The following is a 55,188-nucleotide window of genomic DNA, read 5'->3' as shown; positions in this document are numbered from 1 at the left end:
GCTGCCGGTGTTCCTGCAGACCGGCAGGACCTGCCACGTCGTGCCCGAATGGAGCCCCGACGCCGCCCTGCGGGAGATGCGCGGCCACGGAATCCGGGTGCTGCAGGGCAGCCCGTACCAGCTGGCCGAGGTCCTGGCCTGCGGCGGGGACCTGCCGGCCCTGGCGCTCATCCTGTCCAGCGGCGCCCCCGCCGGTCCGGAGCTGATCAGGGCGTTGCGCCTCAGGTACGGCGTGCCCGTCTGCAACCGCTACATCTGCACCGAAGCCGGCCTGGGGCTCGGCACCCGGCCCGACGACCCCCCGGAGGACGCGGAGGTGAGTGTGGGCAGGCCGCGCGGTGGTGTCGACCTGTCCATCAGGGACAGGGAGGGCCGCGTCCTGCCCTTGGAGGAGCGGGGCGAGGTGCTGCTCCGCTCGGATGCGGTGATGAGCGGCTACGTTGGCAGGAGCCCCGATCACGCGGTATTCGCCAGGGACGGGTTCATCCGCACCGGCGACCGGGGATACATCGATCACACTGGCCGGTTGCATCTGGTGGGACGCGTGCCCTGTGTAACACAATCACCGGCATAGGGAGGCAGCGTGACGTTGCACGTGGCGGTCATCGGTTCGGGCCCTGCCGGGATCTATACGGCCGAGGCACTGGTCAAGCAGTCGGCCGAGCCTGTCGAGGTCGATGTTCTCGAACGCCTGCCGACCCCGTACGGACTCGTCAGATACGGCGTGGCGCCCGACCACACGTCCATCAAGTCGATCGCGAACTACCTGCGCAGGGTGCTGGAGCTGCCCCAGGTGCGCTTCCTCGGCGGCGTCACGCTCGGGTCGCACCTGTCGGTTCAGGACCTGCTCGGCGTCTACGACGCGGTGGTCTACTGCACGGGCGCGATGGTCGACAGGAAGCTCGGCATCCCCGGCGAGGACCTGCCCGGCAGCGTGGCGGCGACCGACTTCGTCAACTGGTACTGCGGGCATCCCGACGTCGATCCCGACCGGTTCACGCTCGACACCTCCGAGGTCGCGGTGATCGGGGTCGGGAACGTGGCCGTGGACGTCGTGCGCGTGCTGGCCAAGACCTCCGAGGAGCTGCGCGCCACGGACGTGCCGCACGAGGTGCTCGAACGCCTCGGCGAGAGCGAGGTGAAGGCCATCCACATGGTCGGCCGCCGCGGGCCCGAGCACGCCAAGTTCACCCTGAAGGAGCTGCGCGAGCTGGGCGACCTGGCCAACGCCGACGTCTGCGTGCGCCCCGAGGAGGCCGTCGTCGCCACCGGCGTCGACTTCCCGCGCCAGGTCCAGGGCAACATCAAGGTCCTGCAGGGGTGGGCCGCCCGCGAGCCGGTGGGCCGCCCGCGCCGTCTCGACGTGCGCTTCTGGATGCGGCCCGTGGAGATCCTCGGCACCGAGCGGGTCGAGGGGCTCAAGCTCGAGCGCACCCGGCTGTCGGAGGAGGGGCGCGTGGTCGGGACGGGCGAGTTCGAGACGCTGCCGGTGGGCATGGTGCTGCGCTCGGTGGGTTACCAGAGCGTGCCGCTGCCCGGGGTGCCGTTCTCGGAGGAGACCATGACCGTGCCGAACGAGGCCGGGCGGGTGCGCGATCGCGAATACGTGGCAGGCTGGCTCAAACGCGGGCCGACCGGGGTGATCGGCACCAACAAGTCCTGCGCGGCCGACACGGTCCGCACGCTCCTGGCCGACCTGGAGGGCGGGGAGCGGGTGCCCGGCGGAGGCATCGACGCGCTGCTGGCCGCCCGTGAGGTGACGCCGGTGACGTACGAGGAGTGGCTGGGCATCGAGGCGGCGGAGGGAGAGCTGGCCCGGACGCTGGGCCGGGGCGAACGCGTCAAGCTCGTCGGTCTGGAGGCCATGCTCCGTGCCTGCCGTCCCTGAGGGCTTCGCGGAGGCGTACCGGCTGCAGCAGGCCCGCTACCCCGCGGCCGAGCCCGGCCGGCAGCCCGTCCACACCGTCTACGTCCCCGCCGACCGCTTCTCCGCGCGCACGGTCGCCGAGTGGGGCGACCAGGCGCTGTCCCTGGTCAAGGCGCACCTGCCGAGCCCCGGCGAGCTGGCCGAGGTCTTCGGCGTGCCCGGGGCCCTGGGCGCGGCCGTGCACGAGAGGGTGGTGCGCAAGCTCTCCACCGAGCCCGTCGAGGACCTGCGCGTCGACTTCGAGGACGGCTACGGCGTGCGGCCGGGACCGGTCGAGGACGAGCACGTGGAGCGGGCCGTCGAGGCGATCGCCTCGATGCACGCGGCCGGGACGCTGCCGCGGCGGTGGGGCCCCAGGGTGAAGTCGTTCGCCGACGGGGACCCGGAGCGGTCGGTGCGGACGCTGGAGGGGTTCGTCACCGGGGTGATGGCGCGGGCCGGGGAGCTGCCCGCCGGGTTCACGGTGACCTTTCCCAAGGTGCTGATGGAGGCGTACCTCGGGCAGTTCGCGGCCGTGCTGGAACGGCTGGAGGCGGGGCTCGGGACGCGGCTGCGCTTCGAGATGCAGGTGGAGGCGCCGCAGACGCTGCCGTTCCTGCGCGGCGACCTGAACGAGTCGCTGGGCGGGCGGCTGGCGGCGGCGCATTTCGGGGTCTTCGACTACACCGCCGCGATCGGGCTGCCGCCGCACGAGCAGCGGCTCGACCATCCGGCCTGCGACCACGCGCGGCACGTGATGCAGACGGCGCTCGCGGGGACGGGGGTGGAGCTGTCGGACGGGTCGCTGGCGTCCTCGCCCGCCTCCGACCGTACGGCGGACGTGCACGCGTTGTGGCGGCGGCACGCCGAGCTGGTCAGGCACTCGCTGGGGCACGGCTTCTACCAGGGCTGGGACATGCACCCGTCACACCTGGTGAGCCGGTTCGCCACCGTCTACGCCTTCCACCTGGCCCGCTACGACTCCTACCGGGAGCGGGTGCGGGCCTGGGAGGAGCGGCGCTCGGCCGGGGGCGGGGTCATGGACGAGCCCGCCACGATCCGCACGCTGGCCGCCGCCCTGCGCCGCGCGGACGCGGCCCTGCCCTGACCGCGGGGGCCGCCCTGATCCTTCAGTCGCGCTCGACCAGGGCCCGCCACTGGCGGACCAGGCGCCACTCGACCGGGTCCGACCAGCTCGCCCGTACGGCCGAGCCGACGTGGAAGGCGCGGATGCCGTAGTCGAGCAGGGCCGGCACGTGGGCCGGCTTCAGGCCGCCGCCGGCCAGCACGATCGAGCCGTCGCCGGCGTCGGCCCGCGCCTTCAGCGTCGGCAGGCCCTCCCCCACGCCGGCGGGCGAGCCCGAGGTGAGCACGGTGGCCAGGTTGGGCAGCAGCCGCACGGCCCGCCAGGCCGCCTGGACGTCGGCGGCGTGGTCGACGGCCCGGTGGAAGGTCCACGGGAGGGGCGAGACGGCGTGGATGAGCGCCTCGGTGGCCGTCAGGTCGACCGCTCCCGCGCCGTCCAGGAAGCCGAACACGAATCCCGCCGCACCGGCCTGCGCCAGCGCCTTGGCGTCGCGCCTGAGGCGGTCGAGCACGTCGGGGTCGGCGACGAAGTTGGCGTCGCAGCGAAGCATCACCATCTGGGGGAGGGGGCATTCCGCGGCGATCGCGGCAACCGTCTCCGGGGAGGGGGTCAGCCCGTCGGCCGCCATGTCGGCGACGACCTCCAGCCGGTCGGCGCCGCCCTGTTCGGCGGCCACGGCGTCGCGCACGTTGAGCGCGATCACCTCGAGCAGGGATCCGGTCATGGAGGAGAGGTTATATGGTGCTTTGCCGCTTTGGGCCAGAAAGTGCCGCCTGACCTCGGGCGAAGCACGTGGCGGCCCGCGACCCTTTTGCCGGTCGAGGTCCTGGCGTGCCAACATCGGCCGATGCACGCGTCCCGATGTGAGTTGCTGCGCTGGCAGTTCGATCTCACCTGGTCCCTGTTCGACTACCACCTGGAGCGGCTGGAGCCGGAGGACTTCCTGTGGGAGCCCGCCGCGCGCTGCTGGACGGTGCGCCCGGACGCCGCCGGGGACTGGATGCCGGACTGGGCGGACGTCGAGCCCGATCCGGTCCCCGTCCCCACGATCGGCTGGGTGAGCTGGCACATCGGCTGGTGGTGGAGCGTGACCATCGATCACGCGCGGGGGCGGACGCCGCGAGAGCGGTCCGAGATCACCTGGCCGGGCGACGGGAAGAGCGCCCTCGCGTGGTTGCGCGGCCTCCGTGCGGACTGGCTGGCGGTGCTGGACGGTCTCACCGACCCGGACCTGGACGCCCCCGCCCCGTTCCCGTGGCCGGAGGGCTCCGAGCACACCGTCGCCCACATGGTCGCCTGGGTGAACGGGGAGCTGATGAAGAACGTCTCCGAGATCGGCCAGTTGCGCCTGCTGCGCACCGCGTCCTCGCAGTGATGCGCGGGAAGGCGGAGGCGCCCGCGGGATCCGGCCCGCGGGCGCCTTCGAGATCGGCCGCGACCGGTCAGTAGCGCGGGCTGATGTTGAGGTTGATCGAGGTCAGCAGGAGGTGTGCCGTGGTGTAGCGGAGCAGGTTCGCCGGGGTCGTGGGCAGTTGCAGCGTGGCCTGGGCGTGCCTGGCCGCGGCGCCCACTGTCGCGGTCCCCAGCTGGGTGGCGGTCAGCGACTCGATCCGGGTCGATGCGTTGAAGCGCCGGTCACCCAGGTTCAGGTAGACCGCCAGCAGCTCGGCCCGGAGCAGGGAAGGGGGCGTCACCGGCAGCAGGAGCACCTTGCGCACCTCGGCCGCCGACAGCACCCCGTCGGGGGCGGAGCCGTCGGCGCCGTCGAAGCGGGTGTCGGTGGCCTGCACCCGGGCCAGCAGCTCGGCCGACCACTGGCCGCCGTGCAGCAGCCACACGGTGGGTGGCCGGGGGTCGCGGCTGGGCGGCTGCTCCGTGACCGTGGTGGTGGCCGTGGCGGTGGCGGCGGGGTAGGCGCAGCCGCCCGCTCCGCCGTACTCGGCCGCGGCCCGTACGGTGACGGCGGTCCCGCCGACGGTCAGCAGGCTGGTGCGCACGGTGAACCGCGCGGTCCCGGACGCGCCCGGCGCCACCGTACCCACCTCGTGCCGCAGCGTACGCGGCGACACCTCGGCGGGCGCCTCCAGCGTCAGGACCACGCCCGTGGCCGGGGCGGAGCCGGTGTTGCGGTAGGCGACGGTGTACGTGAGCGCCTCGCCCGCGCCGGCGGAGCTGGTCCCCTCGACCTCCACGGCCATGCCGGGCACGTGGGCGGTGGTGGTGGCCGTGGCGGTGTTGTCGCCCAGCATCCACTCCGGCTCGGCCCTGCCCGAGCCGTCGCGGCCGGTGACCGTCACCCGGTTGGTCAGCACCTGCCCGTCGGTGACGGTGCACGGCACCGTGGAGGTGACGCTCTGCTCCGAGCTCTGCCCGGCGGGCAGGTCGGGCAGGGCACGGGTGATGTCCGGGCCCGTGGGCGGGTTGTCGGTGATCGAGACGGCCGTCGCGGTGCCCGGCCCGGCGTTCTTCGCGGTGATCGTGTACGTGAGCTCGTCCCCGGGCACCGCGTCCCGTTTGTCCACGGTCTTCGTCACGCCGAGATCGGCCGCGGCCAGCGCCCTCAGGTCCACGGCGTCGATCTCGTCGAGGGCGGGCCCGTGCACGCCGTCGGAGAAGTAGGGGCTGTTGGTGAAGTTGTAGACCAGGCGGTCCCAGTCGGGGTTGCTGACCAGCATCTGCCCGGGCGAGGGTTGGGCGCACCCGCCGAAGTTGGTCAGGAGGTTGAGGTCGACCGCGACCGACGACTCCAGCTTGGGCTTGCCGTCGGGCAGGGTGTCCACCTTCCAGTTGAGGCGATCGTTGGCAGGGGCGTGGAACCAGCGGCCCGCGCCGTTGCCGCCCCAGATGATGCGCCGCGAGCCCGCGCCGGCCACGCCCGGCAGGCTGGTCTCGTCCAGCGCCGCCTCGTTGAGCGTCTGGACGTTGGTGAGCCGCTGGAAGTCCAGCGGGCGGGCGGGGTCGAGGTGCTGGTCGGCGGGCAGCGTCGCCACCGTGGCGAACTGCAGCGGGTAGTTCATGACGCTCAGGTAGTTGGGCTTGCAGTTGACGTGGTCCGCGGTCCCGTTGTCCCGGCGCCCGCCGTGCCCGAGCCCGAAGGTGTGTCCCAGCTCGTGCAGGAGCGTGGCCTGCTCGGCCTTGTCCCGGCCGCCGTACCTGTTCAGGTCCTCCGCCGCGGCGAGCCGGCCGAGCGAGACCACGAAGTCGTTGCCGCCGCGGTCGTCCATCTCGGCCCGGCCGGAGGTGGTGTTGGGCACCGTGGTGCCGTTCGGTCCCGGCACCGTCGCCGGGCCCAGGCCGTTGATGAAGATGCCGTAGCGGAAGTGGAGGCGCTTGAACAGCAGGATCTGATCGCAGAGCGGGCCGGCGCGGTCGGCTGGGGTGCCGAAGTGCCCGTCCTCGCCCACGTTCGTGCAGGTCCGATCTGATCTGCCCAGTTTGAGATCGTCGAAGTCGTCGTCGGGCCCGGGGAACCGGTCGTCCTCGAACCACAGCGACTCGCCGAACGGCAGTTCCTCGTCGGCGATCAGGTGCAGCGCCAGCCCTTGTGCCCCGGTCGCCGGGTTGGTGACCTGCGCGTTGTTGAAGACGCCCTCGACCGCGGCGAGCACGCCGTCGCGGGGCTTGAGGCCGGCCATCCAGTCGATCTCGACGAACAGGTCGCGCCGCCGCGGATCTGCCCACTGCTCCAGGTGCAGGTCGATGACGCCGTCGTCGTTGAAGTCCAGGCCGCGGTGCTCGGCGTAGTCGGTGAAGCTGTCACCGTCGCTGTCCTGGAAGCTGTACGGCTGGATGTTGTAGCAGACCTGCACGGGATGCCCGTCCCCGCCACCCATCGTGCACCCCGTCGGGTCGGTGAGGTCGCCGGAAAGCGATCCGTCGACCAGGTCGAGCGTGAAGCGGGCCGCCGTGTCGCCGCTCCTGCGCGAGGCGTCGGCCACGTCGTCGCCGTTGGGATCGGTGGGCGGATCGTCCTCCAGGATGCGGACGGCGAGCTCCACCGACGGTAGGGAGGTGGACACCGGAGCCGTCAGCGTCCAGCCGTCCGGGACGAACACCTGGGCCGTGTTCTCCACGATGGGAGTGGTCTTCGACGCCGAGCCGACGAACAGCTCGGCGAAGAAGTCGGGCTTGCCCATGCCCGTGCTCTCGATCCCGGTGCCGTCGCAGGCCGAGGCGCACTCGACCGACATGATGCGCAGGGTCACCTCCTGCGTGGCCGGAGCGCCGGCCCGCGCCTCGGCCGCCGGCGCTCCGCCGTACCCGCTCGGTAAGGCCGCCAGGCCCCCCGCCGCCAGCACGGCGGCGACCAGTGCCCTGCCCCATCGCGCCCAGTTGCCCATCTCCCGCTCCCCTGTGTCGGTGCCGTCCGGGCCTACAGGGTGCGGGGCGAGTGGGCGCGGCACATGAGTAGGGCGTACTCAGTTGCTCCGCGGCCCCGGTTTGTGGTGAGTGTGCAGGGACTCTCTGGCGGCCGATCACATCCTTGATCGCAGAGGGCGCCACCGTGCGCCACCTGAGGAACCAGGGAGATCCCTAGGGTCAAGACCGCCCGTCGCTACGCCAAGTACGCCATCAGTACCCTCTCCACCGCCATCTTCGTGCTGAACGGCTGACGAAACCCCTGAGGCGGATGGTGCCCAGGATCGCGAAGTCCACCGGTCCTTCCTCGTGCCCGATCCGAAAAAGATCAGCTTTCCGGAAGGCGGCACACCGCTCATAACGGCTTTGACAATCTTCAGCAAGCCGGTACGGGAGCGCGCGACATGGGACGGCCCGGCCGCCGGAACCGGGGCCGGGCCGTCGAAGGGGGTGATCAGGCGCTGATGAGCTCGGCGAGGGTCAGGTCACGGAAGACCGTGATCGGCACGTCCTCCGAGCTGCGCTGGAAGAGCGCCCCGGACGACCGGTGGGGCAGGTCCACCGTACGGACGTGGCGGAAGCCGCGGGTCCGGTAGTAGTCCTGCAGCCGGGGATTGTCCTTGGCGCAGTCCAGGCGCAGCCAGGGCAGACCCGCCGCGTAGGCCGACGCGCAGGCCCAGTCCAGGAGGGCGTCCCCGAGACCGCTGCCCGACCAGGGGCGGGCGACGGCCAGCTTGTGGATGTAGAGCGCGGCCCCCGGGTCGTCGGCCGGAGTCCAGAACTCCGGGTCCGCGTGATCGTCGAGGGCTATGGTCGCCACCGGCGGGGCCGATTCATCGGGGTCGAGATATCTGAGCTCGTCGTCCAGCAGGTACAGCACCCGCTCGTCGATGAGCGGCTCGATCCGCTCGGGACCGAAACCTCCGCGCGGCCATTGCCGCACCCCCTGCGCATAGAGCCACTCGGCGGTGTCGGCGAGCAGCGTGAGTACGCCGGGAAGGTCCGCGGGTTCCGCTCTACGGAGTGAGAGCGGATGAAGGAGGGTGTTTGTGTGCATAATACAACCCTTCGTTGCATGGGGTGTCCGCCCCGATGCATAGCGTGATGACGCAATGTCGCATAGGGGCGAATCGGGGCCTCAACCCGATATATATGGATAAATGGCGATTTAGGGGAGTATGCACGACTCCCCCAGGCCAGCGAGGCGGCTATTTCTCGCTGCGCCCGGCCGGCAGGATCACCCCTTCACCCCGAGCTCGTCAGCGGCGATCGAGCTCGTACCTGATCAGATGTTTGTCGGCTGGCAACACCGACACGGCGACACGGACTGGCATGTCGGCCCCGTCGTAACCCACTCGGACATAGACCATTACTGGCGTGCCGAGCTCGAGCTGGAGGCGCTCGGCCTCCTCCTGGTTGGGCATGCGGGCCCAGATGTCGTCCACGACGCGCACCTGGGCATGGCCCAACTCCTCCAGCACCCGGTTCGCCCCTCGCGCGATGTCACCGGGCCTGGCGATCTCGGAGTCCGCGACCATGTCACGGGGAAAGTAGGAATCGTTGGTGTTGTACGGCTGGCCGTCCACGAAACGCAGACGGCGTCTCACCACCGCCAACTCCCCATCCGCCAACTCCAGCCTGCTGGCGATCTCCTCGACGGGAGACACCGTCAGCACCTCGATGTACTGGCTTGGCGCGCGGCCTTCCTGCGCCACGGCAAAGGCGAAGGCTTCCCGCAGTTCCCCTCTGGGTTGCGGCTCGAGTTCCCGCTGCGGATAGATCAGCAGGGGTCTACGGTCTCTGACCACCGTTCCGCGCCGTGGCGTGCGCGTGACGAGTCCCTCGTTGACGAGTTCCCCAAGGGCCAGTCTTACGGTGTTTCTGCTCACCCCATGGTCTTCCATGAGCTGCGCCTCGGTCGGCAGCTGTGCCCCGGGGCCGAGGACACCCGAGTAGATGGCTCGTCGCAACTCCGAAGCCACCTGCTGATACAGCACCGACCTTGCCACTTTCACCCCTTTTGTTCCAACAATTTAGACGATCTGGTTCTAGCAGGCCACAACCCCTTGACCGAACCACCTCGACCGGCCCATCATCCATTCGTTGGTACAAATCCATCTAAAGGCCGGTGAGGGGGTGAAGGCCAGTGTTGCCGGTCCGCACGGGTACGCCATACCTGCCCTGGCATGACCCTTGTGAAGCAACACGTTTACTGCGTTACGCGTTGCACCACCAGGGGTCAACCCACACCTGTCAGAGCGATGGCAACGGCTCGTCCGTGCTATCGGTGTTGACTGAGCTGACCGTGCGGTGCGAAGACGGATCCTTTGTCTGGAACAAGGAGGGTGGCGCCCCCGTCACGCATCGCTTCGATGACCCGGTCGGTGCAGCTCGACGCATCACCACACGTTGCCGGCAGCAGGGACCTTCACGCTCCCCCATCGACTCCGTGTGTGAGCCAACGGTCTAGGACTCCATCCCTCGCCGGAGTCCTGGCGCCGTCACACACGGGGCAGGAAGCGCGTCCTGGCGGGTCCCCCACGCCCGCCAGGGCGCGCTTTCCTCCGAGGGACCGACCACGATCGACGCCTCCATCTCCCGATGGGGGCTTTGTTGTTTCTCCCGGCGGCGCACGGGTCGCCCGCCCCCGGATCCCGGGGCGGCTGACCCGGGTTCCGGAGCGTGACGGCCAGGGGCCGGGGCGGCAGGCAGGCAGGATCGTGTCGCGTGACCGTGTGGTCACCTTCGCCACCGAGTCCGTTTCGATCACGTCTGCCGCCAAGTCCGAGCCGTCCACGCTGACGACGCCTACTGCATCATCATCAACCCTCGGAGCCCAACGTGGGGGCAGCTTTCGGGATGGTGGGACTGGTGGGATTTTCCGGTACCAATCCAATTTCTGGAGCAAGGTCAACTTGCGGGAGGATTTTCGCCGTCCCGGAGGGAGCCGCTGGTTTCGGGCATCCAGTCGACAAGAGTCAACCCGTCTCTGACCTCGGTGTACGAGACGCGCACCCGTTCCCCGTAGACCGGATCCCGCTCCCCGCGCCAGTTGCCGTACACCAGACACCCCGGCACCGCGGCCAAACGGACCATTACCACTAGGTATGGATCGCGTGCCCCCGGCACGAACGGTTGGTGGCTGACGATCCAGCTCTCCACCGTCCCCTCGGGCGCCGCCTCGCGCCAGCGCCACACCTCCGTACGGCACTCCGGGCAGAACGCCCGCGGCGGGAACCGCAGCCTGCCGCAGGTGCCGCACTCCTGCACCGCGAACTCCCGCCGGGCGACCCGCTCCCACCACGGCCGGGAGTCGCGGTCGGGCTCGGGACGGTACGCGGCCATCACGGCCTCCTCAGGATCAGGGCCGAGGTGGCGGGCAGGATGTAGCCGGGCTGGGCGGTCGACAGCGCCACCTCGGCCCCCGGCGCCTGGCGATCCCCCGCGTCGCCCCTGAGCTGGGACACCGCCTCGGCTATGTGGTTGATGCCGTGGACGTAACCCTCGGACAGGAAGCCCCCGTGCGTGTTGACCGGGAGCGCGCCGTCCAGGGAGGTGGCGCCCGAGGCCACGTACGGGCCGCCCTCCCCCTTGGCGCAGAAGCCGTAGTCCTCCAGCTGGACGATCACCGAGTACGTGAAGCAGTCGTAGAGCTCGGCCACGTCGATGTCGCCCGGACCGAGCCCGGCCTGCGCGTAAAGGCGTGGGGCCAGGGTGGCGGCCGCGGTCACCGTGGGGTCGGTGGCCGGCCCCGACAGGTGGGAGCTGCCGCCGCCCCAGGCCGCGGCGGAGATGAGGACGGGCGGGCGGCGCAGCGAGCGGGCGCGCTCGGCCGTGGTGACGACGACGGCGCACGCCCCGTCGGTCTCCAGGCAGCAGTCCAGGAGGCGGAACGGCTCGGCGATCCACCGGCTGGCCAGGTAGTCGTCGAGCGTGATGGGGGCGCGCATGAGGGCGCGCGGGTTCTTGGCCGCGTTGGCGCGCTGGGTGACCGCCAGGTGGCCGAAGTGCTCCGCCTTGGTGCCGTACCGGAGCATGTGGGCGCGGGCGTACATGGCGTACTGCTGGGGCGGCGCCACGTACCCGTACGGGGCCTGGTACTGCACCTCGGGGCTGACCGGCACGCCCCGGCCCGTCCCGCCCATGCGGAACTCCGAGCGGGCGTTGATGGCCCGGTAGCACACGACGGTCTCGGCCATCCCGGCCGCCACCGCCAGCGCGGCCTGGCCGACGACCGCGTGGGAGACGCTGCCGCCGCCGAACTGGTCCAGGTGCCAGGACAGGTCCGTCAGCCCCAGCGCCGGGCCGACCAGGGTGGGCGGGGCAGAGTCGCCCACCCGGTGCGTGGCCAGGCCGTCCACGTCGTCCGCCGTCAGGCCCGCGTCGTCCAGGGCGGCGAGCACGGCGCGGCAGGCCAGCGTCAGGGTGCTGACCCCGGAGTCCTTGGTGAAGGGGGTGTAGCCGACCCCGGCGATGGCGGTGCGGTCACGGAAATCAAGCAAGCGCTTGGGCACACCCGTCACGGTAGGCAGCCTCTTTCGCCCCTGTCAATGCAGGTCCGGAGGCTCGACTTGACAGCTTTTTCCGGTTGCGCCTACCGTCCAAGCAAGCGCTTGGTAAGATAGGCGCAGTCGGTGGACTAGGAGGCGGACCATGAGCACACACGCTGCCCGGCTCATAGCGCCGGACGGCTGTCGCGGCCTTCCGACGCCCCAACAGCGCAGGATTCGCAACGGAGCCGCCATGCCGACGGGCCCATCCCAGCACAGCCCGAACGGCCACCTCGACAGCCGCCGCTTCCGGCAGGTGCTCGGCAGGTTCGCCACCGGGGTGGTGGCGATCACGGCCGTCGACCCGGTGAACGGTCAGCCGTGCGGCCTGGCGGCCAACTCCTTCACCTCCGTCTCGCTCAACCCGCCCCTGGTCGCGTTCTGCGTGGCGCACACGAGCACGAGCTGGCCCCGGGTGCGCGGCGCCAAGGTCATCACCGTGAACGTGCTGGCCGAGAACCAGCAGGCCGTCTGCGCGCAGATGGCCGGCAAGGGCGGCGACAAGTTCGCCGGCCTGGAGTGGACCGGCTCCCCCGGCGGCAACCCGGTGCTCGAAGGCGCGCTGGCCTGGCTCGACTGCGCGGTCGAGGCCGAGCACCTGGCCGGCGACCACATGATCGTGGTGGCCCGGGTGCTGCAGCTGGACACGCACGCGGACGGCGGGCCGCTGGTCTTCTTCCGCGGCGGCTACGGAGGGTTCTTTGAGCCTTCGTGAGGAGGCACGAGCCTGGCTGGAGGCGAACCTCACCGGAGAGTTCGCCCACGCCAGGGGGCTCGGCGGCCCCGGTCGCGAGCACGAGGGCCACGAGCTGCGGCTGGCGTGGGAGCGCCACCTCGGCAAGAGCGGCTGGACGTGCCTGGGCTGGCCCGAGCGGTACGGCGGCCGCGCCGCCTCCCTGGAGGACCAGGTCGCCTTCCACGAGGAGTACGCCAGGGCCGACGCCCCCGCTCGGGTGGGCCACATCGGCGAGGGCCTGATCGGCCCGACCATCCTCGAATTCGGCACCGACGAGCAGAAGGACCGCTTCCTGCCCCCGATCCAGCGCGGGGAGGAGCTGTGGTGCCAGGGCTACTCCGAGCCCGAGGCCGGATCCGACCTGGCGAACGTCCAGACGCGGGCCCGGCTCGAAGGCGGCGAGTGGGTGATCAGCGGCCAGAAGGTGTGGACCTCGCTGGCCCACGTGGCCGACTGGTGCTTCGTCCTGTGCCGTACGGAGGAGGGCTCCGTACGGCATCGCGGGCTGTCGTACCTGCTGGTCCCCATGGGCGGGCCCGGCGTCGAGGTCCGGCCGATCGTGCAGCTCACCGGGACCTCGGAGTTCAACGAGGTGTTCTTCGACGGGGCACGGACGGCGGCGGGCAACATCCTCGGCGCACCGGGCGACGGCTGGCGGGTCGCCATGGCCACGCTGGGCTACGAGCGCGGGGCCTCCACGCTGGGGCAGCAGATCGGGTTCAGACGGGAGCTGGCCGCGATCATCGAGACGGCGAAGCGGACGGGCGCGGCAGGCGACCCCGTGCTGCGCGACCGGATCGTGCGCGCCTGGCTGGAGCTGGAGATCATGCGGCTCAACGCCCTCAGGATGTTGCGCCCCGAGCCGGGTCCCGAGGTGTCGATCGCGAAGCTGTACTGGTCGGAGTGGCACCGCAGGCTGGGCGAGCTGGCGCAGGCCGTGCAGGGCAGGGCCGGGCTGGTGCACGAGCCCGGCGGGCTCAACGACCTGCAGCGGCTCTACCTGTTCAGCCGGGCCGACACGATCTATGCCGGTTCGAGCGAGATCCAGCGCAACATCATCGCGGAGCGCACCCTGGGACTCCCCCGCTGATTGGAGCAGCCCATGTCACCGCCCTACCCGAAGGCGCACGGCCTGCTCGACGGCAAGGTCACCCTGGTCACGGCGGCCGCCGGCGCGGGCATCGGCTACGCCACGGCCAAGCGCTGCGCCGAGGAGGGGGCGACCATCGTCGTCTCGGACCGGCACGAGCGCCGCCTGGCCGCCGCCGCCGACGCGCTGACCGAGCTCACGGGCGTCAAGCCGCTCGCCGTCCCGTGCGACGTGACGTCGGAGCCGCAGGTGCTGGCGCTGTTCGACGCGGTGGTGGAGGCGCACGGCCGGCTGGACGTGGTGGTCAACAACGCCGGCCTCGGCGGTACGGCCCCGCTGGCCGAGATGTCCGACGAGCAGTGGTTCGCGGTCATCGACGTCACCCTCAACGGCACCATGCGCTGCACCAGGGCCGCGCTCCAGCACATGATCGCCCAGGGCTCCGGCGTCATCGTCAACAACGCCTCCGTGATCGGCTGGCGGGCCCAGCGCGGGCAGGCGCACTACGCGGCGGCCAAGGCCGGGGTGATGGCGCTGACCAGGTGCGTCGCGCTGGAGGCGGCCGAGCACGGCGTACGGGTCAACGCGGTGGCGCCCTCGCTGGCCGTGCATCCGTTCCTGGCGAAGGTGACCAGCGAGGAGGTGCTGGCCGAGCTGGCGGCCAAGGAGGCGTTCGGGCGGTCGGCGGAGCCGTGGGAGGTGGCGAACGTGATCGTCTTCCTGGCCAGCGACTACTCCTCCTACATGACCGGCGAAGTGGTGTCGGTTTCCTCGCAGCACCCCTGACGATATCTTGCGAGACAAGATATCGTGGGAGGGTGAATATAACGGAGCCCATGTTCCTGGCGCTGACCGCGCTGGTGGACGAGCCCCGGCACGGCTACGGGATCGTCCAGGAGGTCGATCGGCTGTCCGAGGGGCGCGTGCAGCTCAAGATCGGCACGCTGTACGGCGTGCTCGACCGGCTCTCGGCCGCCGGGCTGGTGGTCCTCGACCGCGAGGAGGCACAGCAGGGGCGGCTGCGGCGCTACTACCGGCTGACCGACGAGGGCGCCCGCGCGCTCCAGGAGGAGGCCACCCGGATGGCCGCCGCCGCCAGTGCCGCCACCGCACGCCTGCGCGCCAGAGCCGCCGGCGGCGCCGCCGCATCCCTCCTCGCGAGCATCGCCGCGTCCCTTCGCGCGGGGGGTGCCGCGTGAGCCTGCTGGAGCTGCGTTACCGGTCCGTGCTGCGGCTGCTGCCCGCCTCCTACCGCGCCGAGCGCGAGGAGGAGATGGTGGACGCGTTCCTGGAGTCGGCAGGCGACGCGCCCGACGAGGCGAACCCGCGGCCCGGCTGGGGCGAGATCGCCAGCGTGCTGGCCCTGTCCGTGCGGGTGCGGCTCGGCGGCGCGGGCGCGCCCGCCCGTTTCGTGGCCTGGGGTGAGACCGTCCGGCTCGTCGCGCTGTTCGGGCTGGCCTACCAGAGCCTGGACTCCGTCTTCGTGGCGGCCGACCTGATCCGCGCGCTCGTGTTCGGCCCCGAGTTCGTCCTGATGGGCGCGCCCGGCTCGGCCGACCGGCTGCTGTCGATCGGCGTCGCCGCGGCGGCCATCTGCTGGGCCGTCGCGTTCGTGGCGATCATGCGGGGACACGTCCTCCTGGCGAAGGTCACGGCCCTGCTCGGCGCCGCCCCGACGCTGGCCTACTTCGTGGTCCCGGCGTTCCTGGCCGGGCCCCGGCCGCTGGTGGAGGCGGCCAACCTGGTGTTCGTGGCGGTGCCGGTGATCGCGTTGCTGCTGGGCTTCCACAGCGACGTCACACCGTGGCGGCGGCCGTGGCCGCTCGCCCTCACACCGACGGCCGCCGGTCTGGCGCTGCTCGGCACCGCGTGGCTGGTGGTCTGGCTGCGGCCGCAGGACGCCGAGTGGCTCTACCTGTGGCTGGACCTGGGTACGACGGTGCCGGTGTGGGGGGTGGCCTCGGTGGTCGTGCTGGCCCGGCGGCGCTCCCCGTCCTGGGCGCTCGCGCTGGCGGTCGCGGGGCTGCTGGTGCTGGCGGCCCGGCTGCCGATGCTCGTCAACCTCCCCGAGGGTCCCCAGTGGACGACGGCCGGCGCGCAGTGCGTGCTGCTCGGCGCCCTGTCCCTGGTGCTCGCCGGCGCGGGGTTGCGCGGCCTGCCGCGGGCTCGCGCGGCCTGACCGGACCCCGTCAGGGAAAGATCGGGGTATGCGGTCGGACGATCCGGATCTAGTGTCCGGAGCATGGGCACACGCTCCTCCTTCCTGCTCGATGTCCTCATGACGGAGTTCGGCGAATCGATCAAGCGAGACCCCGCCGCTTTCAGGCGGAAGTTCCGGAAGATGGCGGCATCGCCGTTCGCCTTCTACCGGGGCAGCGCCTGCCTGTTCTACGCGGACATGACCGCCGGCTTCGCCGACGAGTCCTACCTCGACGGGCCGACCAGCAGGGTGTGGATCCACGGCGACCTGCACGCGGAGAACTTCGGCACGTACATGAACGCCTCCGGTGTCCTGGTCTTCAACGTCAACGACTTCGACGAGGCGTACGTGGGGCCGTACGTCTGGGATCTCAAGCGGTTCGCCGCCAGCGTGGCCCTGCTCGGATACGCCAAGGCCCTGTCCGACGACTCCATCAGCATGCTCGTGACCGACTTCGCCGGCGCGTACCTGGTCGAACTCGCCGCCATCGCGGCCGGCGGGGACGACGCGATCGGCGCGCTCACCCTCGACACCACCGGCGGCGTGCTGCACCGGGTGCTCCAGCGCGCCCGGCTCAGCACCCGTGTGGCGCTGCTGGACGTGGAGACCGTGGTCGACGACTACGACCGGCGCTTCGCGCTCATGGAGGGGCGCGAGCCCGTGGACGCGGCGACCAGGCGGGCCGTGCTGGCGGCGTTCGAGGGTTACCTGGCCACGCTGCCCGTGACGGTCAACCCCGTCGAGCACGTGATCAAGGACGTGGCGCTGCGCAAGGGCGTGGGCATCGGGTCGGCCGGGCTGCCCTCGTACAACCTGCTGCTCGAAGGGCGCTCGCAGGCCCTGGAGAACGACGTCATCCTGTACATGAAGCAGGCCGCGGTGCCGGCGGTGGCCCGGCACATCACCGACGAGAAGGTGGCCTCCTACTTCCTGCACCAAGGACACCGCACGGCCGAGTCGCAGCGGGCGCTGCAGGCCTACGCCGATCCCTGGCTGGGCTACACCGCGCTCGACGGGGTGGGGCAGCTGGTGGCCGAGGTGTCGCCGTACTCGGCCGACCTGGACTGGGACGACGTCAACGAGCCGGACGAGCTGCGCTCGATCGTGCAGGACCTGGGGCGGGCGGTGGCGCGCATGCACTCGGTCGCCGACGACGAGTCCAGCCACGACCTCGTGGACTTCTCGACGGAGGAGGCGATCGTGGCGGTGATCGGCAACGACAGGTCCGGATTTATCGGGATGCTGGTGGATTTTGCCCACCGTTATGGGGCACAGGCCCGGGAAGACCATCGAAGGTTCGTCGATCTGTTCCGCAACGGCCGTCTCCCGGGCGTGTGATCCCCCTGCGACCGCCGCGCGGGCGGTAGGCAGGAGGCACGTTGTGCGACATCTGATCGGGCTGCTGCTGGGAACGGAGGAGGACTGGCCGTCGGCGTACGAGACCCTGCTGCGCCGGCTGGGGCCGATCGAGGGGGTGGGCTCGTTCGACGTCGAGCGGCTCACGATCGAGCCGTTCGACCTGCGGGCCAAGCCGCGTCACGAGCTGGTGATCGACCGGCTGGCGTACTGGTACTACCACCCGCGCGAGTGGCTCAAGAAGATCTCCATGATGGACGACGTCTACCTGCTCAACAGCCCGTTCACGTTCCAGTCGATGGAGAAGCACACCGCGTACTGCGCGATGATGCGGCTCGGGCTCAAGGTGCCGGAGACGGTGCTGGTGCCGTACAAGAACCCGCTCGACAACGCCCGGTACGCCTACACCGCCGCCCGCTACAACGAGCCCTTCGACCTGGACGAGGTCGCCGAGGGCATCGGCTACCCGCTGTTCATGAAGCCGTACGACGGCGGGGCCTGGCGCGGCGTGTCGCTGGTGCGCGACCAGGAGGAGCTGCACCGGGCCTACGACGAGAGCGGCGAGATGCTCATGCACCTCCAGCAGGCCGTCCAGGGCTACGACGCGTTCGCCAGGTCGTTGTCCATCGGGGCGGAGACGATGGTGATGCGGTTCCGGCCCGAGGAGCCGATGCACGCCCGCTACGTCGTGGACCACGAGTTCCTGTCGCCGTCCGTCGGGGACGAGGTCGTCACGATCGGGCGGCTGGTGAACGCGTTCTTCCGGTGGGAGTTCAACTCCTGCGAGACGCTGGTCAAGGGCACGGACGTGCATCCCATCGACTACGCCAACGCCTGCCCGGACGTGGCGCTGACCAGCCTGCACTACTACTTCCCCTGGGCGATCAAGACGCTGGTGAAGTGGAGCGTGTTCTGCGTGGCCACCCGGCGGCGGCCCAGGATCGACCTGGAGACGCACGACTACTTCTCCGTCGAGGGGAGCTACGAGGAGCGGCTGGCGCAATACCGGCGGCTGGCGGACGACTACTTCGAGACCGAGCGCTACCACGACTTCTGCGCGCGGCACCTGGGGCGCCTCGACGAGCTGACGCTGGAGTGGGTGGCCGGGCCGGAGTTCGACCGGCTGCTGGTGGAGACGGTGCTCGCGACGTACCAGCCGCATGAGCGGGAGATGTTCGTCGAGCACTTCAGGGGGCTGCTGCGGCTCTGGGTCAAGGACGAGGGCTTCTAGGCGTTCTGGCAACCGACCGTTCGGTATGGCATGCTCCCAGAACATGACTCTGTTCTCAGTGGAAGGCAAGACCGTCGTCGTGACCGGCGGTTCGCGGGGCATCGGGCGCATGATCGCCGCCGGGTTCATGGAGGCCGGGGCGACCGTCTACATCTCCGCCCGCAAGGCGGCCGAGGTCGAGAAGACCGCCGCCGAGCTGGGCTGCTTCGCCGTGCCGGCCGACCTGTCCACGCCCGAGGGGCTGGAGCGGCTGGTGTCGGCGGTGGACGGGCCGCTGCACGTACTGGTGAACAACGCGGGGGCGACGTGGGGCGCGCCCCTGGAGGAGTATCCGGAGTCGGCCTTCGACAAGCTCTGGAACATCAACGTCAAAGGTGTCTTCTACCTGACCCAGAGGTTCCTGCCCCGGCTGAGGGAGGCGGCGAGCGCGGACGACCCGGCCCGGGTGATCAACGTGGGCTCGATCGACGGCCTAAAGGTGCCCGCGCTGGAGAGCTACGCCTACTCCTCGACGAAGTCCGCCGTGCACATGCTGACCCGGCACCTGGCCAAGCAGCTGGCGAAGGAGCACATCACGGTCAACGCCATCGCCCCCGGGCCCTTCGACTCGAAGATGATGGCGTTCGCGCTCGACGACCCCGCCACCCGCGAGGCCATCGCCTCGAACGTCCCGCTGGGCCGCATCGGACGGCCCGAGGACATGGCGGGCGCGGCGATCTTCCTGTCGTCGCGGGCGGGGGCGTACCTCACCGGCACGGTCATCCCGGTGGACGGCGGGATCTCCTGCTGATCAGAGCAGCTCGGCCAGCGCCTTGGCGAAACTCGCCGCCGCGGACGGCTCGTAGCCCAGGAAGAGGCAGGGCTCGGTCAGCTCCAGCTCGATGACGGCGGGCGTGCCGTCGGAAAGCCGGACCAGGTCGACCCTGGCATAGAGAAGGACATGGGGTACGGCGGCGAGCACCTTCTCGGCGAGTTCGACCTGGTCCGGGGCTGGTGTGCGGAGCTGGGCCCGCGCGTTGTCGTCGATCGTCATCCCGGGGACGAGCATGGGGTTGCGGCGGACGGCGTGGCTGAGACGGCCGTTGAAGTACAGCAGCGAGGTCTCACCCTCCGACTCGACCATGTCGAGGTACGGCTGCACCATCGGCGTGTGCCCCTTGGCCTCCAGCGCCGCGGCCAGCCTCGCCGCCTCGGCGCGGTCGGCGGTCCTGGTGGTGTCGCGGGCACCGCCGGAGACGGTGGGCTTGACGACGTATTCGGGCCAGTCCGGCAGGTCCTGCGACGACCAGTGCGTGGGGACGGTCGGCACGCCGAGGCCCCGCAGGTAGGTCTTGTCGGTGTTGGACTCCAGCACGGCGTAGGGGTTCAGCAGCCTCGTGACCGACTCCACGCCCCGTGCCCACGCGAGGAACTCCTCCCGCCTGAGGATGTAGTCCCAGACGGAGCGGACCACCACGGCGTCGTACGAGCTCCAGTCGACGGCCGGGTCGTCCCAGCGCTCGACGCGCCCCTCGATGCCGGCCTCCCACCAGGCGGCCAGCACCAGGTCACGCTCGTCATCGCCATCAGGCTCCGCAAAAGTGGCATAAGCACAGATAGTCACGCACGGATGCTATTACGCCGCGAGCCGGGTCATATCGGACCCGGCTCGCGCACGATCCGGGGCGCGCCGCGTTTTGGCGCCGCGCGGCGCGGCCCGCCCGATCAGTCGTGCACGTCGTCGACGACCACGTCACTGCCGTTGCTGGCGGTCACCGTGTTGCCGTTGACGTTGTTGACCCCGGTCGCGCCATGGCCGCTCACATTGGCGTTGACGACGTTGCCGAAGTTGTTGCCCGACTGCGAGGAGTCGTTGTTCGAGCTGGAGTTGCCCGCATTGGTGTCGGCGTACGCGGGGGCCGACATCAGGGTCACACCGGCCGCGGCGGCGACGATGGCACCGGCCACACAGAGCTTCTTGATCATGTCGAGGTCCTTTCGGAGTGCTGTTCTTCCGGACGTCAGCCGGTCAGTGGAAGATGTACGTCACCGCGATCCCGCCGTTGGTGGCGGTCGACGCGATGCCGTTGACGTTGTTGACGTTGGTGGAGTGTCCGTCGCCGTGGTTGCCGGCGAGGACGTCACCGAAGTTGTTTCCTGACTGGGACGAATCGCTGTTGCTGCTCCGGTTGGCGGACCAGTCGTCACCAGTCCACGGGCCGGCCCAGTCGTCGTCAGCGTGAGCGGGGACTGCAAGTAGTGCGCCGCCGGCGACCGCTGCCAGTACGGCCGCGGCTGCGCACACCCTTCTGATCACTTCTGCTCCTTCGCCAGTGGGAAGCCCTTCAGGACGGCGGCTCGCCAGGGCCCTTGAGCGCACCACCACCCCTTTTTGACCTTCGCTGACCTCAGGGGATCAAGGTCAGCCCCACCATATAACTCTCCGTTGCTTTACGGTAGCTCTCAGTGATCAGAATATTGTTCGGAGCGGACGCTGACATGAGGTGTCAGTGACCTGGGCCTAACGTCCTCGCATGATCTACGAGTTGCGGCGCTACACGATGCGCCCGGGACGGCGGGACACCCTGATCTCGCTGTTCGAGCGGGAGTTCATCGAGGCGCAGGAGGCCACGGGCATGCGCGTCACCGGCTCCTTCCGGGAGGCCGGCGAGCCCGACACGTTCCCCTGGCTGCGGGCCTTTCCCGACATGCCCTCCCGGCGGGCGTCACTGGAGGCCTTCTACGGCGGGCCGGTGTGGCTCACTCACCGTGACGAGGCCAACGCCACGATGATCGACTCCGACGACGTGCTGCTGCTGCACCCCGTGGGGCCGGAGCCGCCCTCCTGGGAGCGGCCGCCGGTGGGCGCCGGGGAGCCACCGCCGTCCCTGTACGTCGCCACGATCTACCACGTCGAGGACGGCTTCGCCGGCTTCTTCTCGCGGGAGGTCGCCCCGGTGCTGGCCGAGGCGGGGGTGCCGCCGGTCGCCTGCCTGGAGACCGAGCACTCGGAGAACACCTATCCGCGGTTGCCCGTACGGACCGGGGAGAACGTGTTCGTGTGGTTCGCCCGGTTCGACACGCCGGAGGAGGAGCGGGAGGTGGAGCTGCCGACGCTGAAGTCCCGCCTCACCGCCGCCCCGGTCCGGCTGCGCCTGCGCCCCACTGCCCGCTCCGCCATGCGCTGAGGGACCCGGTCCCCGCTGCCCTCCGGCCGCTGCCCTCCGGCCGCTGCCCTCCGGCCGCGACCGTCCGGTCGCGGCCGTCCGCGCGGCCGTCACCCGGGGGTCGCGCCGTAGACCGGCTCCGGGGGTGGGGCGGTGGCCAGGAGGGTGGTGACGGCCTCGCCGACGGCCGCCGGGTCCCAGCGGGCGCCGTGGTCCACGTGCGGGCCGTGGTGCCAGCCGGTGGCCACGGAGATCGCGCCGCCCTCCACCTCGAACACCCGCCCCGTCACGTGGGCCGACTCCTCGGACCCGAGCCAGACGACGAGCGGGGCCACGTTCGCGGGGTCCATGGGGTCGAAGCCGGACTCCGGCCTGGCCATGGCCGTGGCGAACACCTCCTCCGTCATGCGGGTACGGGCGGCGGGGGCGATGGCGTTCACCGTGACGCCGTACCTGGCCAGCTCGGCCGCGGCCACCTGGGTCAGCGCGGCGATGCCCGCCTTGGCCGCCGCGTAGTTCCCCTGGCCGACGCTGCCCATCAGGCCCGCGCCGGACGAGGTGTTGATCACCCGGCCGCTGACCCGGTCGCCGGCCTTGGCCCGCTCCCGCCAGTACGCCGCCGCGTGCCGCAGCGGGAGGAAGTGGCCCTTGAGGTGGACGCGTACGACGTCGTCCCACTCCTGCTCGGTCATCGAGACCAGCATCCGGTCCCGTACGAAGCCGGCGTTGTTGACCAGCACGTCCAGCCGGCCGAACGCGCTCACGGCGGTCTTGACCAGCCGCGCGGCCCCGTCCCAGTCGGCCACGTCGTCGCTGCTGGCCACCGCCTGCCCGCCGAGCCGGTCGATCTCCTGGGCCACGGCCAGCGCGGGCCCGGCCGAGAGTCCCTCGCCGCCGGGGCCGGTGCCGAGGTCGTTCACCACCACGCGGGCGCCCTGCCGGGCGAACTCCAGGGCGTGTTCCCTGCCGATGCCGCGACCGGCACCCGTCACGACCACCACGCGGCCGGCACAGATTCCCACACAGACCTCCCGGAAGGATCAAGCAGAGATATCAGGAAATGTCGCCGGAAACTAGGTGTCGCCAGGCGGGGATCTCGCCGCCGCCGTCCACCCGTACCTCCGCGCCGGTCACGTAACCGGGCGCGGCCAGCCACAGACACGCCTGCGCCACGTCGTCGGGCGTGGCCATCCGGCCGGCCGGAATCGCCCTGCCGTCCAGGTCCGCCCGGCCGCCGTAGTGATCGGCGGCGTCCCGCGTAGCGGCCGGGCTCGCGCCGGAGGTGTCCCGCGTGGTGGCCGGGCTCGCGCCGGAGGCGTCCACCGTGGCGGCCAGGCCCACGACGACCGTGTTGACCCGCACCAGCGGCGCCCACTCGGCGGCCAGGCAGCGGGCCAGGTGGTGCAGGCCGGCCTTGGCGGCGCCGTAGGCGGCGGTGCCGGGCGAGGGGCGCGCGCCGCTCGCGCTGCCGATCATCACGATCGCCCCGCCGACGGCGGCGAGCAGCGGGTACGCGCGCTGCGAGACCAGCAATGGCGCCGTCAGGTTGAGCTCGATGACGCGGGCGTGCAGCCGCGGCGAGGTGCCCTCCAGAGGCGCGGGCGGCGAACCGCCGGCGTTGTTGACCACCACGTCGAGCCGGTCGAACCCAGAGATCAACCGGTCGACGTCCTCGGGAACACGCACGTCGGCCTGCACGAACCGGTCGGGGACGGACTCGGGCCGGGTACGGGCGCAGACGGTGACCTCGGCGCCCGCCGCGCGGAAGGCGGCGGCGATCCCGGCGCCGATTCCCCTGGTGCCGCCGGTCACCAGGACGGCCTTGCCCGCGTAGTCGAAAGTCACGGTCACGGGTGCTACCGTACCAAGCAAGCGTTAGGTGGAGCGAGGAGGGTAATGGGGATCTCGCTGCTGGACGGGCCCGTCGCCGAGGTCGTCGTGGACGTGCCGCCGGTGAACGCGTTGGCCGTGCGGGACTGGGAGGAGCTGGCGCGGGCCGTGCGGGCGGCCGGGGACGACCCCGGGACCAGGGTGGTCGTGCTGCGGGCCGAGGGACGCGGGTTCAACGCCGGCGTGGACATCAAGGAGATGCGCGACACCGAGGGGTTCACGGCACTGGTCGGGGCCAACCGGGCGTGTTACGCGGCGTTCGCGGCCGTGTACGAGTGCGCGGTGCCCGTCGTCGCGGCCGTGCACGGGCACTGCCTGGGCGGCGGGGTCGGCCTGGCCGGGAACGCGGACGTGGTGGTGGCCAGCGAGGAGGCGTACTTCGGGCTGCCCGAGGTGGACCGGGGCGCGCTGGGCGCGGCCACGCACCTGGCCCGGCTGGTGCCCCAGCATCTGTTGCGGGCCATGGTCTACACGTGCCGGAACGTCACGGCGGCGGAGCTGCACGCGTTCGGGTCGGTGCTGGAGGTGGTGCCGCGCGACAAGCTGCGGGACGCGGCGCTGGAGGTGGCGGGGCAGATCGCGGCCAAGGACCCGTACGTGGTCCGGCGCGCCAAGGAGGCGCTCAACGGCATCGACCCGGTGGATGTCAACCGCAGCTACCGCTTCGAGCAGGGCTTCACCTTCGAGCTGAACCTCCTGGGCATCGGCGACCGGCACCGGGAGCGGTTCACGTGACGGCTCCGGCGAGCGTTCCGGAGGGCGGCACGGCGGGCGTTCCGGCGAGCAAGGTGATGACGGCCGAGCAGGTGGCCGCCTCCGTGGAGAGCGGGATGACGATCGGGATCGGTGGGTGGGGCTCGCGCCGCAAGCCCATGGCCCTCGTCCGGGCCCTCCTCCGCTCCCCCGCCCGCGACCTCACCGTCGTCTCGTACGGCGGCCCGGACGTGGGCATGTTGTGCGCGGCCGGGAAGGTGCGCAGGGTCGTGGCCCCGTTCGTGACGCTGGACTCCATCCCCCTGGAGCCGCACTTCAGGAGGGCCCGGCAGGCCGGGAGGATCGAGTTCACGGAGTACGACGAGGGCATGTTCATGTTCGGGCTGCTGGCGGGGGCGCACCGGCTGCCGTTCCTGCCGACGCGGGCGGGGACGGGGTCGGACGTCATGCGGGTCAACCCGGGGCTGCGGACGGTGCGGTCACCGTACGGGGACGGGGAGGAGCTGGTGGCGGTGCCGGCGCTGACCACGGACGTGGCGCTCGTCCACCTGAACCGGGCCGACGCCCGGGGGAACGCGCAATACCTGGGGCCGGATCCGTACTTCGACGACCTCTACGCGAAGGCGGCCGGGCGGTGCTACGTGTCGTGCGAGCGGATCGTGGACCCGGCCGACCTGCTGAAGGAGGGGCCGGTGCAGTCGTTGCTGATCAGCCGGTCGATGGTGGCGGGCGTGGTGGAGGCGCCGGGCGGTGCCGGGTTCACCTCGTGCGAGCCGGACTACGGGCGCGACGAGGCGGCGCAGCAGCGGTACGTGGAGACCCCCTGGGAGGAGTTCCGTGAGCAGGGCTGACGTTTGCGTGGTGGCGTGCGCGGAGGCGTTCAGGGGCGACGGGGAGATCCTCGCTGCCGGGATCGGCGGGGCGATCACGGTGCTGGCGGCGCGGCTGGCGCGGCTGACGTTCGAGCCGGAGTTGCTCACGCACGACGGCACCTGCCTGCTCACCGGCGACGTGCCCGGTCTTGGGGAGGCGCCGGAGGTGGTGGAGGGGTGGCTGCCGTTCCGCGAGCACCTGTGGCTGGTGCTGAACGGCCGGCGGCACGTCATGCTCGGGGCCAGCCAGATCGACCGGTACGGCAACACGAACATCTCCTGCGTCGGCGACTGGGCGCGGCCCAAGGCGCAGCTGCTGGGGGTGCGCGGCGCGCCGGGTAACACGCGGTGCGACCCGACGAGCTACTGGATCCCCCGGCACTCGACCCGGGTGTTCGTGCCCGAGGTGGACATGGTCAGCGGGCTCGGCACGGACCGGGGGGCGTACGAGCTGCGGCGGGTGGTCACGGATCTGGCCGTGCTGGACTTCGGCTCGCCTGATGGGGGCATGCGGCTGGTGTCCGTGCATCCCGGGGTGAGCGTGGACGACGTGGTGGCGGCCACGGGGTTCGAGCTGGGCGACGTTTCCGGAAATGTCGCCCAGACACGAGAGCCGACCGCCGAGGAGCTCCGCGTCCTGGACCGGCTCGACCCCGGCCGCCTGCGCGACCGCGAGGTTGCGGCGTGAGGACCGCGCTGACCACGCTGGTGGGCTGCCGGCATCCGATCGTGCAGACCGGCATGGGGTACGTCGCGGGCGCCCGGCTGGCGGCGGCCACCTCGGCGGCCGGCGGCCTGGGCGTGATCGGCGCGGCCACCATGTCGGTGCCCGAGATGACGGCGGCGATCCGGCGGGTCAAGGAGCGCACGGACGCGCCCTTCGGGGTGAACATCCGCGCCGACGCCGACGACGCGGCGGAGCGGATCGAGGTGATGGTCAGGGAGGGCGTGCGGGTGGCATCGTTCGCGATGGCGCCGCGCCGGGAGCTGATCGCCCGGCTCAAGGACGCGGGCGTGCTGACCGTCCCGTCGGTGGGCGCGCGCCGGCACGCGGAGAAGGTGGCGGGCTGGGGCGCGGACGCGGTGATCGTCCAGGGCGGCGAGGGCGGCGGGCACACCGGGCCCGTGGCCACCACGCTGCTGTTGCCGCAGGTGGTGGACGCGGTGGACATCCCGGTGATCGCGGCCGGGGGGTTCTTCGACGGGCGCGGGCTGGTGGCGGCGCTGGCGTACGGTGCCTGCGGGATCGCCATGGGCACCCGGTTCCTGCTGACCAGCGACTCGCCGGTGCCCGACGAGGTGAAGAAGTTCTACCTGGCGGCGCGCGAGACGGTGGTGACGCCCAACGTGGACGGGGTGCCGCACCGGGTGCTGAGCACGCCGTTCGTGGCCTCGCTCGAACGGTCGCGGCTGGTCAGGGCGGTGGTGAACGGGGCCAGGTTCAAGCGGCTGTCGGGGTTGTCGTGGCGGTCGATGGTCCGCGAGGGGCGGCGCATGCGACGGGGACGCGAGCTGACCTGGGCGCAGGTGCTCCAGGCGGCGAACACGCCGGTGCTGCTGCGGGCGGCCATGGTGGAGGGGCGGGTGGACCTGGGGGTGATGGCCTCCGGGCAGGTGGTGGGCGTGATCGACGACCTGCCGTCCTGCCGGGAGCTGATCGAACGCGTCATGGCGGAGGCGGACTCGGCCCTGGCCCGCCTGCCGGGCCGATCACCAAGTTGACCTCAAGTCCGCTTGAGGTAGCAGGCTGGTCGCGACACCGATGAGGGGAGACCAGCATGCGAGCAGTACAGGTGACGCGGTTCGGCGGGCCGGAGGTCCTGGTGGCCGCGGAGGTGCCGGATCCGGTCGCCGGGCCGGGACAGGTCGTCGTGGGCGTCGAGGTGGCCGAGATCAACTTCGTGGAGACGCAGCTGCGGCGCGGGATAACGCCCGGGCCGCCGCTGCCGGAGCCGCCCTACGTGCCCGGCGGCGGCGTGGCCGGGCGGGTCGTCTCCGTGGGAGAGGACGTCGATCCGGACTGGAAGGGACGGCGGGTGACGGTCTCCACCGCCGCCGGTCGCGGCGGCAACGCGGAGCTGGCCGTGGCCGAGGCGGACGGGCTCGTCGAGGTGCCCGAGGGGCTGGGGCTGCCGGAGGCGGCGGCCCTACTGCACGACGGCGGCACGGCGGTGGGGCTGGTCGACCGGGCCGGGATCCGCGCGGGCGACTGGGTGCTGGTCGAGGCGGCCGCCGGCGGGCTGGGAAGCCTGCTGGTGCAGCTCGCGCTGGGCGCCGGGGCGCGGGTGATCGCCGCCGTGGGGAGCGGGCCGAAGGCGGAGCTGGCGCGGGAGCTGGGGGCCGAGGTGGTGGTCGACTACACCCGCGACGGCTGGACGGACCTCGTACGGCGCGGGACCGGCGGGCAAGGACCCGACGTGGTCTTCGACGGGGTCGGCGGGCCGATCGGGCGGGCGGCGTTCGAGGTCACCGCGCGGGGCGGCACCTTCTCCGTCCACGGCGCCTCCAGCGGTTCGGCCACGACGATCGATCCGGCCGAGGCCGCGGGCCGGGGCGTGACGGTGATCGGGCTCGACCAGCTGTTCGGCCTGTCGGAGCCGGACGGGGCGCGGCTGCGTACGGAGCGGGCGCTGGCGGCCGCCACGGCGGGGCACATCAGGCCGGTCATCGGGCGCACGTTCCCCCTGGAGCGGGCGGCCGACGCCCACGCGGCCATGGAGGCCCGGGCGGTGCCCGGCAAGACGCTGCTGACGCTCTGACGCAACAGCTAGAGAACGGTGATGCCGCGGGCGGCCAGGATGGCGTTGGCCTGCGTCTGGTTGATGATGGCGCCGGCGAACGCGCGCAGCTTGGCGTCGTCCGGCTCGCCCAGGTCCGCCCCGCGCAGGTCCGCCTTGTGGAACTTCGTCTGCAGCAGCCGCGTGCCGATGAGGCGGCAGTCGCTGAGTGTGGCCTCGGTGAAGTCGCAGCCCGACAGGTCCGCGTCGTCGAAGCGGACGCCCTCGATGACCTCCTTGCGCAGCGAGCAACCCCCCAGGTTGGCCAGGGTCAGGTTGGAGCGGGTCACCCTGAAGCCGGTGCCCCGGGAGCCGGTCAGGGCGGCACCGATCATGCGGCAGCCCGTGAACGAGGCGTCCGTCAGCAGCGCCCCGGCGAACTGGGCCGACGACAGGTCCACGTCGGTGAAGGCCGCGTCGATGAGGTCGGCGTCGTTGAACCTGGTCCGCATCCCGCCGCCGCCCGCGAACACCGCGCCGTCGAGGTCGGCCTTGCGGAAGTCGGTCTGCTCCAGCACGCAGGACTCGAAGCGGGCCCCCGCCAGCGAGGCGCCCCACAGGTCGGTCTCCGTCAGGTCGCACTCGCGGAAGACGTGCTCCTCCCCGGGCGGGAGCCGGTCGGCCAGCGCTTTGCGGGAGAGGTCCTCGCCGTCGAAGTTCACGGTCTCAGAGACTACCGGTCAGCAACTCCGCCGCCGCCTGGCCGCAGACCCTGGCCGAGCCATACGTGGCGACGTGCAGGGCGCCCAGGTCCGAGCGGGCGGGCAGGCCCATCTCCACCACCACGGCGTCCGGCCGGGCGCTGAGCAGGTGCCGCAGGGCCTCGGACTGCCAGGCGTGGCGGTGGACGTCCCTGACCACCGCGACCAGCGGGTGACCGGCGGCCGCGCCGATCAGGCGCTCCAGCTCCGAGCCCGTGGCCTGCCCGGCCGTCAGGCGGGTGACCACGGTCCCCGGAAGCAGGCGGCTCAGGGGCTCGCCGACGCCCCACGGGGTGTTCCTGTCGATGGCCAGGTTCATCTCCGGGGCCAGCTCCACCACGTGCGGCGCCGCCTCCAGCGGCAGCACGGGCGTGGCGGAGCGGCGGGTGACGCGGATCGCCCGGCGGGCGGCGGCCAGGCCGATGCCGGCGTCCGCGGGAGCCGGGCTGCCCGAGGAGGCGGCCCACGCGGCCAGCTCGCGGACCCTGCGAGCGGCGTCGGCCAGCCGTTCCTCGGGCAGCAGCCCCTCGGTCACCGCCGCCGCGATCGCGTCGCGGATCCCGGCCGCGGTGGCCTCGTCGGCCCGCTCGCCGCCGACGCAGATCGCGTCGGCGCCGGCGGCGATGGCGCGGGCGGAGGCGCCCCCGATTCCGTGGGCCTCCGACACCGCGGCCATCTCGATGCCGTCAGTGATGATCATTCCGTCGAACCCGAGCTCCTCCCGGAGCAGCCCGGTGAGCACCTTGGGGCTGAGCGTGGCGGGCCGCTCGGCGTCGTACGAGGGCACGAGGAGGTGTCCGGTCATGACCGCCTTGACCCCCTCCGCGATCGCCTCCCGGAAAGGGAACAACGCGTCCTCGATCCCGCTCTCGGCGACGACCGGCACCCCGTGGTGGGAGTCCACCGAGGTGTCCCCGTGCCCGGGGAAGTGCTTGGCGCAGGCGGCCACCCCGGCCGACTGCAGTCCCCGGACGAACGCCCTGGTGTGCCGGGCGACCAGCTCCGGGTCGGCGCCGAAGGCCCGCAGGCCGATGACCGGGTTGTCCGGGTTGGAGTTCACGTCGGCCGAGGGTGCGAAGTCGATCGTGATGCCCGCCCTGGCCAGGTCCCCGCCGAGGTCGGCGGCCAGCGACTCGGTGAGGTCCACGTCGTCCACGACGCCGAGCGCGTACCCGCCGGGTCGGCTGCTGCCGGTGGCCACCTCCAGCCTGGTGACCTCGCCCGACTCCTCGTCGGTGCCGACGAGCACCGCCGGGTTCTCGGCGCGCAGCGCGGCGGTCAGCCGGGCCACCTGGGCCGGGCCGGCGATGTTGCGCGAGAACAGCACCACGCCCGCCAGCCCCTCGCCGAGCCGGCGTCGGATCCAGTCGGGGGGCGTCTGTCCCGGGAAACCGGGGAACAGGACGGCGTCGGCGAGGCGAAGCAGGTCACCGCTCAGGGGCATGCCCCGAAATCTAATAGGAAAGTTTCCTATTTGCTAGAGGTATTTTCTGACGTCAGCCCGCTCCCCTTCGTGACGAACTCCGCCACCGTACGCACCGGAGCCCCCGGATTGTCCACGAAGTCCACCGCGCGGAACGCCACCCGCAGCTCCTCGCCACTCACCGTGCACGACAGGTAACCGCGGTGGTCGTCGAAGAACTTCAGATGCGGGTTGGCGGCCAGCACGGCGGGACCGTCGGTGGCCGGGGGCATGCTGGTGATCGACGTGCCCACGAACTCGGCCCCGACGACGGCCGAGCCCGGGTCCAGGAAGTCGGCCTTCAGCTCCCCGGCCCAGGCGTTGTGCACGTCACCGCTGAACACGGCCAGTCCGGGCGCGTTCGCCGCCAGGATGCGCGAGCGCTGCGCCTGGTGACCGTCCCAGGAGTCGCCGCGCAGGTTCGGAGCAGGGCCGGGCACGAAGCGGCGGGCGAAGAACAGCGGCTGCACCAGCAGGCGCCACCTGACCGGGCTGGTCACCAGCCGCGAGAGCAGCCACTGCTCCTGCGCGGCGCCGAGCATGGTCGTGGCGTCGCGGTGCTGGCGCACGTCGAGCACCATGAAGTCGGCCACCGTCCCGTACGTCCGCCTGCGATACATCTGCAGATTCCCGCCCTGCGGCCGCACCCGGATCGGCAGGTTCTCGTAGTACGCCTGGTAGGCCGCGTCCCGACGCCTCAGGAACGCCGCCGACCCGTCCCCCCTGCCCCGGTAGTTGTCGAGCACCTCGTGGTCGTCCCAGGTCGGCACCCACGGCGCGGCGGCATGCGCGGCCTGCAGGTCGGGGTCGGTCTTGTAGCGGGCGTAGCGCTGGCGGTATTCGTGCAGCCGGCTCGTCTCACCCGGCAGCGGCCCGAGCGGTCGCACGACGCGGGCCGACTGGCGGGACTCGTAGATGTAGTCGCCGACGTGGAAGACGACGTCCGGCCGCTCGGCCGCCAGATGCCGGTAGGCGGTGTAGAAGCCGTGCTCGTAACGCTGGCAGCTGGCCACGGCGAACCGCACGGGCCGGGCCGACTCCGGGTCGTCGGCCGTCCTGGTGCGCCCCACGGGGCTCTGCCCGCCGCCGGTCCTGAACCGGTAGAAGTAGTCGGTGCCCGCCTTGAGCCCGGACACCCTGACGTGCACGCTGTGCGCCCAGGCCGGCAACGCCTGGGCGGTCCCCTGGCGCAGGCCCTGGGTGAAGCGCTCGTCCTCGGCCAGCTGCCAGCTCACCTCGACCGCCCGCGGCGCCATGCCACCCGGCCGGGCGGGGTCGGCGCTCAGGGGGTTGACCGCTAATCGGGTCCAGAGCACCACACCGTCGGGCAGCGGCTCGCCGGAGGCGACACCGAGGGTGAACGGATTCGCCATACCCTCATGGTGCCGCCTGAGCGGGGGGAGCGAGGCGCTCGACGACGGTGACGTTCGCCTGTCCTCCGCCCTCGCACATGGTCAGCAGGCCGTACCTGCCCTCGGTGCGCTCCAGCTCGTGCAGGAGCTTGACCGCGAGGACGGCGCCGGTCGCGCCGAGCGGGTGGCCGAGGGCGATGGCGCCGCCGTTCGGGTTGACCTTGGCGGGGTCCGCGCCGGTCTCCTTGATCCAGGCCAGCACCACCGAGGCGAACGCCTCGTTGATCTCGATCGCGTCGAAGTCCTCGATGGACATGCCGGTCATGCCAAGCGCGTGCACGGTGGCGGGGATCGGGGCGGAGAGCATCATGATCGGGTCGTCGCCGCGCGCCGACAGGTGGTGCACGCGGGCGCGCGGGGTGAGGCCGTGCTCGCGTACGGCGCGGGGCGAGGCGATGAGCAGGGCGGCGGCGCCGTCGGAGATCTGGGAGGCCAGGGCGGCGGTCAGCCGGCCCCCTTCCGTGAGGGGCTTGAGTGCGGCCATCTTCTCGCGGGTGGTGTCCCGGCGGGGGCCCTCGTCCGTGGTGGCGCCCTCGTAGGGGGCGATCTCGCGGCGGAAATGTCCGGCGTCGATGGCGTGCAGCGCCCTTCGGTGCGACTCGTACGCGTACCGCTCCATCTCCTCCCGCGAGAGGCCCCACCGGGCGGCGATCATCTCGGCGCCGGCGAACTGCGAGACCTCCTGCGTGCCGTACCGCTCGGCCCAGCCCTTGGAGCCCCCGAAGGGGGTCTCGTGCCCGAGCGGGCGGCCCGCGAGCATCGCGGAGGAGATGGGGATCATGCTCATGTTCTGCACTCCCCCGGCCACCACCAGGTCGTTCGTGCCGGACAGCACGGCCTGGGCGGCGAAGTGCAGCGCCTGCTGGGACGAGCCGCACTGGCGGTCGATCGTGACGCCCGGCACCTCCTCGGGCAGCCCGGCCGCCAGCCAGCAGGTGCGGGCGATGTCCCCGGCCTGCGGGCCGATCGTGTCCACGCAGCCGAACATCACGTCCTCGACGGCCGACGGGTCGGCATCGGCCCGGTACATCAGCTCCTTGAGCACGTGCGCGCCGAGGTCGGCGGGGTGGGCTCCGGCCAGGCCGCCGTTCCTGCGCCCCACGGGGGTGCGGACGGCGCCGACGATGTACGCCTCACTCATTACCGCATCGTAGCAAGCGCTTGGTCTAGCCGCTAATGCCGCATGAGCTGGGGCAGTTAGGTGAACAAGCGATTGTCTGAGGGCTCATAATGGGGACGTGACCACGCGAAAGAACTCCGGCAGCACCACCACCCCGGCGAAGCGCCAGCGCGCCACCTCATCGGGGTCGGCGTCCGAGCGCCGTGACCACCTCGTCAAGCTCGCCGCGGAGCTCTTCGCGCGCAAGGGCTTCCAGGCCACGACAGTACGCGAGATCGCCGACGAGGCCGGCATCCTCTCAGGAAGTCTCTACCACCACTTCGACTCCAAGGAGACGATCGTCGACGAGGTGCTGTCCACCTTCCTCGACGACCTCATCGCCCGCTACCGCGCGGCCCTCGACACCAGCGCCGACGCCCGCACCGTGCTGTCGGAGATGGTCCGCATCGGCTTCGGCACGCTGGAGCCCCACCGCGCCGCCATCACGGTGATGCAGAACGACTGGAACTACCTGCGCCAGTTCGAGCGGTTCAACTACCTGGTCAAGGCCGAGGACGAGGTCGAGCAGATCTGGGTGTCGCAGATCAAGGCGGGGCAGGCGGCCGGCTTGTTCAGGTCCGACGTCGATCCGAAACTGACCTACCGGATGATCCGCGACACGATCTGGGTCGCGGTGCGCTGGTTCCGGCCCGGCGGCAGGCTCAACACGGCCGGGCTGGCCGAGCACTACATCACCGTGCTCTTCGACGGACTCGCCACGGGCGAGCGCACCACCCAAAAGGGATGAGCCTCGGCAAGGCGGTGCGCCTGGCACTGCAGGAGGCGGCCGAGCCCGGCAAGGCCGAGGCGATGCGCGCCTACATGAAGTCCACGATGCCGTTCCTGGGCGTCCAGGCGGTGCCCAGGCGGGCGGCGCTGCGGAAGGTGTTCGCCGAGCACCGGCTCGACACCGCGCCCGAATGGCGGCGGGCGGTGCTGACGCTGTGGCGGGAGGCCGAATATCGCGAGGAGCGGTACGCGGCCATCGAGCTGTCCGGCTACCACTTCTACCGGGAGTTCCAGACCCTCTACACCGTGCCGATGTACGAGGAGATGATCGTCTCCGGGGCCTGGTGGGACCTGGTGGACGAGCTGGCCACGCACCGCGTCGGCGCGCTGCTGGCCACGTTTCCGGACTCGATGCGGCCGCTCATGCTGGAGTGGGCGCACGACGGGGATCTGTGGAAGCGGCGGACGGCAATTCTGTGCCAGAACCGGTTCAAGGGGCGTACGGATACGGCGTTGCTGTATGCATGCATCGAGCCGAGCCTGTCGGACAACGACTTCTTCGCCCGTAAGGCCATTGGGTGGGCGTTACGTGAATACGCCAAGACGAATCCGGGCGAGGTGCTGCGCTATGTCAAGGCCAAGGGGATCTCGGGGCTGAGCCGGCGTGAGGCGCTGAAGAACGTCCCGGTCACCACCTGAGCGCCCGCCCGCGCCCGCATGGGGCCTGATCCGCCGCGTCTCCAGCGGGGTTCCTCCGGAACAGACGCGCACTCGCGCGACGCCTTGCGGTGGGCCCTGGTGCGGGGTGCTCCTCAGCGGGTCCACAAAGCGTCCTGGACGGCCTGGACCAGGGCCATCAGCTCTGGGGTGACGCGCTCTCTCGACCAGGCCAGGGCGTAGGTGATGCGGAGGTCGCCCGCTTCCAGCGGCACGAACCGGACGTCGTCCCGGCGGATGCTGCGCACCAGGAGTTGCGGGATGGGCAGCAGGCCGGCGCCGGCGGCCACCAGGTCGAGCGCCGCGGCGAAGTCGTCGTCGGCCACCAGGCGGGGGCGGCCCGGAAGACCCGGCCACGGGCGGTTGGCCGGGGTGAGCAGCACCTGGCCGCCCAGTTCGTCCGCGGTCACCCGGGGCCTGGACTCCAGCCGGTGCCCGACCGGGACGGCCAGGTGGTCGACGGTGACGTGGAACCTGGCCGCCGTGACGAACTGGGCGGGCGCGGGGGTGGCCAGGATCGCCGCCGAGACCTCGCCGTCCGCCAGCGCCCGCACCGCGGCCCCGCGCCCGGCCGCCCGCAGCTCCACGCCGACGGCCGGGGTGCGGCCCGCCAGCCGCCTGACGATCCGCGCCGCCAGCGCGCCGACGATCGGTGGATAAGCGAGGTGAATGGTCGGCCTGGCCAGCCGGGCCGCTTCGGCGGTGAACGACCGGGCCGACTCGATCACCTGCTCCGCGTACGCCAGCAGCGCCTTGCCCTCCCCCGTGAGCCGCACCTCCCGGGCGGTCCGCTCGAACAGCCTGATCCCGGCGGCGCGTTCGAGGCGGGTGATGGCCTGGCTCATGGCGGGCTGGGACATCCCCAGGTCGGCGGCGGCGGCCGAGAAGCTGAGCCGTTCGGCGACCCTGGTGAAGCAGTGGATCTCCCGGAGCATAAGCAGCATCAATACATGGTGCACGACTTCCCGGGTAGTCGGCACGATTCGAGCGACCTGATCGATAACGAGGGAGCCGAAGAAGATGTCCTCATTCCCCAAGTCCACCGTGCTCGGATACCCGCGGATCGGACCGCGGAGGGAGCTGAAGCGGGCGCTGGAGTCGTACTGGGGCGGGCGGTCGACCCGGGCGGAGCTCGACCAGGTGGGCGCCGACCTGCGGGCCCGGACCTGGCGGCGGCTGGCCGAGCTCGGGCTGGAGGGGCTGCCGTCGAACACGTTCTCGCTGTACGACCAGGTGCTGGACACGGCGGTGCTGCTCGGGGCGGTGCCGTCGCGCTATCGGGACGCCGGCGACCCCTACTTCGCGATGGCCCGGGGCACCGAAGGGCTCGCGCCGTTGCGGATGACGAAGTGGTTCGACACGAACTACCACTACATCGTGCCCGAGATCGGGCCGGAGACCGTGTTCAAGCTGGACGCGAGCAAGCCGCTGGGCGAGGTGCGGGAGGCCCGGACCCTGGGGTACGAGACGCGGCCGGTCGTGGTGGGGCCGGTGACGTTCCTGCTGCTGGGGTCGGCGCTGGAGCGGCTGGACGAGGTGCTGGGCTGCTACGAGGAACTGCTGTCCGCGCTGGCCGCCGAAGGGGTGGCCTGGGTGCAGCTCGACGAGCCGGCTCTGGTGGGCGACCGGACGCCGGAGGAGCTGGCCGCCGTACGGAGCGCGTACGAGCGGCTGGGGGCGCTGAGCGCGCGGCCTGCTCTCTTCGTGGCCTCGTACTTCGGCGACCTCGGGGAGTCGCTGCCGGCGCTGACCGGGACGCCGGTGGAGGCCGTCGGCCTCGACCTGGTCCGGGGTGCCGTGCCGGTCACTGAGCTGACCGGGAAGACGGTGGTCGCGGGGGTCGTGTCGGGGCGGGACGTGTGGCGGACCTCTCCTGAGCGTGCGCTGGCCGCCCTGGGTGCCGTACGGGCTGAGCACGTCGTCGTGAGCACCTCGTGCTCGCTGCAGCACGTGCCCCACACCGTCGCGGACGAGCCCGATCTCGATCCGGAGCTGAAGGGGCGGCTGGCGTTCGCGGAGGAGAAGGTGGCCGAGGTGGTGGCGCTGGCGGGCGCCGACTTCCGGGGCGTGGCGCCGGCCGGGCCGTCCGTGGCGTTGCCGGGGCCGGTGGTGCGGGAGGAGCGCGGCCCGTACGCGGTCCGGGCCGCCGCGCAGGCCGAGCACCTGCGGCTGCCCGCGCTGCCGATCACCACGATCGGCTCGTTCCCGCAGACCGGCGAGCTGCGCGCGGCCCGCGCGGCGGTGGCGGCCGGCACGCTGGCGCAGGCGGACTACGAGCGGCAGGTCGAGGCCGAGATCGAGCGGGCGATCCGGGTGCAGGAGCGCCTCGGGCTCGACGTCCTCGTGCACGGGGAGCCGGAGCGCAACGACATGGTGCAGTACTTCGCGGAGCACCTCGACGGGTTCGCGGTCACCAGGAACGGCTGGGTGCAGTCGTACGGGTCCCGCTGCACCCGCCCGCCGATCCTGCACGGCGACGTGAGCCGTCCCGAGCCGATCACGGTGCGGTGGGTGACGTACGCGCAGTCGCTCACGGACAGGCCGGTCAAGGGCATGCTCACCGGCCCCGTCACGATCGTGGCCTGGTCGTTCGTGCGGGACGACGTGCCGCTGCGCGACGTGGTGTTCCAGGTGGCCGACGCCGTGGCGGAGGAGGTTCGGGACCTGGAGGCGGCCGGGGTGTCGATCATCCAGGTGGACGAGCCCGCGCTGCGCGAGCTGCTGCCGCTGCGACGGGCCGGGCAGGCCGACTACCTGGAGTGGGCGGTGGCGGCGTACCGGCGGGCCACGTCGGGGGCGAGCGACCGTACGCAGATCCACACCCACCTGTGCTACTCGGACGCCGACCAGATCCTGGCCGCCATCGACGGCCTGGACGCCGACGTCACGACGATCGAGTCGGCGCGGTCGGGGGCGCGCATTCTTTCCGCCGTGTCCACGTTCGGGCGGGGGCTCGGGCCCGGCGTCTACGACATCCACTCGCCTCGCGTGCCCTCGGAGGGGGAGGTGGAAGGGCTGTTGCGGAGGACGGTGGAGGTGTTGCCGGTGGAGCGGGTCTGGGTGAATCCGGACTGCGGGCTCAAGACGCGTACGTATGAGGAGGTCGAGGCTTCGCTGGCGAACGTGGTGGCGGCCACGCGCCGGCTGCGGGCCGAGCTCGAAGCCTGATGCGTGTCGCGCTCCGCCTTCGGGAGCGTCTCTGGCGTCCGTAAGAGACCTTTCTTCGAGGCGCGGCGGTCAGCAACGTGGGCGGTCAGCCTGATTCGTGTCGGGCGGGCGGCCAGTCCGGGGACGAGGACGAGGCCGCGTGGTGGTGGTCGGCGACGCGGGTCAGGAGTCCGACGAGTTGCTCGCGTTCGGTGGCGGTCAGGGACGCGAGCAGTTCGTCCTGGGCGCCGGAGATGAGACGGTCGAGCTCCTCCAGGTGCCGGGTTCCCTCCGGGGTGACGGTGATGATGTTGCGCCGCCGGTCGCCGGGATCGGGGCTGCGCTCGACCAGGCCTCGTTCCGCCAGCTGGTTCACGGTCGCCACGATGTCGCTGCGGTCGATGCCGGTACGGCGCCCCAAGGAGGCCTGGCTGGCCGGCCCGAACTCCTCCAGCGCGGCCAGCAGCGCGTAGTGGTAACGGCGTGCTCCGATGGCGGCGAGCGCCTGGTCGACGAGCCGGTTGCCCGACATCGCGACGTAACCGATCAGGCGGCTCGGCAGGCCACGCAGCCTGCTCGGAACGATTTTCTCGGCGTTCTCCACGCCGAGAAACCTACCAACGGTGTTGGCGTACCCAACAATCTGGCCTATAGTTGGCCGTGCCAACATTGGCTCAGCCAACAAATCGGGAAAGGTCCATGACCATGTCAGATGACCACGGAGACATCACCCAGCTGATCTACCGGCTCTACGCCTGCATGGACGAGGGGCGCTTCGACGACCTGCGATCGGTGTTCGCCGACGAGATCACCGTCCGGACTCCCGGCGGCCTCGCCGAGGGGCCGGACGCCGCGATCGCCCAGGCGTCACGCAACCACTCGACCGGGGAACGGGTCCAGCACTTCGTCCACAACGCCCTCGTCGACGTGGACGCGGACGGTCAGCATGCCGGCGTACGAGCGGACGTGATCGTGACCTTCAGCGCCGCCGCCGCGCCGGAGGGACGGCTGGCTCCGGAGCCTCGGCGCATGCTCAGCGAACGGTTCCGTTACGACGTGATCCGCTCGCCTGAGGGATGGCGTCTGTCGGGCGTCGACGCCACCCCCGTATGGGTCATCGAAAAGCAGCCCCAGGACGCCGTCCCGGCCGGGCGCTGACCCGCGCCGCAGGTCGCGCGTTGTTCTGTTGTTCCGTTGTTCCGTTGTTCCCCCTGCGAGACGTCTCGTCAGGCGTAGCGCTCGGTGTACTCCTCGACCGTCAGGCCGAAGAGGAACTCGTCGTGATAGCGGCCGTTGGCGTAGTGGCTCCTGCGCCGACGACCCTCCTCCACGAAGCCCATGCGCCGGTGCAGGGCCAGGGAGGCGTCGTTGTAGCTGTAGACCCACGCCTCTGCCTTCTGGAAGCGGCGCTCGAAGAACATGTAGCGGAGCAGCAGGACGATCGCCTCGCTGGCGTAGCCCTTGCGGTGGTGCGGGGTGCCGACGGAGATCCCGTACGCGAAGGTGCCGTGGACGCGGTCGATCTGGTGGGTGTTGATCGAGCCGACCGCGGCGTTGTCTGCCTTGGTGGCGATGACCAGGGAGAACTTGTCGAGATCGAGCTCCTCCTCGGCGTGCTCGGCCGCCGCCTTCTTCGCCCGGGCGACCGAGTTGGGCGGGGTGAGCCGCCAGCCGCTTCGTACGGCGTCGGAGTCTTCGTCGAAGGCCTGGAACGCTTCCCAGTCCTCGGGTTCTTTGGCGCGCAGGCGGACGCGATCTCCTACCCAGGCCGATGTCGTCATGGGAGGGAGCAAAGCAGATCGCGGTTTGGGGTCGCCAACGCTTTTCGGCGCGCGACCGGGGCGGGGCTGTCGGGGGAGGTCGGCCGTCTGGCTGGGCCTTTGTCCCGGCGGGCCGGGAGCTCTTGGGGTTCGGCTGCTCCGGCGGGCCGATGCTCTCGGAGTTCGTGAGAAGTTCCCGGTTGCCCACGTCCACCCCGCCGCCCCTGGGTGCACGATTCAACCCAGTGCCCTGCCGGTAACCGTCCGTGAAGGCATCCCGGTCCGGGTGGGCGGTCGTCGGCCCACCGCCTCGACAGGCAACGGGTGGGACGGCTGAACGCCGGAGGCGTCGTCGCGCCGGAGGCGCGCCTCAGGGGGACAGCCCGAGCCGGAGGCGAGGACCGCTCGGGGCGGGCGGACGGGGCCCACCGTGTAGCCGGGCCACGGGTGGGGGCGGGGCTTTTCGGGCCCACCGTGTAGCCAGGCCACGGGTGGCGGGCTTTTCGGGGCCTCGGCTACTCGAAGGTCCAGGACAGGTGGGTGAGGGCTGCGTCGGCGTAGTGGCGGGGGCCCGTGCTCAGGCCGTACGCCAGGTCCTCGATCAACGCGCACCTCGCGTAGAAGAGCACCCTCGCCCGGTCCTCCTCCGTCACGTCGAACTCGTAGTGCGACAGTGTCAGCTCGAAGATCTCCGGGCCGAGGTCCCGGTAGATGAGGGCGAAGTCGTGGGCCGGGTCCGTGATGGCGGCGTCCGTCCAGTCGATGATGCCCGTGATCGAGTTCGTCCGGGTGTCCACCAGGACGTGTTCCGCCCCCAGGTCGTTGTGGCAGAAGCACAGCGAGCGGGGCTCGTCCGGCGGGGTGTCGCGCAGGAAGCGCTCCACCAGCGGGCGCTGGTCCTCCGGGACGTGGCGTTCGACGTCCCGGTAGTCGAGCTCGGCGTCCTGCAGGAGCGTCGGCGCGGGGTAGACGTCCAGCGGCGCGAGCTCGCGCATCCGGCCAGGGGCGGCGCCGTGGATGGCGCTGAGGAAGCCGCCCAGCGGGCCGGCCAGGCTCCTGAGGTCCAGGTCGAGGCCCAGGTCCAGAGCCACGCCGGGGCCCAGGACGCCGGCCAGGTGCTGGTTGAGGGGCTCTCCGGGGAGCTTGCGGTACGCGATCGCACCGGACTCGTCGTCGGCGAAGACGACTTCGGGAACCGGCAGCGGGGACAGCTCCCTGACGGCCGCCAGGCGGGCGACCTCCTGCCGGTTCGACTCGGGGTCCACTACTTTGTTCCGCCGGATCAGCAGCTCGCCGTTGACCTCGTACACGTCGTTGTCGAGGCCGTGGCCGAGGCGGCTGATGGAACGCACCCGGTAGTCGGGTAAGTGGCGGGCCAGCAACGCGCGGATGTCGCCAGTCACACTCCGCACCCTAAGCCCGGCATGTCCGGCGTGCGAGCTATTTCAGTGCTCCCGAGGTCAGGCCGGACTGGATCTGGCGCTGGAAGACGGTGTAGATGATCAGCATGGGCAGGATGGCCAGGGTGAGGGCGGCGAACAGCGCCGACCAGTCCTGGTCGTATCCGGCGGCGGTGGAGATGTCGGCGATGCCCATGGTGAGGACCCACTTGTCCCGTTCCTGGAGCAGGATCAGCGGCAGCTGATACTGGTTCCACTGGCCCAGGATGTTGAAGATCGTGATGCTGATGATGCCCGGCCTGGCCATCGGCAGCATGATCTGGAAGAAGACCCTCGTGTGGGACGCCCCGTCCACCATCGCGGCCTCCCCCACCGCCGTCGGCAGCGTGCGGAAGAAGGCCGACAGGAAGAAGACGGTGAAGGGCATCGAGTACGCGATGTAGACCAGGACCAGCCCCGCGTGCGTGTTCAGGCCGATGAACGGGCCGATCACCGGGAGGTTGCCCATGTTCTGGACGACGAAGAACAGCGGGGTCAGGGCCAGGTAGACGGGGAAGGCCAGACCCGAGACGAACAGCAGGTAGATCGCGCGGTTGCCGCGGAAGGGGTAGCGGGCCAGCACGTACGCCGCCATCGACCCGATGAGCATCGTCCCGAACGTACTGAACGCCACAACGATGACGCTGTTGAGCATGTACTGCCCGATGTGCGCCTGCTCCCAGGCCCTGGCGAAGTTGTCCCACCGCAGCGAGGCCGGCAGCGACCACGCGTCGCTGAAGATCTCGTCCTCGCTCTTGACCGAGGCCAGGAACGTCCACAGGATCGGGACCATCACGAGCAGGGTCCAGATCAGCAGGGCCAGGTGGGTCAGCACGCCGAGGGGGCCGAGGCGGCGTCTGCGCTCCTCGCGGGCGATCTTCCGCGAGTTCGCCGCCGTCCACGAGATCATCGTTGTCATCAGTACTCGATTCGTTCGCGCCGGGACAGACGCAGCGAGAGGATCGCGAAGCCGACGGTGAAGAAGAACATCACCACGCCCAGGGCCGAGGCGTAGCCGAAGCGGAAGTGCTCGAAGGCGCTGCGATAGATCTCGGCGGCCATGACCGTGGTCGACCGGTCGGGCCCGCCGTGCTGGAGGGTCATCACCCACACGATGGCGAACACGTCCAGGGCCAGGATGCCCAGGTAGACCCAGGCCACCTGCACGGTGTCCCAGAGGAGCGGCAGCGTGATGCGGAAGAACAGGCTGATCCGGCTCGCCCCGTCGATCTGCGCGGCCTCGAACATGTCCTTGGGGATCGAGGCCAGGCCGGCCGAGAACAGCACGACGTAGAAGCCGACCGCCTGCCAGACCATCACCGCCAGCACCGACCAGAACGCCACGTCCCGGTCGGAGAGGAACCCGATCGGCCCCATCCCGAGGGCCATCAGCGGGCCGTTCAGCATGCCACTGCCGTCCGGCCGGAACACCTGCTGGAACAGCACCGCGACCACGGCCACGGCCAGGACCTGCGGGAAGAAGAAGATCACGCGGTAGAACTTCGACCCGCGGATCCCCGTCACGCCCTGTGGTCCGCCCACGTTGAGGAGGAAGGCGAAGAACAGGGCGATGACGATCGTGATCAGCGGCAGCAGCACGAGCAGGGCGCCGTTGTGCATGACGGCCTGCCAGAAGACGTTGTCGTTGAAGAGCCGCTGGAAGTTCTCCAACCCGATGAGCCGGGGCGTCGCCGTCACACCGCGCCAGTCGGTCAGCGCGATGTAGAACGCCTGGATGTACGGGGAGATCACGTAAACCAGGTAGAGAATCACCGGGGCTGCCAGGAACGAGGTGATGAACAGCCCACGGCGATACCTGTTGAAGATCATGTGCGCTTGTACTTCTTGATCGAGGAGTCGTTCTTGATCTCGTCGGCCTTCTTCTGGATGCGCTCGAGGTACTTGTCCGGGGTCAGGCCGCCGGACATGAGCTCACCGGTGGCGGCGATGGCCTCGTCCTTGAGCGGGCCGTACCAGTTGAACCAGCGGTAGTAGACGGTGTTCGTCCCCGCGTCGGCGACCGCCTTCGAGGCGCTGGTGACGCCCGGGGAGATGTCGCGGCCCTCGGTGGCGCCCTTGACCACGGTCATGGTGCGGACGAGCGCGCTGAAGTCGCCGGCCGCCTTCTTCGACAGCATGGCCCGCAGGTACTCCATGCCGGCCTGCGGGTGGGCGCTCCTGGCCGAGACGATGAAGTTCTCGCCGGGCTGGGTGTGCAGGGTGCCGTACGGCATCTTGTCGGAGCCGGTGACGTCGGGGATCGGGAACATGCCGTACTCGAAGTCGGCCGGGGTGGTGGTCTTCTGCTCGTTCTCCAGCCAGGAGCCGGAGGGCAGCATGGCCACCTTGTACTTGTTCTGGGCGGTCTGGGTCTGCACGTGGTCGAGGCCGGTGGTGCCCTCCATGAGGTATTTGGCGCCCACCTCGGCCCAGGCCGTGGCCGCGGTCTTCATGGCCTCGCTGGTCCAGGCGCCGTCCTCGAGGTTGTCGATGTTGACCAGCACCTCGTTGCCGCCGACCTTCGCGGCCATGGTGAGCAGCGGCTCGTAGAGGTATTGCGGGAACTTGCCGGCGTAGGTGAAGGGCGCCATCTTGCCGGACTTCTTGATGGTCTCGCACAGCGCCAGGAACTCGTCCCAGGTCTTCGGGATCTGCCAGCCGTTGTCCCGGAACACCTTCTGCGAGTACCAGATGCCGTGGATGTAGTTGACGTACCCGAGGACGCTGAACTTGCCCTCGTACATGCCGATGTCGATGACGGACTGGTCGATGGTGTCTCTGACCTTGGTGTTCGGGTCGTCCCACGAGGGGGCGTCGAGCAGCGGGGTCAGGTCCTGCAGCTGGCCGTCCTGGGAGAGGGCGCCGAAGTCCATGAAGTTGGCGCCGGAGTTGTCGATGACCTCGGGCGGGTTGCCGCCGGCGAAGCGCGGCTGGAGGACCTTGGTGATCTCCTTGGTGGCGTTGTGCTTGATCTCGACGCCGGCGTACTTGCTCTTGAACAGCGGCTGGTGGATGTTCTTGGCGTAGTCCTGGCCGAAGCCGCCGTCGAAGATCCAGACCTCCAGCGGCTTGCTGCCCACGCCGAAGGGGTTGGCCGCGCTGGTCGCGGCCGGGGCCGCCGAGCTCGATGCGGCCGGAGGCGCGGCGGGGGTGGCGCACGCGGCCAGCGCCCCTGCCACGGGCACGAGCGCGGCACCGCGGAGGAGCTCGCGCCTACTGATGTGGGGGGTGTTAGGCATTATGACTACTCCTGACTATTCATGATCCGCGCCTGATGCGCCCTGCGTAGCGGCTCTCCAGCGCCTTGTTGTGCTCGTCGCCGCCGGTCACGTTGGCCGACAGGTAGACGGGAGGCGTCTCGCCGAGCGCGACGAGCTCGTCCACCGCCTCGGTGACCACCATCTGCGCGAGCAACGCGGAGGTGATCGTGGAAACCGCACCGTAGCTGCCGCCGCCCGGCAGGTCGAGGATGGCGTCGCCGTACGGCGCGCCGTTGTCCAGCACCACGTCGGCCAGGTCGAGCAGCTTGCGACCGGACGGGTGGCGCGAGGTCATGCGGGTGCTGTGCTCGACCGAGGTGATCGCGATCAGCTGGTGACCGCGGTCCTTGACGATCCCGGCCAGCTCGACGACCGTGCCGTTCACGCCGGAGCTGGAGACCAGCACGAACACGTCCTCCGGCGCGACCGGGGCCAGGTCGTAGATCTGGCGCGCGACCGTCGGGTCCCGCTCCAGCTCGGGGGTGAGCACGCTCGCGGGCTGCCCGCCGTACAGCACGAGGTCCCTGGGGGTGAGGCGGTTGCTCGGTACGAGCCCGCCGGCCCGTCCGGCGATCTCCATGGCGATGGCCTCGGAGTGTCCCGAGCCGAAGGCGTTGACCACGCCTCCTGCCCGGATCGAGGCCACGATGAGCGCGGCCGCCCGGCGTACCGGCTCGGCCTGGCGCTCCGCGACCTGACGTGCCAGATCGAGGACCTTGGATGCGTACGTCATTCAGCCTCTCTCCACCCGGTGGCTCTCCACGGCGCTGATCGTGCGCTCGAATGCCTCGTTCGTCCGCTCGTAGGTGCGTTGCGCGACCGCCACGTACACCGCGTCCAGCACGAAGACCTGCGAGTGGACGGCGGCCAGGCCGCCGAGCCGGAACGTGGTCTCCCTGCTGGCGGTGGTCAGCACCAGGTCGGCCAGCTCCGCCAGCGGCGAGCGGGCGAAGGAGGTGACGGCCACCGTCAGCGCGCCGTGGCTGCCCGCCTCGGCGAGCGCCTCCATGACCTCCCGCGTACGGCCCCGGTGGCTGATGCCGATGGCCACGTCGCCCGCCTTCAGCAGCGCCGCCTCCGACAGGGCCACGTGGGCGTCGCCCGCGCTCCAGCCCGGGATGCCGATGCGGCGCAGCCGCCCTTCGAGCATCGTGGCGACGTCTCCGCTGGTGGAGACGCCGACGAGGAGCACCCGCGGCGCGGCGACGATGGCGTCGGCCACCCGGGCGACGACGTCGAGGTCGAGCTGGGCGGCGGTGTCCTGGATCAGCCTGGTGTCGGCGGCGGCCATCACCTCGATGGCCGCGTCGAGCGGGTCGTCGGGGCCGATCTCGTGCCCGACGCCCGCGCCCCATCCCGCCTGGGCCGCCCGGCCGGTCTCGGTCGCCAGGGCGACGCGCAACTCGGCGTAGCCCGAGAAGCCAAAGGCCCGGCAGAACCTGGTCACGGTCGCGGGCGAGCTGCCCGCGCGTTCGGCCAGGGCGATGATGGTCGACCGCGCGGCCTCGGCCGGGTCGCCGAGAATCACCTCGCCGACCCTGCGCAATGCCTCCGGCAAACCGGGTAGTTCCGTTTCCACGCGCCCGAGGGCTCCTGAAGTCACGAATATTCCTTCCGAATACCCGGTCTTCTGGCGAAAATTATTCTTGCTTCCCGGCTGCGTCAACCCCCAGACTCGGACCGTGATGCAATCGCTAGTGGTTGGTGTCGATGCCGGTGCCACATCGACGCGGATCGCCGTCCACACGCTCGACGGCACGCGGGTGGGCTACGCCCGCAGCGTGGCGGGCAATCCGAGCGCCCATGGGGTGGCCAAGGCGGTGGCGGCCTTCGACGCGGCGCTGGCGCAGGCGCTCCCGCCGGGCACGGGGAGCCGGGTGGTCGCATCGCTGGCCGGGGTGGCGGGGCACGTCGAGGAGATGGCGCCCGAGGTCACGAAGGTCTGGGCCGCTCACGGGATCGCCAACGCGCCTCGGTACGTGGGCGACGTGCCGATCGGCTTCGCCGCCGGCTCCCCCGACCCTGACGGGTCCTTGCTGCTCTCGGGCACGGGTGCGGTGGCGGCCCGGCTGGTGGGCTACGAGCAGGAGGTGCTCGCGGACGGGCTGGGCTGGCTGCTCGGCGACGCCGGGTCCGGCTTCTGGATCGGGCGCGAGGCGGCCAAAGCGGTGGTCCAGGCCCTGGACCGCGGGATGCCCGTGGCGGCCGTGACCCCGGGCGCGCCGGTCGAGGCCGTCGGCCCGGAGCGGGGCGCCCGCGCGGACGGTGCCGCGGGAGGAGTGCTGGCGAGGCTCGTCGGGGCGCACTTCCTCGGAACGGAGCGGCCCGCCACGCCGCGGGCCGCCGCCGACCGCATCGTCCGGCTGGCGCAGGCCGACCACATGCGGCTGGCCGCGCTGTCCTCCCTGGTCAGCGAGGCGGCCGTGGCGGGCGACCCGCTCGCGGTCAAGATCGTGCACGAGGCCGCCGACCATCTAGTGGCGACCCTGCGCAGGGTGCACGTGTCAGGTCCCGTGGTGCTCGCCGGGAGCGTGCTGACCAGTGACGGCCCTGTGCGGCGGGCCGTCACCGAGCTTCTGGGCAGCGAGCGGATCACGACGGCGGGCGACGCGGCGGGCGCGGCGGCCTGGCTGGCCGCCCGCGACCTGCTGTCGGAGGCCGACGCCCGCGCCCGCCACGCCGCCTTCACCGCCGGCCGCCAGTGAGCCGGTCATGAGTATGAGGGACACCACATGAGGTGTCTTTCGTCTCGGATCGGTGCGCGGTCGTGACGGTGACCGGCCTTTGAGGTCTGCTGGAGTGATGGCGGACAGCAGACTCGAACCGCTGGTGTCATCGCAGCAGGAGCGGCGGACTGCCCGGCGTGCCCGAGCGGCGTAGCTTCGATTACGTCCGGCACGGCACCGTGGACCTGTTCGCCGCCTTGGGCACGGCCACCGGCAAGGTGATCGGCAAGCTGTCCGCGCGGCACTGCGCGCTCGATTTCCCCAGACTTTCTGGACGAGATCGACCGCCAGGTCGAGGTGGGCCTGTCGGTCGCTCTCATCTGCGACGACCTGTCCACGCACAAGGCGCCGGTGGTGCACGCCTGGCTCCTGGCCCCCTGTCCACCCGGCGAACCCACAATCCGATCACTGATCGCCTGCCACCACTGGCCGGGCTCAGGGCTCCCCGTCCACCCGGTCTCTCATGCGGCTTCGCCCGACAGCAGCTTGCTCCAGACCTCCATCGCCTTGGCGACCCGGCCGCGTGCGGTCTCGTGGACCTGGACCGTTCCGTTCCGCAACCAGGTCCTGCGGATGAAGTATTGGCCGCCGGCCGAGCACAGCTCGTAATAGGGGTTCTGGCAGTCGCAGGTGTAGTCCCGGATGCGTGCGGCGGAGCCCTCCCGTAGGCGCTCCCATCGCAGCCGCGTGAAACCCGGGCGGGGCCTCGGTACGTGGGCCGAGTGGTACCGGTCGTCGTCTGGAACCGGTGGAGGCTCGATCATGCGGCCAACCGTAGATCTGGTCGTCTCGCCTTGTCTACATGTAGAGAGCACTCTGTCTAAATGGACAGAACGATATGAGAACTCTCTCCCGTCTTCGCCTATGTTGCCTACGTGCTCGACTACGAAGGGGACACCCACGTCTACATCCAGATCGCGAACATCCTGCGGGAAAGGGTCGCCGGCCTTCCGTCCGGCAGCCCGGCGCCCAGCGAGGCGGAGATCCAGCAGGAGTTCGGGGTCGCCAGAACCACCGCCAGGCGGGCGGTCCGCCTGCTGCGGGAGGAGGGGCTCGTCTACACGGTTCAGGGGGAGGGCGCCTTCGTCGGGCAGCCGGCGGGAGCGCCGCGCCAGAAGCGGAAAATGCCGCTCTACCAGCAGATAGCGACAGAGATCACCGATCAGATCAAGGCCGGAGAACTCCTACCGCGACGCCCCATACCCGGCGAGACGGCGCTGGTGAAGCGGCACGGCGTGGCGCGCGAGACGGTACGGCGGGCCATGGCGCTCCTCCGGGAGCAGGGCTGGATCTACACCGTCGCGCAGCGCGGCAGTTACGTCTCGCCGAAGGAGTCGTGGCCCAACTCCTGACTTTGCCTGCCTGCTCGTATCGATACGTCTACGCTATGAGCATGCTCGACCGCGATGGCCCGACGCCCATCTACGTACAAGTCGCCGAGATGATCCACGAGCGGATCACCAGCGGGGAGTTGCGGACCGGCGACCCCGTGCCGAGTGAGACGGCTCTGGAGGCGGAGTTCGACATCGCGCGGACCACCGCGCGCAACGTGGCCCGGGAGCTGCGCCGGCGGCAGCTCGTCCACACCGTTCCGGGCGAGGGGACGTTCGTGGGGCCGCTCGGCGTGCCACGGACGAAGCCGACGCGGGCGGTGCACGCGATCATCGCCAGAGACCTCATCGCCCGGATCACCCGCGGCGAGCTCCGGCCGAACCGGGCGATCCCCAGCGAGAAGGCGTTGATGCGCCAGTACGGGGTCGCCAAGGTCACGGCCCGGCAGGCCGTCTCACATCTGCGGGACAGCCGCTGGGTCTTCACCGTGCCCAGGCGGGGCACCTTCGTGTCCGACCCGAAGGACTGGCCCGAGACCTCGCTCAGCCCTTGACCGCCCCCGCCGTCATCCCCGTGCCGACGCGGCGCTGCAGGAACAGGAACAGCAGCAGCGCGGGCAGCGCGAACAGGCTGGCGGCGGCCATGGTGGCGCCCCAGTCCGTGCCGAACACGTCCCGGAACGACGACAACCACACGGGCAGCGTCCGCTTGTCCTGATCCTTGATGATCAGCACGTTGACGAACGCGAACTCGTTCCACGCCGTGATGAACCCGAACAGCGAGGTCGCCATCAGCCCCGGCGCCAGCAGCGGGAACACCACCCGCCGGAACGCCACCACCCGGCTGCACCCGTCCACCTGCGCCGCCTCCTCCAGCTCCAGCGGGATGGCGGCCAGGAACCCGCGCAGCGTCACGATCGTGAACGGCAGCGTGATCATGAAGTAGACCCCGGTCAGCATCGCCAGCGAGTCCAGCAGCTCGGTGTCGCGGGCGATGATGAACACCGGCACCAGCAGCGCCTCCCACGGCGCCATCTGCGCCGCGAACACCGCCACCACGAACGCGCCCCGCCCCCGCCACCGCATCCTGGCCACCGCGAACGCCGCCAGCAGCGCCACCACCAGCGCGATCAGCACCGCCGCCACCGTCACCAGCAGGCTGTTGCGCCAGTAGGTCCAGAAGCCCGGCGCGTTGATCGCCGTGACGAAGTGGTCGAGCGTGGGGTCGCTGGGCCAGAACGTCGGGGTGTCCGCCTGGATGTCCCTGGTCGGCTTGAACGCGGTCAGGAACATCCAGTAGACCGGGAAGATCGTCGTCACGAGGACGGCGACCGCCGCGGCGTTGAGCATGAGCCTCTTCACGAGCGCACCATCCGACGCAGGTTACTGATCAGGGCGACGGCCAGGATGACCACCGTCAGCATGGCCACCGCCGAGCCGAGGTCGTAGCGGTGCAGCACGCGGGCGATCTTGAACGCGTACACGGGCAGGGTGGTCGTGGCGCCGTCGGGCCCGCCCTGGCTGAGCACCCAGATCTGCGGGAAACACTTGGCCACCCAGATCACCTCCAGCGAGGCGACCAGCGCGAACAGCGGCCTGAGCATGGGGAAGGTGACCTTCCAGAACACCTGCCAGCCGGTCCCGCCGTCGATCCTGGCCGACTCGAACAGCTCCGTGGGAATCGTGGTCAGCCCGGCGTAGAGGGTGAGCGCGGCGAACGGCACCGACTGCCACACGACCAGGATCACGAGTACGGCGAACGTGGCCGTGCCGTTGGCGAACCAGGTGTAGCCCTGGAAGGAGTCGAAGCCGAGCGTGACCAGCAGCCAGTTGACCACCCCCAGCTCCGACTGGAACAACCACTGGAACACGGTGGTGGCCGCGATGATCGGGGTGGCCCAGGCCAGCGCCAGGGCGCTCATCAGGGCCAGGCGCAGGCCACGGCGCAGGCGCGGCAGCATCAGGGCGACGCCGGTGGCCAGCACCACGATGAGCACCACGTTGATCGCGGTCCACACGACCGTGCGCAGCAGCACCTGCCAGAACTCCTCGCCGGTCAGGAGCTCCTCGTAGTTCTCCAGGCCGACGAGCGTCGCCCCGCCCCTGATCAGCTCGCCCATCCGGAAGTGCTGGAACGAGATCACCGCCGCCTTGAGCAGCGGGTAGAGCAGGAGGAAGGCCCCGCCCGCCACCGTGGGCGCGATGAGCAGGTAGGGCCAGGGCGAGCGGTCCCTTCGCCACATCAGGATCCGCTGTTCAGGGTCGTGGTGATCGTCTCGGAGACCTTCTTCGCCTCCGCCGCCGGGTCCGCGCCGGTGAGAACGGCGGTCATGTACTGCTTGATCACGGAAGTGGCCTCCACGGCGGCCCAGTTGGGGGTGTTCGGGGTGGCGCGGCCGTTGGCGGCGCCGGTGGCCATGGCGGCGGTGCCCTCCTCGCCGGAGAGCACGCCGGCCAGCGAGGTACGGTTCGGCACGAAGCTCATGGCCTTGGCCAGCTCGGTCTGGAACTGCTCCCCCGCCAGCGCCTTGACCAGCTCGTACGCCTCGTCCTGGCGCTTAGAGGCGGCCGGAATGATCAGGTCGGAGCCGCCGGTGAAGACGGTGCCCGGCTTGTCGGCGGTCTTGCCCGGGATGGGGAAGAAGCCCATCTTGTCCTTCAGCTTGGCGTCCACCTCCAGGACGCGGGCGGCGACGCCGGGGACGGCGATGATCTGGGCGACCTTGCCCTGCGCGAAGACCTCGTGCTGGGGCGGGTTGGCCTCGTCGGCGTCCTTGGGACCCTTGCCGAGGGCCTGCAGGCGCCGGTAGTAGTCCATGCCGGCCAGCGCCTGGGGCGTGTCGAGGGCGCCCTTCCACTTGCCGCCCTCCTGAACCGCCAGGTCGCCGCCCTCGTCCCAGACGAAGCCGGCGAGGGCGTACCAGGTCTGGCCGGTCAGGTAGATGCCCTGGTTGCCGTCTTTATTGAGCTTTGTCGTGATATCTAGCCACTCGTCCCGCGTTTTGGGAGGCTGCTCGATGCCGGCCTTCTCGAACAGGTCCTTGTTGTAGACGACCACGCGGTTGGCGGCGTACCAGGGGATCCCGTACTGCTTGCCGTCGATGTTGCCCGGCTGGGCCAGGCCCGGCAGCCAGTCCTCGCCCTTGAGGTCGGCCACCTTGGCGGTCAGGTCGGTGACGCCGCCGCTGGCCGAGTACTGAGCGACCTGGGTGTTGCCCACCTCGATCACGTCGGGGGCGTCCGTGCTGGCCAGGGCGGCGGTGACGCGCTCGCCGATGCCGTCCCACGCCTGGATCTGGAGGTCGAGGTCGATGCCCTGGTGCGCGGCCTCGTACTCGGTCTCGAACTTCTTCAGCAGTTCCTGGGTGACGCTGCCGTCCATGATCCAGACGGTCAGCTTCGTGGGGCCGGTCGCCTTGGGCTCCTCGGCGGCGGTGCCGCACGCGCCCAGCGCGAACACGGCCGCCAGGGCCAGGATGCGGTTCTTCATGGCGTTCCTTCTGATGGGGGGTGCCCGCGCCCGCTGGTCGCGGGCGCGGGGCTTTCGTCACGAGTTGGGGACGGTGTCCTTGAAGGCGGTGCCGGCGGCGCGCAGGGAGGCGACGCGGCTGAGCACGTCGGCGGGCGCGACGACCTCGTTCTTGCTGTGGTAGAGGTAGTCGACCTGCTGCCGGTACGTACGGGTCCCGGTGGCGCCCTGGAGATCGATGAACCACTGGTTGAACATGATCCACATCGGGGTCTCGGGATAGTAGATGTCACCGTGGTCGGCGAACAGGCGGCCGTCCACGTAATACTTGATCCGGCCACCCGAGACCTGGATGACCAGGTCGTGCCAGCCGGCGAAGCTCGTCCGCTCCTCGGTGTGGGTGTTCACGGCCTGCCAGGGGTCGCCCTGGTAGGTCTCCCAGCTCGTGGCGTAGAGGATGTTGGACGGCTCGCCCCAGCCGCCGTTCGGCAGATACTCGAAGTCGAGCTCGCCGTACTCGGGGTCCAGGTTGTAGCGCAGCGGGGTGATGGTGAAGAACGTCTGCACCACGTGCTCGCCGTCGGGGCCGCTGGTGGGTGCGTCGCTGAAGCGGACGCGGGCGGCGTACGTGCCCTCGTGGAACTTGCGGTTCGCGGTGGACAGCTCGGTCTGCACGGTGCCGGCTGCCGTGCCGTTCGTGGAAGAGTCGAGCGTCAGCAGGCCGCCGGGGAACGAGACGCCCGCGGGCGACCAGGTGGCGCCGGGCACGCCGGGGCCTCCCGAGCTGGAGCGCACCGTCCAGCCACGCTGGGCGAGCAGCGGGTCGCCCGACCCGGAATACGTGAAGTCGTCGAACAGCACGCCCGCCCCGCCCGGGGGCACGGTCGGCGTGACGGTCGGGGTCGGGTCGGGGTCGGTGCCCGTCGGCTTGCCCCATGCCAGCTGGCCGTTCACGTAGACGGCGATCTTGTCCCAGTTCGCGTAGGCGGTCTGGGCGCCGTAGGAGTAGTCGTCGCTCTGGGTGAACGTCTGCCAGTCCGCGCGGTAGAAGCGCAGCTGCATGTCGCTGGTGTTCTGGCCCGGGGCCAGGCTGCCGGAGCCGAACCCCACCTCCAGGTACTGGCCGCTGCCCTGCTGGCGGACGAACTGCCCCGTGATCGTCGAGCAGCCGACGACCGCCCAGGAGCAGGCGAAGCGGTAGGTCTCGGTGCCCGTCAGGTAATAGCGGATCTTGACCTGGTTGAGTGGGATCGTGGTGGTGCCGTCGTTGAACAGGCGGAGCCAGGGCTCGGCCTGGGCGGTGGTGGCGCCGGGGGCGCTGGTGCGGTACTGGAGGCGGACGGCCTGGTCGGCGTTGGCCGGGGCGACCAGGGTGCCGAAGACCAGGGCCGAGATCAGGATGGCGGGGATGGCTAAGGAGAAGACAAGTTTTCCGAAATTTCGGGACATGGGCGGACTCTCCTTGCGGTGGTTACGGCCCCCGAATTTCGTGCATGCCGAAGAGAGGTGGTGGCGCGAGAACGGTCAGGCGCCGCGGCGGATGCGGCCCGCGTACAGCGCCTCCAGGCGGAGGTTGTGCGCGTCGCCCTCGGGGACGTTGGCCGAGAGGTAGACGGGCGGCACTTCACCGGCTTCGAGCAGGTTGCGTACCGTCCGGGTGACGACGAGCTGGGCCAGCAGTGCTGAGGTGATCGTGGAGACGGCCCCGGTGGCGCCTCCGTCGGGCAGGGGCAGGACGGCGTCGCCGTACGGCGCGTGGTTGTCCAGGACGACGTCGGCCAGGTCGATGAGCTTGCGGCCCGAGGGGTGGCGGGACGCGGCGGCTTCACTGTGGGCTCGGGAGGTGATCGCGATCAGGTCGTGACCGCGTTCCTTGACGAGGGTGGCGAGCTCGACGACCACGCCGTTCACGCCGGAGTTGGAGATGATGACGAACAGGTCGTGGCTCTGGACGGGGGCGAGATCGAGGATGGTGCGGGCGACGGCGGGGTCGCGTTCGAGGTCGTAGCGGTCGAGCTCGGACGGGGGCGCGTCGCCGTACCGGACGATGTCCCTGAGGGCGAGCCGGTTGGTGGGCACGAGGCCGCCGGCGCGGCCGGCGATCTCCATCGCGACGGCCTCGGAGTGGCCGGAGCCGAACGCCTGGATGACGCCGCCTCCGGTCAGCGCCTTGGTGAAGAGGTCTGCGGCACGCGAGATCTCCGGATCGTCCGGGATCGTGCGTACGAGGTGAGCGATGTGCTCGACGAATTCCTGCGGATCCAGCGTCATACATCCCCTTCTGGTAGACGGTGTCCGGCCACTGCGCGGACGGTGACGTCGAACGCCTGCTTCGTCCGCTCGTAGGTCTGCTGGGCGACGGACACGTACACGACGTCGAGCACGAGCAGTTGCGAATGGATCGCGGCGAACCCCTCGGAGCGGAAGCTCGTCGCCCGGCTGGCCGTGGTGAGCACCAGCTCGGCCACCTCGGCCAGCGGTGACCTCGGCTGCGAGGTGACGGCCACGGTGATCGCGCCGTGGCTGCCCGCCTCCGCGAGCACCTCGATGACCTCGCGCGTCCGGCCGCTGTGCGAGATGCCGATCGCGACGTCGCCCTGGCCGAGCAGCGCCGCGTCCGTCAGCGCGCTGTGGGCGTCGGACCTGCTCCAGGTCGGTACGCGCATGCGCTGCAACCGGTATTCCATCTCGCTGGCCACGGCCGCGCTGCTCGACACCCCGAACAGCAGCACCCGCCCCGCCCTGGCCACGGCCTGCGCGGCCTTCTCGACCACGGCCAGGTCGAGCTGGTCGCGGGTCTCCTGGATCAGGCGGATGTCGTTGGCGGACACGACGCCCAGCACGCGTTCGAGGCTGTCGTCGGGCAGGATCTCCTGACCGATGTCGGTCTCCCAGGTCTGCTGCGCCACCCGGCCGGTCTCGGTGGCGATGGCCACGCGCAGCTCGGCGTACCCGGCGAAGCCGAGGGCGCGGCAGAAGCGCGTGATGGTGGCCGTGGACGTCCTGCTCCGCTCGGCGAGATCGACGATGGTCAGCCGGGCGGCCTCGGCGGGGGCGTTGAGGATGGCGTCGGCCACCTTGCGCAGGGCCTCCGGCATGTCGTGCCGTTCGGCTCCGATGCGGTTGAGGAGTTCCACGCGGTGATAATTATGCTCAGACAGTGGCGCCGTCAAGCTATTCGGGCAATAATTTTTGACATGCAGGTGGTTCTTGGGGTCGACGCCGGGGGCACTTCCTCGCGTGCGGCGGTGTTCACGGTGGCGGGCGAGCCGTTACGGCGGGGGCAGGCGGGCGGGGCCAATCCGGGGGCGCTGGGCCCGGACCGGGCCGCCGCCAACCTGACGGCCGCCGTGCGCACGGCCTTGGCGGGGATCGATCCGGCGCAGGTCAGGGGCGTGGTGGTGGGGCTCGCGGGTTCGCCCGGGCTGTGCGCGGAGCTGACCGAGCGCGTCTTCCGCGACCTCCTGCCCGGGGGCGTGCGGGGGGAGGCCGGCGGGCCCTTGCCGGTGCGGACGGTCGGGGACATCGTGACCGCGTTCGCGGCCGGCACGCCGGTGCCGTCCGGGACCGTGCTCATCTCTGGGACGGGGGCTATCGCGGCAAAAATTACCGACCACGTACCGGTCGCCACCGCCGACGGGTACGGGTGGCAACTGGGCGACGAGGGCTCGGCCTTCTGGCTCGGCCGAGCCGCCGCCCGCGCCACCATCCGGGCCCTGGACGGTGGGATCCCCGAGGGCGTGGTGCCGGCGGGCGGGCTGGTGGCCGCGGTCGTCGATCGGCTGGTGCCGGAGGGGCTGAACGGACTCGACGGGGTGGTCGGCATGGCCGGGGCCGGCGGCCCCGGCGGGGCGGGCGGGGCCGGCGCGCTCGGGATGTAGCACGCATGTCGGGCACATTACGGGGAATTTAGACCGCATATTTCCCCATAAATGTGGTTAGAACATAAAATCGTCGAACCT

Annotated in this window: 57 protein-coding genes (1 of these 57 only partly in view); 26 read left to right on the top strand and 31 right to left on the bottom strand. The window is 70.9% G+C overall.

All coding sequences use genetic code 11. From position 1 onward, the window contains the following. The 3 genes in view from AB0J69_RS42930 to AB0J69_RS42920 are tightly spaced (at most 9 nt apart) and all read left to right on the top strand, a layout consistent with a single transcriptional unit that may run on beyond the window. Positions 1–574 carry the final stretch of an AMP-binding protein gene (locus AB0J69_RS42930; protein ID WP_364130374.1) on the top strand. 614 nt of this gene lie to the left of the window's left edge, so the window shows 574 of its 1,188 coding nt (coding positions 615–1,188); its start codon lies off the left edge, out of view; it ends in the stop codon at positions 572–574. Positions 575–583: 9 nt separating this feature from the next. Then, positions 584–1,888: an FAD-dependent oxidoreductase gene (locus AB0J69_RS42925; protein WP_364130371.1), complete on the top strand. Its 1,305-nt coding sequence runs from the start codon at positions 584–586 to the stop codon at positions 1,886–1,888. Beyond that, positions 1,872–3,014 carry an aldolase gene (locus AB0J69_RS42920; protein ID WP_364130368.1) on the top strand — a complete coding sequence of 381 codons (1,143 nt, stop codon included), beginning with the start codon at positions 1,872–1,874 and terminating at the stop codon, positions 3,012–3,014. Before AB0J69_RS42925 ends, AB0J69_RS42920 begins: the two co-directional genes overlap by 17 nt. Before the next feature lie 22 nt (positions 3,015–3,036). Here the strand turns inward: AB0J69_RS42920 and AB0J69_RS42915 are convergent, their stop codons facing one another. Further along, on the bottom strand, positions 3,037–3,717 hold the full coding sequence (locus tag AB0J69_RS42915) for a copper homeostasis protein CutC (protein WP_364130365.1): 681 nt from the start codon (positions 3,715–3,717) through the stop codon (positions 3,037–3,039). Positions 3,718–3,840: 123 nt separating this feature from the next. Between AB0J69_RS42915 and AB0J69_RS42910 the strand changes: the two genes are divergently transcribed. Continuing rightward, entirely contained in the window at positions 3,841–4,368 is a 528-nt protein-coding gene (locus AB0J69_RS42910) for a DinB family protein (RefSeq protein ID WP_364130362.1), read from the top strand. Positions 4,369–4,435: 67 nt separating this feature from the next. Here AB0J69_RS42910 and AB0J69_RS42905 read toward each other — a convergent pair whose 3' ends face one another. The 5 genes from AB0J69_RS42905 to AB0J69_RS42885 form a co-directional block, all read right to left on the bottom strand. Continuing rightward, positions 4,436–7,333, bottom strand: coding sequence for a hypothetical protein (locus AB0J69_RS42905; RefSeq protein ID WP_364130359.1), 2,898 nt, complete (start codon positions 7,331–7,333; stop codon positions 4,436–4,438). A 473-nt stretch (positions 7,334–7,806) separates the two neighbouring features. Beyond that, positions 7,807–8,409: a GNAT family N-acetyltransferase gene (locus tag AB0J69_RS42900; RefSeq protein WP_364130356.1), complete on the bottom strand. Its 603-nt coding sequence runs from the start codon at positions 8,407–8,409 to the stop codon at positions 7,807–7,809. 202 nt (positions 8,410–8,611) lie between these two features. Further along, positions 8,612–9,349: a GntR family transcriptional regulator gene (locus tag AB0J69_RS42895; protein ID WP_364130353.1), complete on the bottom strand. Its 738-nt coding sequence runs from the start codon at positions 9,347–9,349 to the stop codon at positions 8,612–8,614. A gap of 913 nt (positions 9,350–10,262) precedes the next feature. Continuing rightward, the gene (locus tag AB0J69_RS42890; protein WP_364130350.1) at positions 10,263–10,697 is read right to left on the bottom strand and encodes an OB-fold domain-containing protein; all 435 of its coding nucleotides are present in this window, start codon (positions 10,695–10,697) and stop codon (positions 10,263–10,265) included. Further along, positions 10,697–11,866 (bottom strand): acetyl-CoA acetyltransferase, encoded by a 1,170-nt coding sequence (locus AB0J69_RS42885; RefSeq protein ID WP_364130347.1) that lies wholly within the window; start codon positions 11,864–11,866, stop codon positions 10,697–10,699. Before AB0J69_RS42885 ends, AB0J69_RS42890 begins: the two co-directional genes overlap by 1 nt. Before the next feature lie 229 nt (positions 11,867–12,095). Between AB0J69_RS42885 and AB0J69_RS42880 the strand changes: the two genes are divergently transcribed. The 8 genes from AB0J69_RS42880 (at position 12,096) to AB0J69_RS42845 (ending at position 19,305) form a co-directional block, all read left to right on the top strand. After that, positions 12,096–12,617, top strand: coding sequence for a flavin reductase family protein (locus AB0J69_RS42880; protein ID WP_364130346.1), 522 nt, complete (start codon positions 12,096–12,098; stop codon positions 12,615–12,617). After that, positions 12,604–13,728 (top strand): acyl-CoA dehydrogenase family protein, encoded by a 1,125-nt coding sequence (locus tag AB0J69_RS42875; protein WP_364130343.1) that lies wholly within the window; start codon positions 12,604–12,606, stop codon positions 13,726–13,728. The genes AB0J69_RS42880 and AB0J69_RS42875 overlap by 14 nt, the downstream gene beginning before the upstream one ends. Positions 13,729–13,740: 12 nt before the next feature. Then, positions 13,741–14,514, top strand: a complete 774-nt coding sequence (locus tag AB0J69_RS42870; protein ID WP_364130341.1) for an SDR family oxidoreductase — start codon at positions 13,741–13,743, stop codon at positions 14,512–14,514. A 32-nt stretch (positions 14,515–14,546) separates the two neighbouring features. Further along, the gene (locus tag AB0J69_RS42865; RefSeq protein ID WP_364130338.1) at positions 14,547–14,927 is read left to right on the top strand and encodes a PadR family transcriptional regulator; all 381 of its coding nucleotides are present in this window, start codon (positions 14,547–14,549) and stop codon (positions 14,925–14,927) included. Next, a complete protein-coding gene (locus AB0J69_RS42860) occupies positions 14,924–15,907 on the top strand; it encodes a L,D-transpeptidase (RefSeq protein ID WP_364130335.1) in 984 nt (327 codons plus the stop codon). Before AB0J69_RS42865 ends, AB0J69_RS42860 begins: the two co-directional genes overlap by 4 nt. Before the next feature lie 63 nt (positions 15,908–15,970). Continuing rightward, positions 15,971–17,266, top strand: coding sequence for a DUF2252 domain-containing protein (locus AB0J69_RS42855; RefSeq protein WP_364130332.1), 1,296 nt, complete (start codon positions 15,971–15,973; stop codon positions 17,264–17,266). Between the two features lie 43 nt (positions 17,267–17,309). Further along, the gene (locus tag AB0J69_RS42850) at positions 17,310–18,515 is read left to right on the top strand and encodes a hypothetical protein (protein WP_364130330.1); all 1,206 of its coding nucleotides are present in this window, start codon (positions 17,310–17,312) and stop codon (positions 18,513–18,515) included. 43 nt (positions 18,516–18,558) lie between these two features. Next, positions 18,559–19,305 (top strand): SDR family oxidoreductase, encoded by a 747-nt coding sequence (locus AB0J69_RS42845; RefSeq protein WP_364130327.1) that lies wholly within the window; start codon positions 18,559–18,561, stop codon positions 19,303–19,305. On the opposite strand, the gene AB0J69_RS42840 is transcribed toward AB0J69_RS42845, so the two are convergent. The 3 genes from AB0J69_RS42840 to AB0J69_RS42830 all read right to left on the bottom strand — a co-directional run bounded on the left by AB0J69_RS42840 (position 19,306) and on the right by AB0J69_RS42830 (position 20,811). Beyond that, the gene (locus AB0J69_RS42840; protein WP_364130324.1) at positions 19,306–20,118 is read right to left on the bottom strand and encodes a hypothetical protein; all 813 of its coding nucleotides are present in this window, start codon (positions 20,116–20,118) and stop codon (positions 19,306–19,308) included. Positions 20,119–20,219: 101 nt separating this feature from the next. Further along, positions 20,220–20,480, bottom strand: a complete 261-nt coding sequence (locus AB0J69_RS42835; RefSeq protein WP_364130322.1) for a hypothetical protein — start codon at positions 20,478–20,480, stop codon at positions 20,220–20,222. Between the two features lie 43 nt (positions 20,481–20,523). Then, positions 20,524–20,811: a hypothetical protein gene (locus AB0J69_RS42830; protein ID WP_364130319.1), complete on the bottom strand. Its 288-nt coding sequence runs from the start codon at positions 20,809–20,811 to the stop codon at positions 20,524–20,526. A gap of 217 nt (positions 20,812–21,028) precedes the next feature. Here AB0J69_RS42830 and AB0J69_RS42825 point away from each other — a divergent pair, with 217 nt between their 5' ends. After that, the gene (locus AB0J69_RS42825; RefSeq protein ID WP_364130316.1) at positions 21,029–21,682 is read left to right on the top strand and encodes an NIPSNAP family protein; all 654 of its coding nucleotides are present in this window, start codon (positions 21,029–21,031) and stop codon (positions 21,680–21,682) included. Between the two features lie 89 nt (positions 21,683–21,771). Here AB0J69_RS42825 and AB0J69_RS42820 read toward each other — a convergent pair whose 3' ends face one another. Then, a complete protein-coding gene (locus AB0J69_RS42820; protein WP_364130313.1) occupies positions 21,772–22,683 on the bottom strand; it encodes an SDR family oxidoreductase in 912 nt (303 codons plus the stop codon). A 31-nt stretch (positions 22,684–22,714) separates the two neighbouring features. Next, complete coding sequence (locus AB0J69_RS42815) at positions 22,715–23,512, bottom strand: SDR family oxidoreductase (protein WP_364130310.1); 798 nt, start codon at positions 23,510–23,512, stop codon at positions 22,715–22,717. 45 nt (positions 23,513–23,557) lie between these two features. Here AB0J69_RS42815 and AB0J69_RS42810 point away from each other — a divergent pair, with 45 nt between their 5' ends. Genes AB0J69_RS42810 through AB0J69_RS42790 form a run of 5 tightly spaced genes read left to right on the top strand, consistent with a single transcriptional unit; the run spans position 23,558 to position 27,896 of the window. Further along, positions 23,558–24,286 (top strand): enoyl-CoA hydratase family protein, encoded by a 729-nt coding sequence (locus tag AB0J69_RS42810; RefSeq protein ID WP_364130308.1) that lies wholly within the window; start codon positions 23,558–23,560, stop codon positions 24,284–24,286. A gap of 56 nt (positions 24,287–24,342) precedes the next feature. Then, a complete protein-coding gene (locus tag AB0J69_RS42805) occupies positions 24,343–25,116 on the top strand; it encodes a CoA-transferase (RefSeq protein WP_364130436.1) in 774 nt (257 codons plus the stop codon). Then, positions 25,103–25,825, top strand: a complete 723-nt coding sequence (locus tag AB0J69_RS42800) for a CoA-transferase (RefSeq protein ID WP_364130305.1) — start codon at positions 25,103–25,105, stop codon at positions 25,823–25,825. The genes AB0J69_RS42805 and AB0J69_RS42800 overlap by 14 nt, the downstream gene beginning before the upstream one ends. Continuing rightward, complete coding sequence (locus AB0J69_RS42795; RefSeq protein ID WP_364130302.1) at positions 25,822–26,859, top strand: nitronate monooxygenase; 1,038 nt, start codon at positions 25,822–25,824, stop codon at positions 26,857–26,859. The genes AB0J69_RS42800 and AB0J69_RS42795 overlap by 4 nt, the downstream gene beginning before the upstream one ends. Before the next feature lie 56 nt (positions 26,860–26,915). Continuing rightward, positions 26,916–27,896 carry a zinc-binding dehydrogenase gene (locus tag AB0J69_RS42790; protein WP_364130300.1) on the top strand — a complete coding sequence of 327 codons (981 nt, stop codon included), beginning with the start codon at positions 26,916–26,918 and terminating at the stop codon, positions 27,894–27,896. 8 nt (positions 27,897–27,904) lie between these two features. Here the strand turns inward: AB0J69_RS42790 and AB0J69_RS42785 are convergent, their stop codons facing one another. The 4 genes from AB0J69_RS42785 to AB0J69_RS42770 are packed head-to-tail and all read right to left on the bottom strand — an operon-like array spanning position 27,905 to position 32,630. After that, positions 27,905–28,576, bottom strand: a complete 672-nt coding sequence (locus AB0J69_RS42785) for a pentapeptide repeat-containing protein (protein ID WP_364130298.1) — start codon at positions 28,574–28,576, stop codon at positions 27,905–27,907. A gap of 4 nt (positions 28,577–28,580) precedes the next feature. Further along, positions 28,581–30,059, bottom strand: coding sequence for a glycoside hydrolase family 3 N-terminal domain-containing protein (locus AB0J69_RS42780; protein ID WP_364130295.1), 1,479 nt, complete (start codon positions 30,057–30,059; stop codon positions 28,581–28,583). Between the two features lie 26 nt (positions 30,060–30,085). Beyond that, a complete protein-coding gene (locus AB0J69_RS42775) occupies positions 30,086–31,450 on the bottom strand; it encodes an alkaline phosphatase D family protein (protein ID WP_364130292.1) in 1,365 nt (454 codons plus the stop codon). A 4-nt stretch (positions 31,451–31,454) separates the two neighbouring features. Further along, positions 31,455–32,630: an acetyl-CoA C-acetyltransferase gene (locus tag AB0J69_RS42770; protein WP_364130289.1), complete on the bottom strand. Its 1,176-nt coding sequence runs from the start codon at positions 32,628–32,630 to the stop codon at positions 31,455–31,457. A 97-nt stretch (positions 32,631–32,727) separates the two neighbouring features. Here AB0J69_RS42770 and AB0J69_RS42765 point away from each other — a divergent pair, with 97 nt between their 5' ends. Continuing rightward, positions 32,728–33,396: a TetR/AcrR family transcriptional regulator gene (locus AB0J69_RS42765; RefSeq protein WP_364130287.1), complete on the top strand. Its 669-nt coding sequence runs from the start codon at positions 32,728–32,730 to the stop codon at positions 33,394–33,396. Beyond that, entirely contained in the window at positions 33,393–34,076 is a 684-nt protein-coding gene (locus AB0J69_RS42760; protein ID WP_364130284.1) for a DNA alkylation repair protein, read from the top strand. Before AB0J69_RS42765 ends, AB0J69_RS42760 begins: the two co-directional genes overlap by 4 nt. A 113-nt stretch (positions 34,077–34,189) precedes the next feature. On the opposite strand, the gene AB0J69_RS42755 is transcribed toward AB0J69_RS42760, so the two are convergent. Beyond that, on the bottom strand, positions 34,190–35,038 hold the full coding sequence (locus AB0J69_RS42755; RefSeq protein ID WP_364130281.1) for a LysR family transcriptional regulator: 849 nt from the start codon (positions 35,036–35,038) through the stop codon (positions 34,190–34,192). A 76-nt stretch (positions 35,039–35,114) separates the two neighbouring features. Here AB0J69_RS42755 and metE point away from each other — a divergent pair, with 76 nt between their 5' ends. After that, the gene (gene metE, locus AB0J69_RS42750; RefSeq protein ID WP_364130279.1) at positions 35,115–37,262 is read left to right on the top strand and encodes a 5-methyltetrahydropteroyltriglutamate--homocysteine S-methyltransferase; all 2,148 of its coding nucleotides are present in this window, start codon (positions 35,115–35,117) and stop codon (positions 37,260–37,262) included. Between the two features lie 85 nt (positions 37,263–37,347). Here metE and AB0J69_RS42745 read toward each other — a convergent pair whose 3' ends face one another. Next, positions 37,348–37,845 (bottom strand): MarR family transcriptional regulator, encoded by a 498-nt coding sequence (locus AB0J69_RS42745; protein ID WP_364130277.1) that lies wholly within the window; start codon positions 37,843–37,845, stop codon positions 37,348–37,350. 101 nt (positions 37,846–37,946) lie between these two features. On the opposite strand from AB0J69_RS42745, the gene AB0J69_RS42740 reads away from it, so the two are divergent. Continuing rightward, complete coding sequence (locus AB0J69_RS42740; protein ID WP_364130275.1) at positions 37,947–38,399, top strand: nuclear transport factor 2 family protein; 453 nt, start codon at positions 37,947–37,949, stop codon at positions 38,397–38,399. A gap of 68 nt (positions 38,400–38,467) precedes the next feature. Here the strand turns inward: AB0J69_RS42740 and AB0J69_RS42735 are convergent, their stop codons facing one another. The 7 genes from AB0J69_RS42735 to AB0J69_RS42705 form a co-directional block, all read right to left on the bottom strand. Next, complete coding sequence (locus tag AB0J69_RS42735; protein WP_364130272.1) at positions 38,468–39,022, bottom strand: GNAT family protein; 555 nt, start codon at positions 39,020–39,022, stop codon at positions 38,468–38,470. A 494-nt stretch (positions 39,023–39,516) separates the two neighbouring features. Next, the gene (locus AB0J69_RS42730) at positions 39,517–40,404 is read right to left on the bottom strand and encodes an aminoglycoside phosphotransferase family protein (protein ID WP_364130269.1); all 888 of its coding nucleotides are present in this window, start codon (positions 40,402–40,404) and stop codon (positions 39,517–39,519) included. Between the two features lie 37 nt (positions 40,405–40,441). Next, positions 40,442–41,359, bottom strand: a complete 918-nt coding sequence (locus AB0J69_RS42725) for a carbohydrate ABC transporter permease (protein ID WP_364130266.1) — start codon at positions 41,357–41,359, stop codon at positions 40,442–40,444. Then, entirely contained in the window at positions 41,359–42,270 is a 912-nt protein-coding gene (locus AB0J69_RS42720) for a sugar ABC transporter permease (protein ID WP_364130264.1), read from the bottom strand. The genes AB0J69_RS42725 and AB0J69_RS42720 overlap by 1 nt, the downstream gene beginning before the upstream one ends. Continuing rightward, positions 42,267–43,679: an N-acetylglucosamine/diacetylchitobiose ABC transporter substrate-binding protein gene (ngcE, locus tag AB0J69_RS42715; protein ID WP_364130261.1), complete on the bottom strand. Its 1,413-nt coding sequence runs from the start codon at positions 43,677–43,679 to the stop codon at positions 42,267–42,269. Before ngcE ends, AB0J69_RS42720 begins: the two co-directional genes overlap by 4 nt. 19 nt (positions 43,680–43,698) lie before the next feature. After that, on the bottom strand, positions 43,699–44,433 hold the full coding sequence (locus tag AB0J69_RS42710) for an SIS domain-containing protein (RefSeq protein WP_364130258.1): 735 nt from the start codon (positions 44,431–44,433) through the stop codon (positions 43,699–43,701). Further along, positions 44,434–45,279, bottom strand: coding sequence for a MurR/RpiR family transcriptional regulator (locus AB0J69_RS42705; RefSeq protein WP_364130255.1), 846 nt, complete (start codon positions 45,277–45,279; stop codon positions 44,434–44,436). A 106-nt stretch (positions 45,280–45,385) separates the two neighbouring features. Here AB0J69_RS42705 and AB0J69_RS42700 point away from each other — a divergent pair, with 106 nt between their 5' ends. After that, a complete protein-coding gene (locus AB0J69_RS42700; protein ID WP_364130433.1) occupies positions 45,386–46,405 on the top strand; it encodes a BadF/BadG/BcrA/BcrD ATPase family protein in 1,020 nt (339 codons plus the stop codon). 482 nt (positions 46,406–46,887) lie between these two features. Here the strand turns inward: AB0J69_RS42700 and AB0J69_RS42695 are convergent, their stop codons facing one another. Further along, positions 46,888–47,190: a hypothetical protein gene (locus AB0J69_RS42695; protein ID WP_364130253.1), complete on the bottom strand. Its 303-nt coding sequence runs from the start codon at positions 47,188–47,190 to the stop codon at positions 46,888–46,890. A gap of 111 nt (positions 47,191–47,301) precedes the next feature. On the opposite strand from AB0J69_RS42695, the gene AB0J69_RS42690 reads away from it, so the two are divergent. Together AB0J69_RS42690 and AB0J69_RS42685 are read left to right on the top strand one after the other, a co-directional pair. Continuing rightward, positions 47,302–47,778, top strand: coding sequence for a GntR family transcriptional regulator (locus AB0J69_RS42690; protein ID WP_364130250.1), 477 nt, complete (start codon positions 47,302–47,304; stop codon positions 47,776–47,778). A gap of 41 nt (positions 47,779–47,819) precedes the next feature. Further along, positions 47,820–48,311 (top strand): winged helix-turn-helix domain-containing protein, encoded by a 492-nt coding sequence (locus AB0J69_RS42685; RefSeq protein WP_364130248.1) that lies wholly within the window; start codon positions 47,820–47,822, stop codon positions 48,309–48,311. On the opposite strand, the gene AB0J69_RS42680 is transcribed toward AB0J69_RS42685, so the two are convergent. The 6 genes from AB0J69_RS42680 to AB0J69_RS42655 all read right to left on the bottom strand — a co-directional run bounded on the left by AB0J69_RS42680 (position 48,301) and on the right by AB0J69_RS42655 (position 54,363). After that, a complete protein-coding gene (locus AB0J69_RS42680) occupies positions 48,301–49,119 on the bottom strand; it encodes a carbohydrate ABC transporter permease (RefSeq protein WP_364130245.1) in 819 nt (272 codons plus the stop codon). The two genes, AB0J69_RS42685 and AB0J69_RS42680, sit on opposite strands and share 11 nt — an antisense overlap. After that, positions 49,116–50,000, bottom strand: coding sequence for a sugar ABC transporter permease (locus AB0J69_RS42675; RefSeq protein WP_364130242.1), 885 nt, complete (start codon positions 49,998–50,000; stop codon positions 49,116–49,118). The genes AB0J69_RS42680 and AB0J69_RS42675 overlap by 4 nt, the downstream gene beginning before the upstream one ends. Beyond that, positions 50,000–51,247 (bottom strand): extracellular solute-binding protein, encoded by a 1,248-nt coding sequence (locus AB0J69_RS42670; protein WP_364130239.1) that lies wholly within the window; start codon positions 51,245–51,247, stop codon positions 50,000–50,002. The genes AB0J69_RS42675 and AB0J69_RS42670 overlap by 1 nt, the downstream gene beginning before the upstream one ends. Before the next feature lie 57 nt (positions 51,248–51,304). Beyond that, the gene (locus AB0J69_RS42665) at positions 51,305–52,675 is read right to left on the bottom strand and encodes a cellulose binding domain-containing protein (RefSeq protein WP_364130237.1); all 1,371 of its coding nucleotides are present in this window, start codon (positions 52,673–52,675) and stop codon (positions 51,305–51,307) included. 75 nt (positions 52,676–52,750) lie between these two features. Beyond that, the gene (locus AB0J69_RS42660; RefSeq protein ID WP_364130235.1) at positions 52,751–53,497 is read right to left on the bottom strand and encodes an SIS domain-containing protein; all 747 of its coding nucleotides are present in this window, start codon (positions 53,495–53,497) and stop codon (positions 52,751–52,753) included. After that, on the bottom strand, positions 53,494–54,363 hold the full coding sequence (locus AB0J69_RS42655; protein WP_364130233.1) for a MurR/RpiR family transcriptional regulator: 870 nt from the start codon (positions 54,361–54,363) through the stop codon (positions 53,494–53,496). The genes AB0J69_RS42660 and AB0J69_RS42655 overlap by 4 nt, the downstream gene beginning before the upstream one ends. A gap of 60 nt (positions 54,364–54,423) precedes the next feature. Between AB0J69_RS42655 and AB0J69_RS42650 the strand changes: the two genes are divergently transcribed. Then, positions 54,424–55,107 carry a BadF/BadG/BcrA/BcrD ATPase family protein gene (locus AB0J69_RS42650; protein WP_364130230.1) on the top strand — a complete coding sequence of 228 codons (684 nt, stop codon included), beginning with the start codon at positions 54,424–54,426 and terminating at the stop codon, positions 55,105–55,107. The last annotated feature ends 81 nt before the right edge of the window (positions 55,108–55,188 follow it).

The sequence above is a fragment of the Nonomuraea sp. NPDC049709 genome (assembly GCF_040674815.1).
GTDB lineage: Bacteria > Actinomycetota > Actinomycetes > Streptosporangiales > Streptosporangiaceae > Nonomuraea.
This window is presented reverse-complemented; position numbering and strand designations above follow the sequence as displayed.

Excerpts from the sequence above, each read along its gene's own strand:
- AB0J69_RS42900 (WP_364130356.1), bottom strand. The coding sequence starts at position 8,409 with ATGCACACAAACACCCTCCTTCATCCGCTCTCACTCCGTAGAGCGGAA.
- AB0J69_RS42770 (WP_364130289.1), bottom strand. The coding sequence starts at position 32,630 with ATGAGTGAGGCGTACATCGTCGGCGCCGTCCGCACCCCCGTGGGGCGC.
- AB0J69_RS42760 (WP_364130284.1), top strand. The coding sequence starts at position 33,393 with ATGAGCCTCGGCAAGGCGGTGCGCCTGGCACTGCAGGAGGCGGCCGAG.
- AB0J69_RS42775 (WP_364130292.1), bottom strand. The coding sequence starts at position 31,450 with ATGGCGAATCCGTTCACCCTCGGTGTCGCCTCCGGCGAGCCGCTGCCC.
- AB0J69_RS42735 (WP_364130272.1), bottom strand. The coding sequence starts at position 39,022 with ATGACGACATCGGCCTGGGTAGGAGATCGCGTCCGCCTGCGCGCCAAA.
- AB0J69_RS42665 (WP_364130237.1), bottom strand. The coding sequence starts at position 52,675 with ATGTCCCGAAATTTCGGAAAACTTGTCTTCTCCTTAGCCATCCCCGCC.
- AB0J69_RS42915 (WP_364130365.1), bottom strand. The coding sequence starts at position 3,717 with ATGACCGGATCCCTGCTCGAGGTGATCGCGCTCAACGTGCGCGACGCC.
- AB0J69_RS42880 (WP_364130346.1), top strand. The coding sequence starts at position 12,096 with ATGCCGACGGGCCCATCCCAGCACAGCCCGAACGGCCACCTCGACAGC.
- AB0J69_RS42710 (WP_364130258.1), bottom strand. The coding sequence starts at position 44,433 with ATGACGTACGCATCCAAGGTCCTCGATCTGGCACGTCAGGTCGCGGAG.
- AB0J69_RS42855 (WP_364130332.1), top strand. The coding sequence starts at position 15,971 with ATGGGCACACGCTCCTCCTTCCTGCTCGATGTCCTCATGACGGAGTTC.
- AB0J69_RS42685 (WP_364130248.1), top strand. The coding sequence starts at position 47,820 with ATGCTCGACCGCGATGGCCCGACGCCCATCTACGTACAAGTCGCCGAG.
- AB0J69_RS42910 (WP_364130362.1), top strand. The coding sequence starts at position 3,841 with ATGCACGCGTCCCGATGTGAGTTGCTGCGCTGGCAGTTCGATCTCACC.
- AB0J69_RS42805 (WP_364130436.1), top strand. The coding sequence starts at position 24,343 with ATGACGGCCGAGCAGGTGGCCGCCTCCGTGGAGAGCGGGATGACGATC.
- metE (WP_364130279.1), top strand. The coding sequence starts at position 35,115 with ATGTCCTCATTCCCCAAGTCCACCGTGCTCGGATACCCGCGGATCGGA.
- AB0J69_RS42845 (WP_364130327.1), top strand. The coding sequence starts at position 18,559 with ATGACTCTGTTCTCAGTGGAAGGCAAGACCGTCGTCGTGACCGGCGGT.
- AB0J69_RS42650 (WP_364130230.1), top strand. The coding sequence starts at position 54,424 with ATGCAGGTGGTTCTTGGGGTCGACGCCGGGGGCACTTCCTCGCGTGCG.
- AB0J69_RS42890 (WP_364130350.1), bottom strand. The coding sequence starts at position 10,697 with ATGGCCGCGTACCGTCCCGAGCCCGACCGCGACTCCCGGCCGTGGTGG.
- AB0J69_RS42810 (WP_364130308.1), top strand. The coding sequence starts at position 23,558 with ATGGGGATCTCGCTGCTGGACGGGCCCGTCGCCGAGGTCGTCGTGGAC.
- AB0J69_RS42670 (WP_364130239.1), bottom strand. The coding sequence starts at position 51,247 with ATGAAGAACCGCATCCTGGCCCTGGCGGCCGTGTTCGCGCTGGGCGCG.
- AB0J69_RS42740 (WP_364130275.1), top strand. The coding sequence starts at position 37,947 with ATGTCAGATGACCACGGAGACATCACCCAGCTGATCTACCGGCTCTAC.
- AB0J69_RS42725 (WP_364130266.1), bottom strand. The coding sequence starts at position 41,359 with ATGACAACGATGATCTCGTGGACGGCGGCGAACTCGCGGAAGATCGCC.
- AB0J69_RS42780 (WP_364130295.1), bottom strand. The coding sequence starts at position 30,059 with ATGCCCCTGAGCGGTGACCTGCTTCGCCTCGCCGACGCCGTCCTGTTC.
- ngcE (WP_364130261.1), bottom strand. The coding sequence starts at position 43,679 with ATGCCTAACACCCCCCACATCAGTAGGCGCGAGCTCCTCCGCGGTGCC.
- AB0J69_RS42675 (WP_364130242.1), bottom strand. The coding sequence starts at position 50,000 with ATGTGGCGAAGGGACCGCTCGCCCTGGCCCTACCTGCTCATCGCGCCC.
- AB0J69_RS42720 (WP_364130264.1), bottom strand. The coding sequence starts at position 42,270 with ATGATCTTCAACAGGTATCGCCGTGGGCTGTTCATCACCTCGTTCCTG.
- AB0J69_RS42835 (WP_364130322.1), bottom strand. The coding sequence starts at position 20,480 with ATGATCAAGAAGCTCTGTGTGGCCGGTGCCATCGTCGCCGCCGCGGCC.
- AB0J69_RS42755 (WP_364130281.1), bottom strand. The coding sequence starts at position 35,038 with ATGCTGCTTATGCTCCGGGAGATCCACTGCTTCACCAGGGTCGCCGAA.
- AB0J69_RS42695 (WP_364130253.1), bottom strand. The coding sequence starts at position 47,190 with ATGATCGAGCCTCCACCGGTTCCAGACGACGACCGGTACCACTCGGCC.
- AB0J69_RS42790 (WP_364130300.1), top strand. The coding sequence starts at position 26,916 with ATGCGAGCAGTACAGGTGACGCGGTTCGGCGGGCCGGAGGTCCTGGTG.
- AB0J69_RS42870 (WP_364130341.1), top strand. The coding sequence starts at position 13,741 with ATGTCACCGCCCTACCCGAAGGCGCACGGCCTGCTCGACGGCAAGGTC.
- AB0J69_RS42905 (WP_364130359.1), bottom strand. The coding sequence starts at position 7,333 with ATGGGCAACTGGGCGCGATGGGGCAGGGCACTGGTCGCCGCCGTGCTG.
- AB0J69_RS42660 (WP_364130235.1), bottom strand. The coding sequence starts at position 53,497 with ATGACGCTGGATCCGCAGGAATTCGTCGAGCACATCGCTCACCTCGTA.
- AB0J69_RS42700 (WP_364130433.1), top strand. The coding sequence starts at position 45,386 with ATGCAATCGCTAGTGGTTGGTGTCGATGCCGGTGCCACATCGACGCGG.
- AB0J69_RS42825 (WP_364130316.1), top strand. The coding sequence starts at position 21,029 with ATGATCTACGAGTTGCGGCGCTACACGATGCGCCCGGGACGGCGGGAC.